This is a genomic window from Streptomyces sp. NPDC002324 (assembly GCF_053593335.1).
The window spans coordinates 1-57,671 of sequence record NZ_JBSFCF010000051.1; the positions used below are offsets into that span (position 1 = coordinate 1).

44 protein-coding genes and 4 pseudogenes (1 of these 48 running past the window's edge) are annotated in these 57,671 nt (G+C 70.1%); 24 read left to right on the forward strand and 24 right to left on the reverse strand.

What is annotated here, in order from left to right:
• Window positions 1-111: 111 nt before the first annotated feature.
• From cobM to ACWCRJ_RS39610, 3 genes are all read right to left on the reverse strand, one after another.
• Window positions 112-861, reverse strand: coding sequence for a precorrin-4 C(11)-methyltransferase (cobM, locus tag ACWCRJ_RS39600; RefSeq protein WP_450943834.1), 750 nt, complete (start codon window positions 859-861; stop codon window positions 112-114).
• The gene (cbiE, locus tag ACWCRJ_RS39605; protein ID WP_450943835.1) at window positions 858-2,144 is read right to left on the reverse strand and encodes a precorrin-6y C5,15-methyltransferase (decarboxylating) subunit CbiE; all 1,287 of its coding nucleotides are present in this window, start codon (window positions 2,142-2,144) and stop codon (window positions 858-860) included. The genes cobM and cbiE overlap by 4 nt, the downstream gene beginning before the upstream one ends.
• Window positions 2,145-2,273: 129 nt before the next feature.
• Complete coding sequence (locus ACWCRJ_RS39610) at window positions 2,274-2,975, reverse strand: polysaccharide lyase family 7 protein (protein ID WP_450943836.1); 702 nt, start codon at window positions 2,973-2,975, stop codon at window positions 2,274-2,276.
• A gap of 221 nt (window positions 2,976-3,196) precedes the next feature.
• On the opposite strand from ACWCRJ_RS39610, the gene ACWCRJ_RS39615 reads away from it, so the two are divergent.
• A complete protein-coding gene (locus tag ACWCRJ_RS39615; RefSeq protein ID WP_450943837.1) occupies window positions 3,197-5,548 on the forward strand; it encodes a glycosyl hydrolase family 95 catalytic domain-containing protein in 2,352 nt (783 codons plus the stop codon).
• A 46-nt stretch (window positions 5,549-5,594) separates the two neighbouring features.
• Window positions 5,595-7,484 carry a glycoside hydrolase family 97 catalytic domain-containing protein gene (locus ACWCRJ_RS39620; RefSeq protein WP_450943838.1) on the forward strand — a complete coding sequence of 630 codons (1,890 nt, stop codon included), beginning with the start codon at window positions 5,595-5,597 and terminating at the stop codon, window positions 7,482-7,484.
• Between the two features lie 31 nt (window positions 7,485-7,515).
• Here ACWCRJ_RS39620 and ACWCRJ_RS39625 read toward each other — a convergent pair whose 3' ends face one another.
• A complete protein-coding gene (locus ACWCRJ_RS39625; RefSeq protein ID WP_450943839.1) occupies window positions 7,516-8,481 on the reverse strand; it encodes a D-2-hydroxyacid dehydrogenase family protein in 966 nt (321 codons plus the stop codon).
• 163 nt (window positions 8,482-8,644) lie between these two features.
• On the opposite strand from ACWCRJ_RS39625, the gene ACWCRJ_RS39630 reads away from it, so the two are divergent.
• The 3 genes and pseudogenes from ACWCRJ_RS39630 to ACWCRJ_RS39640 form a co-directional block, all read left to right on the forward strand.
• Window positions 8,645-8,941: a DUF2218 domain-containing protein gene (locus tag ACWCRJ_RS39630; protein ID WP_450943840.1), complete on the forward strand. Its 297-nt coding sequence runs from the start codon at window positions 8,645-8,647 to the stop codon at window positions 8,939-8,941.
• 147 nt (window positions 8,942-9,088) lie between these two features.
• Window positions 9,089-9,507: pseudogene (locus tag ACWCRJ_RS39635) on the forward strand (APC family permease); the annotation flags it as partial.
• 239 nt (window positions 9,508-9,746) lie between these two features.
• A pseudogene (locus ACWCRJ_RS39640) lies at window positions 9,747-9,806 on the forward strand (hypothetical protein); the annotation flags it as partial.
• Between the two features lie 263 nt (window positions 9,807-10,069).
• Here the strand turns inward: ACWCRJ_RS39640 and ACWCRJ_RS39645 are convergent.
• Window positions 10,070-11,554 carry a ricin-type beta-trefoil lectin domain protein gene (locus ACWCRJ_RS39645; protein ID WP_450943841.1) on the reverse strand — a complete coding sequence of 495 codons (1,485 nt, stop codon included), beginning with the start codon at window positions 11,552-11,554 and terminating at the stop codon, window positions 10,070-10,072.
• A gap of 713 nt (window positions 11,555-12,267) precedes the next feature.
• Window positions 12,268-14,622, reverse strand: a complete 2,355-nt coding sequence (locus tag ACWCRJ_RS39650; RefSeq protein ID WP_450943842.1) for an MMPL family transporter — start codon at window positions 14,620-14,622, stop codon at window positions 12,268-12,270.
• 159 nt (window positions 14,623-14,781) lie between these two features.
• Here ACWCRJ_RS39650 and ACWCRJ_RS39655 point away from each other — a divergent pair, with 159 nt between their 5' ends.
• Entirely contained in the window at window positions 14,782-15,420 is a 639-nt protein-coding gene (locus ACWCRJ_RS39655) for a TetR/AcrR family transcriptional regulator (RefSeq protein WP_450943843.1), read from the forward strand.
• 461 nt (window positions 15,421-15,881) lie between these two features.
• Here ACWCRJ_RS39655 and ACWCRJ_RS39660 read toward each other — a convergent pair.
• The 3 genes and pseudogenes from ACWCRJ_RS39660 to ACWCRJ_RS39670 all read right to left on the reverse strand — a co-directional run.
• Window positions 15,882-16,016, reverse strand: a pseudogene (locus ACWCRJ_RS39660) (IS5/IS1182 family transposase); the annotation flags it as partial.
• 125 nt (window positions 16,017-16,141) lie between these two features.
• Window positions 16,142-18,346 carry a M48 family metalloprotease gene (locus ACWCRJ_RS39665; RefSeq protein WP_450943844.1) on the reverse strand — a complete coding sequence of 735 codons (2,205 nt, stop codon included), beginning with the start codon at window positions 18,344-18,346 and terminating at the stop codon, window positions 16,142-16,144.
• The gene (locus ACWCRJ_RS39670) at window positions 18,343-18,900 is read right to left on the reverse strand and encodes a hypothetical protein (protein WP_450943845.1); all 558 of its coding nucleotides are present in this window, start codon (window positions 18,898-18,900) and stop codon (window positions 18,343-18,345) included. Before ACWCRJ_RS39670 ends, ACWCRJ_RS39665 begins: the two co-directional genes overlap by 4 nt.
• A gap of 530 nt (window positions 18,901-19,430) precedes the next feature.
• Between ACWCRJ_RS39670 and ACWCRJ_RS39675 the strand changes: the two genes are divergently transcribed.
• Window positions 19,431-19,724, forward strand: a complete 294-nt coding sequence (locus tag ACWCRJ_RS39675; RefSeq protein WP_450943846.1) for a hypothetical protein — start codon at window positions 19,431-19,433, stop codon at window positions 19,722-19,724.
• A gap of 147 nt (window positions 19,725-19,871) precedes the next feature.
• On the opposite strand, the gene ACWCRJ_RS39680 is transcribed toward ACWCRJ_RS39675, so the two are convergent.
• A complete protein-coding gene (locus ACWCRJ_RS39680; protein ID WP_286259155.1) occupies window positions 19,872-20,264 on the reverse strand; it encodes a nuclear transport factor 2 family protein in 393 nt (130 codons plus the stop codon).
• Window positions 20,265-20,409: 145 nt separating this feature from the next.
• Here ACWCRJ_RS39680 and ACWCRJ_RS39685 point away from each other — a divergent pair, with 145 nt between their 5' ends.
• Window positions 20,410-20,985, forward strand: a complete 576-nt coding sequence (locus tag ACWCRJ_RS39685; RefSeq protein ID WP_450943847.1) for a PadR family transcriptional regulator — start codon at window positions 20,410-20,412, stop codon at window positions 20,983-20,985.
• A 71-nt stretch (window positions 20,986-21,056) separates the two neighbouring features.
• On the opposite strand, the gene ACWCRJ_RS39690 is transcribed toward ACWCRJ_RS39685, so the two are convergent.
• From ACWCRJ_RS39690 to ACWCRJ_RS39700, 3 genes are all read right to left on the reverse strand, one after another.
• Window positions 21,057-21,200, reverse strand: coding sequence for a hypothetical protein (locus ACWCRJ_RS39690; RefSeq protein WP_450943848.1), 144 nt, complete (start codon window positions 21,198-21,200; stop codon window positions 21,057-21,059).
• Between the two features lie 166 nt (window positions 21,201-21,366).
• The gene (locus ACWCRJ_RS39695; protein ID WP_450943849.1) at window positions 21,367-22,173 is read right to left on the reverse strand and encodes an SGNH/GDSL hydrolase family protein; all 807 of its coding nucleotides are present in this window, start codon (window positions 22,171-22,173) and stop codon (window positions 21,367-21,369) included.
• 511 nt (window positions 22,174-22,684) lie between these two features.
• Window positions 22,685-24,145, reverse strand: a complete 1,461-nt coding sequence (locus tag ACWCRJ_RS39700; RefSeq protein WP_450943850.1) for an aldehyde dehydrogenase family protein — start codon at window positions 24,143-24,145, stop codon at window positions 22,685-22,687.
• Between the two features lie 367 nt (window positions 24,146-24,512).
• On the opposite strand from ACWCRJ_RS39700, the gene ACWCRJ_RS39705 reads away from it, so the two are divergent.
• Window positions 24,513-25,457, forward strand: coding sequence for a superoxide dismutase (locus tag ACWCRJ_RS39705; RefSeq protein WP_450943851.1), 945 nt, complete (start codon window positions 24,513-24,515; stop codon window positions 25,455-25,457).
• Between the two features lie 139 nt (window positions 25,458-25,596).
• Window positions 25,597-25,858: pseudogene (locus tag ACWCRJ_RS39710) on the forward strand (integrase core domain-containing protein); the annotation flags it as partial.
• 65 nt (window positions 25,859-25,923) lie between these two features.
• Here the strand turns inward: ACWCRJ_RS39710 and ACWCRJ_RS39715 are convergent.
• On the reverse strand, window positions 25,924-26,499 hold the full coding sequence (locus ACWCRJ_RS39715) for a TetR/AcrR family transcriptional regulator (protein WP_450943852.1): 576 nt from the start codon (window positions 26,497-26,499) through the stop codon (window positions 25,924-25,926).
• Between the two features lie 100 nt (window positions 26,500-26,599).
• On the opposite strand from ACWCRJ_RS39715, the gene ACWCRJ_RS39720 reads away from it, so the two are divergent.
• The 4 genes from ACWCRJ_RS39720 (at window position 26,600) to ACWCRJ_RS39735 (ending at window position 30,449) form a co-directional block, all read left to right on the forward strand.
• Complete coding sequence (locus tag ACWCRJ_RS39720) at window positions 26,600-27,565, forward strand: SDR family NAD(P)-dependent oxidoreductase (protein ID WP_450943853.1); 966 nt, start codon at window positions 26,600-26,602, stop codon at window positions 27,563-27,565.
• Between the two features lie 205 nt (window positions 27,566-27,770).
• Window positions 27,771-28,493: a YceI family protein gene (locus ACWCRJ_RS39725; protein ID WP_450943854.1), complete on the forward strand. Its 723-nt coding sequence runs from the start codon at window positions 27,771-27,773 to the stop codon at window positions 28,491-28,493.
• A gap of 107 nt (window positions 28,494-28,600) precedes the next feature.
• Window positions 28,601-29,605, forward strand: a complete 1,005-nt coding sequence (locus tag ACWCRJ_RS39730; protein ID WP_450943855.1) for a nuclear transport factor 2 family protein — start codon at window positions 28,601-28,603, stop codon at window positions 29,603-29,605.
• Between the two features lie 235 nt (window positions 29,606-29,840).
• Entirely contained in the window at window positions 29,841-30,449 is a 609-nt protein-coding gene (locus ACWCRJ_RS39735) for a dioxygenase (protein WP_450943856.1), read from the forward strand.
• On the opposite strand, the gene ACWCRJ_RS39740 is transcribed toward ACWCRJ_RS39735, so the two are convergent.
• On the reverse strand, window positions 30,428-31,474 hold the full coding sequence (locus tag ACWCRJ_RS39740; protein ID WP_450943857.1) for an AraC family transcriptional regulator: 1,047 nt from the start codon (window positions 31,472-31,474) through the stop codon (window positions 30,428-30,430). The genes ACWCRJ_RS39735 and ACWCRJ_RS39740 overlap by 22 nt on opposite strands.
• On the opposite strand from ACWCRJ_RS39740, the gene ACWCRJ_RS39745 reads away from it, so the two are divergent.
• The 5 genes from ACWCRJ_RS39745 to ACWCRJ_RS39765 all read left to right on the forward strand — a co-directional run bounded on the left by ACWCRJ_RS39745 (window position 31,464) and on the right by ACWCRJ_RS39765 (window position 36,770).
• Complete coding sequence (locus ACWCRJ_RS39745; RefSeq protein WP_450943858.1) at window positions 31,464-32,528, forward strand: AraC family transcriptional regulator; 1,065 nt, start codon at window positions 31,464-31,466, stop codon at window positions 32,526-32,528. The genes ACWCRJ_RS39740 and ACWCRJ_RS39745 overlap by 11 nt on opposite strands.
• A gap of 173 nt (window positions 32,529-32,701) precedes the next feature.
• Window positions 32,702-33,607 (forward strand): alpha/beta hydrolase, encoded by a 906-nt coding sequence (locus ACWCRJ_RS39750; RefSeq protein ID WP_450943859.1) that lies wholly within the window; start codon window positions 32,702-32,704, stop codon window positions 33,605-33,607.
• Between the two features lie 67 nt (window positions 33,608-33,674).
• Window positions 33,675-34,115 (forward strand): tautomerase family protein, encoded by a 441-nt coding sequence (locus ACWCRJ_RS39755; protein ID WP_450943860.1) that lies wholly within the window; start codon window positions 33,675-33,677, stop codon window positions 34,113-34,115.
• A 229-nt stretch (window positions 34,116-34,344) separates the two neighbouring features.
• Window positions 34,345-35,229 carry an MBL fold metallo-hydrolase gene (locus tag ACWCRJ_RS39760; protein WP_450943861.1) on the forward strand — a complete coding sequence of 295 codons (885 nt, stop codon included), beginning with the start codon at window positions 34,345-34,347 and terminating at the stop codon, window positions 35,227-35,229.
• A complete protein-coding gene (locus ACWCRJ_RS39765; protein WP_450943862.1) occupies window positions 35,226-36,770 on the forward strand; it encodes a class I adenylate-forming enzyme family protein in 1,545 nt (514 codons plus the stop codon). The genes ACWCRJ_RS39760 and ACWCRJ_RS39765 overlap by 4 nt, the downstream gene beginning before the upstream one ends.
• A 616-nt stretch (window positions 36,771-37,386) precedes the next feature.
• On the opposite strand, the gene ACWCRJ_RS39770 is transcribed toward ACWCRJ_RS39765, so the two are convergent.
• Genes ACWCRJ_RS39770 through ACWCRJ_RS39785 form a run of 4 tightly spaced genes read right to left on the reverse strand, consistent with a single transcriptional unit; the run spans window position 37,387 to window position 40,749 of the window.
• On the reverse strand, window positions 37,387-38,013 hold the full coding sequence (locus ACWCRJ_RS39770; protein WP_450943863.1) for a TetR family transcriptional regulator: 627 nt from the start codon (window positions 38,011-38,013) through the stop codon (window positions 37,387-37,389).
• 35 nt (window positions 38,014-38,048) lie between these two features.
• Window positions 38,049-38,807, reverse strand: coding sequence for an SDR family NAD(P)-dependent oxidoreductase (locus ACWCRJ_RS39775; protein WP_450943864.1), 759 nt, complete (start codon window positions 38,805-38,807; stop codon window positions 38,049-38,051).
• Window positions 38,808-38,823: 16 nt separating this feature from the next.
• Window positions 38,824-39,561, reverse strand: a complete 738-nt coding sequence (locus ACWCRJ_RS39780) for an SDR family oxidoreductase (RefSeq protein ID WP_450943865.1) — start codon at window positions 39,559-39,561, stop codon at window positions 38,824-38,826.
• A 42-nt stretch (window positions 39,562-39,603) separates the two neighbouring features.
• Window positions 39,604-40,749, reverse strand: a complete 1,146-nt coding sequence (locus ACWCRJ_RS39785; RefSeq protein ID WP_450943866.1) for an acyl-CoA dehydrogenase family protein — start codon at window positions 40,747-40,749, stop codon at window positions 39,604-39,606.
• A 510-nt stretch (window positions 40,750-41,259) separates the two neighbouring features.
• On the opposite strand from ACWCRJ_RS39785, the gene ACWCRJ_RS39790 reads away from it, so the two are divergent.
• Window positions 41,260-42,477, forward strand: a complete 1,218-nt coding sequence (locus ACWCRJ_RS39790) for an acetyl-CoA C-acetyltransferase (RefSeq protein ID WP_450943867.1) — start codon at window positions 41,260-41,262, stop codon at window positions 42,475-42,477.
• Window positions 42,478-42,690: 213 nt separating this feature from the next.
• On the opposite strand, the gene ACWCRJ_RS39795 is transcribed toward ACWCRJ_RS39790, so the two are convergent.
• Window positions 42,691-44,220 carry an IS200/IS605 family accessory protein TnpB-related protein gene (locus ACWCRJ_RS39795; protein WP_450943868.1) on the reverse strand — a complete coding sequence of 510 codons (1,530 nt, stop codon included), beginning with the start codon at window positions 44,218-44,220 and terminating at the stop codon, window positions 42,691-42,693.
• Between the two features lie 775 nt (window positions 44,221-44,995).
• On the opposite strand from ACWCRJ_RS39795, the gene ACWCRJ_RS39800 reads away from it, so the two are divergent.
• The 3 genes from ACWCRJ_RS39800 to ACWCRJ_RS39810 all read left to right on the forward strand — a co-directional run bounded on the left by ACWCRJ_RS39800 (window position 44,996) and on the right by ACWCRJ_RS39810 (window position 48,722).
• On the forward strand, window positions 44,996-45,565 hold the full coding sequence (locus ACWCRJ_RS39800) for a TetR/AcrR family transcriptional regulator (RefSeq protein WP_450943869.1): 570 nt from the start codon (window positions 44,996-44,998) through the stop codon (window positions 45,563-45,565).
• Window positions 45,566-46,066: 501 nt separating this feature from the next.
• Window positions 46,067-46,945: an alpha/beta fold hydrolase gene (locus ACWCRJ_RS39805; RefSeq protein WP_450943870.1), complete on the forward strand. Its 879-nt coding sequence runs from the start codon at window positions 46,067-46,069 to the stop codon at window positions 46,943-46,945.
• A gap of 103 nt (window positions 46,946-47,048) precedes the next feature.
• A complete protein-coding gene (locus tag ACWCRJ_RS39810; protein WP_450943871.1) occupies window positions 47,049-48,722 on the forward strand; it encodes a CocE/NonD family hydrolase in 1,674 nt (557 codons plus the stop codon).
• Between the two features lie 583 nt (window positions 48,723-49,305).
• Here the strand turns inward: ACWCRJ_RS39810 and ACWCRJ_RS39815 are convergent.
• Window positions 49,306-53,001, reverse strand: a complete 3,696-nt coding sequence (locus ACWCRJ_RS39815; RefSeq protein ID WP_450943872.1) for a WD40 repeat domain-containing protein — start codon at window positions 52,999-53,001, stop codon at window positions 49,306-49,308.
• Window positions 53,002-53,378: 377 nt separating this feature from the next.
• On the opposite strand from ACWCRJ_RS39815, the gene ACWCRJ_RS39820 reads away from it, so the two are divergent.
• The gene (locus ACWCRJ_RS39820; RefSeq protein ID WP_450943873.1) at window positions 53,379-54,218 is read left to right on the forward strand and encodes an NPP1 family protein; all 840 of its coding nucleotides are present in this window, start codon (window positions 53,379-53,381) and stop codon (window positions 54,216-54,218) included.
• A 454-nt stretch (window positions 54,219-54,672) separates the two neighbouring features.
• Here the strand turns inward: ACWCRJ_RS39820 and ACWCRJ_RS39825 are convergent, their stop codons facing one another.
• The 3 genes from ACWCRJ_RS39825 to ACWCRJ_RS39835 form a co-directional block, all read right to left on the reverse strand.
• Entirely contained in the window at window positions 54,673-55,026 is a 354-nt protein-coding gene (locus tag ACWCRJ_RS39825) for a cupin domain-containing protein (protein ID WP_450943874.1), read from the reverse strand.
• A 106-nt stretch (window positions 55,027-55,132) separates the two neighbouring features.
• Complete coding sequence (gene aspA, locus ACWCRJ_RS39830) at window positions 55,133-56,545, reverse strand: aspartate ammonia-lyase (protein WP_450943875.1); 1,413 nt, start codon at window positions 56,543-56,545, stop codon at window positions 55,133-55,135.
• A 154-nt stretch (window positions 56,546-56,699) separates the two neighbouring features.
• Window positions 56,700-57,671: the 3' portion of an NAD(P)/FAD-dependent oxidoreductase gene (locus tag ACWCRJ_RS39835; RefSeq protein ID WP_450943876.1), read on the reverse strand. It continues 312 nt past the right edge of the window; 972 of the gene's 1,284 nt are visible here — the last part of the coding sequence; the start codon falls outside the window, past its right edge — the gene reads right to left on this strand; the stop codon is at window positions 56,700-56,702.

The window sequence follows — 57,671 nt, forward strand, 5'->3', positions numbered from 1 at the left end:
CCGATCGGGTCCGGTGGGGCTTCCCGCGCAGGGCCTGGTGCTTTCAGGGGCGCGGGGAACTGCGCGAGAAGCCCCACGCACCCGCACCCGACAACGCACCCACCCCGCCCATCAACACCCGTGCCGGTCCCGCTCCGGCGAGTACAGGTGGCTGTCCCGGAACTGCTCCGCCCCCAGCGTCCGCCCGACCATGATCACAGCCGTACGCAGCACACCCGCCGCCTTCACCTGCCCGGCGATCTCCTCCAACGTCCCCCGCAGGATCAGCTCGTCGGGCCGCGAGGCATACGCGACGACCGCGGCAGGACAGTCCGCCCCGTAGTGCGGCACAAGCTCCTCCACGACCCGGTCCACGTACCGCGCGGCCAGGTGGAGCACGATCAGCGCCCCGCTCCGGCCTAGCGTGGCCAGATCCTCACCCGCCGGCATGGCCGTGGCCCGCTGCGCGATCCGCGTGAGGATGACGGTCTGCCCGACCGTCGGCACGGTCAGCTCCCGCTTCAGCGCCGCCGCCGCGGCGGCGAACGCGGGCACCCCCGGCACCACCTCGTACGGCACTCCCGCCGCGTCCAGCCGCCGCATCTGCTCGGCGACCGCGCTGAACACGGACGGGTCCCCCGAGTGCAGCCGGGCCACGTCGTGACCCTCCTCGTGCGCGCGCACCAGCTCGGCGGTGATCTGGTCCAGATCGAGCTGAGCGGTGTCCACCAGCCGTGCGTCCGGCGGGCATTCCGCCAGCAGTTCGCGCGGGACGAGGCTGCCCGCGTACAGGCAGACCCCGCAGGCGGCGAGCCTGCGGGCGCCCCGGACCGTGATCAGGTCGGCGGCACCGGGGCCGGCGCCGATGAAGTACACGGTCATCTGTCTGCTCCCGAAGCGGTGTCGGCGGTGTCGGCGGTGTCGAGACTGGTCCTGCGTACGGCCCACTGGGTCACCGGCATCGCCTGCCGCCATCCGGTGAAGCCGCCCACGGGCACGGCGTGCGCCACGGAGAGCCGCACCAGCTCCCCGCCGTGGCGGCGGTGGGCTGCGGCGAGGACTGCCTCGGACTCCAGCGTGACGGTGTTGGCGACCAGCCGCCCGCCCGGCGGCAGGGCCTGCCGGCAGGCGTCGAGGAGGCCGGGCGCGGTGAGCCCGCCGCCGATGAACACGGCGTCGGGCGGCGGCAGTTCGGCCAGGGCGGCGGGCGCGGCCCCGGTGACGACCCGCAGGCCGGGCACGCCGAGCCGGTCGGCGTTGCGGGTGATGCGTGCGGCGCGCACCGGGTCGCGTTCGACGGTGAGCGCGCGGCACGTGGGGTGCGTGCGCATCCACTCGATCGCGATCGAGCCCGAGCCGCCGCCGATGTCCCAGAGGAGTTCGCCGGGTGCCGGGGCCAGCGCGGCCAGCGTGGCGGCGCGGACGTACCGCTTGGTGAGCTGCCCGTCGTGCTCGTACGCCTCGTCGGGGAGGCCGGGCCCGGCACCGAGGCGGAGGGCGTCCGGGGCCCGTCGGCACTCGACGGCGACGATGTTGAGGGGGTCGCCGGGCGGGTGCGCGGGCTCCCAGTCGTCGGCGGTGGTCTCCTCGCCCGTCCGCTCCTTCTCGCCGCCGAGCTGTTCCAGGACCCGCATCCGGCTCGGTCCGAAGCCCCGGTCCCGCAGCAGGGCCGCGACCTCGGCAGGTGTACCGGCGTCCGCGCTGAGCACGAGGAGCCGTCGGCCGTCGTGCAGGGCGGTGGCCAGGCGGGCGGCGGGCCGGCCGACGAGCGTGACGACCTCGACGTCCTCCAGCGGCCAGCCGAGGCGGGCGGCGGCGTAGGAGACGGAGGAGGGGTGCGGCAGGACGCGCAGCCGGTCGCCGGCCTCCTCGGCGAGGGCGCGGCCGATGCCGTAGAACATGGGGTCGCCGCTGGCCAGTACGGCGATCCGGCGGCCGGAGTGCGCGGCGAGCAGGGCGGGGACCGCGGGCCGCAGGGGCGAGGGCCAGGTGATCCGCTCGCCCGCGCACTGCGGCGGCAGCAGGTCGAGCTGCCGGGGGGCACCGATCAGGACCCCGGCCTCGCGCAGCGCCGCCCGGGAGGCGTCGGGGAGGCCGCGCCAGCCGTCGGCGCCGAGCCCGACGACGGTGACGGCGTACGGCGGTCCTGGTCGTGCGGGGGTCACTGCGCGGTACCTCGGGCGGATCGGGGACGGTTCTCGGGGACGACAGAGGCGCACTCTACTGGGCGGTGACCTGCGCACCCGTGCCCGGGTGCGCGGGAGCCGGCCGCCGCGCTCCCGCGCCGCGCCCGGTCAGCGGGCCCAATGGGTGATGTCGCGGAAGCGGGCCTCGGCGCGGCCGGAGCCGTGGTGGTAGACGCCGTTCTTGAAGTAGCGGGTGGCGGGGCCGCGGTCGGCGACCGTGAGGACGAGGGCGTTGTCGAAATAGACCTTGATGGTGCCGGTTCCGCCGCTCGCCTCGTGGGCGACCTTCACGTTGAACCAGGTGTCGTAGGCGTCGGTCTTGAGGACCGTGCCGTCGTAGCGGCGCACGGTGCCGCCGCCGGTGTCGTGGACGTTGAGCATGATGTCCGTGGCCGGGGTGCCCGAGGGGCGTCGGGTCCGCAGGATCTGGACGAAGGACGCGCGGTCGGTGCCGGCCGGGAGGTAGACGTCGGCGTCCCACATGCGGTCGCCGGTGGTGTAGTCGTTCTTCCAGCGCATCTCCGTGCGCGGGCCGGTGGAGCTGCCCTGCTCGAAGGGCTCGTCGGTGGCGTACACCCACATACGGTGGACGCCCCCGGTGTGGCTGTGGCGGTCGCTCAGGTCGAGGTTCCAGGGCTTGTGCCAGCTGTACGTGAACGCGGTCCGGGTCCAGCCGTCGGTCGGGTCGGCGGCCGGGACGGCAGTCGGGGGTGGGGCCGGGACGGCGGTCGGGTCGGCGGCGGGGGCAGCGGCGACCGTTCCGCCGGCCAGCAGACCCGCTCCCGCCCGCAGGACGGTTCGTCTCTTCATCAGCCTTGTCCTTCCGCGACAGGAAACATCGGAGGAGTGCAAACGTCTGGACCAGGTGCCAGAGTGAGCATGGAGGTCAATTCCCCGGCGAGACAGGCTAATTCAGGCCCATGTTGCACGGGATCCTGCCATCGGCCGGCCCATTGACAGACCCCTCAGCCCTGCCTAGGTTCGCCGATACACCCGATGTATCGATGATCCGTCAGGTATGGAGGACGATGATGACCTCACAGTCGGGGAAGCACTCCCCCCTGCCCCGCCGTGCCGTGATCGGCACCGCGTTGGGCGGCGCGGCAGCGGCGGCCCTGCCCGGAACGGCCCATGCCGGACCGCCCTTACCGACGGCGGCACCGGCCACCGGAGCCGATGCGCCGGCCGCCCCGGGGAGCAGACGCCCCTGGCAACTCCGCGACACCATGACCACCGACGGCTCCTGGGACCGGTTCCTGCGCGAGCAGGACCTGCGCTGGAGGAGACTGCCCACCCGCTGGTACGAGGGCCCGTTCCTCGGCGACGGGCTGCTCGGCAGCATGATCTATCAGGAACCGGACGCCAACCGGATCCGGTTCACCGTCCAGCACGGCCGCGTCCAGGACCACCGGCCCGAGTTCGGCAGCGGCTGGGGCACCTGCCGGCTGCCGGTCGGCCACCTCACGCTCGACCCGGTCGGCACCATCACCGCCGTCGACTGGCGACTGAGCCTGTGGAACGCCGAACTGACCGGCACCGTGACCACCACCGCCGGCACCCTCACCCTCTCCGCCCTCGTCCATGACGAGGTGCTGGCCACCCGCGTGACGGCGGCCGGCGGCGAACGTGTCGTCTGGACCTTCCACCCCGAGGAGGCCGTCAGCCCCCGGCGGATCAGCGAGGCCCCGCCCGCCGGCTACACCGCCCACCCGCCCTGGACGACCCGGACCACCGCCGACGGCACCGAACAGGTGCTCCAGCCACTCATCGGCGGCCAGACCGCCACCGCCTACCGCCACGTCAGCTCGGGCGACAGCGACGAACTGCTGCTCGCCGTCGGCCACAGCGCCCCCTCCACGACCGCCGCCGAGGCCGACTCGCTACGGCATCTCCGGCGCGCCAAGTCGTACAACACCCTTCGCCGGCGGCACCGCGACTGGTGGCACGCCTTCTACCCCAAGAGCTTCGTCTCGTTCCCCGACGAACGGCTGCAGAGCTTCCACTGGATCCAGCTCTACAAGGTCGCCTCCGCCAGCCGCGCGGGCGGCCCCGCCATGGCCACCTGCGGCCCCTGGCTGGAACCGACCCCGTGGCCGGCGGTGTGGTGGAACCTCAACGTCCAGCTGGAGTACTGGCTCGTCCACGGCTCCAACCACCTGGAACTCGACTCGCTCGCCACCACCGTGCGCCAGAACCAGGAACAGCTCATCGCCAACGTGCCGGCCGCCTACCGCGCGGACAGCTCCGGTGTCGGCCGCAGCTCGGACATGTTCGCCACCCGGAACGTGGGCCGACCGGGCACCGGCGCCGAGGTGGGCGACCTCACCTGGGCACTGCACAACGTGTGGCTGACCTACCGGCACTCCATGGACCAGGCCTTGCTGCGCGACACGGTCTTCCCGGTACTGCGCCGGGCGATCAACTACTACCTGCACTTCCTCACCCCGGGCAGCGACGGCAGGCTGCATCTGCCGAGCACGCTCTCCCCCGAGTATCCGGTCGTGCCGCCGCAGGACACCAACTACGACCTGGCCCTCATCCGCTGGGGCTGCCGCACGCTCATCGATTCCGCCGAACTCCTCGGTGTGGACGACGAGTTGATCCCGCGCTGGCAGGAGGTGCTGACCCGGCTCACCCCGTACCCGGTCGACGGCAACGGCTTCATGATCGGCGCCGACACCCCGTACGCGCAGTCCCACCGGCACTACTCGCACCTGCTGATGGTGTATCCCCTGTACCTCGTCAACTGGGAGCAGCCCGAGAACCGTGACCTGATCACGAAGTCGGTCGTCCGCTGGCACGCGCTGCCCAGCGCCCACCGGGGCTACAGCTACACGGGAGCCGCGTCGATGTACGCGATGACCGGCGACGGCGACACCGCGATCAGCTATCTGCGGAAGTTCTTCGACCCCACCACCCGCTACCCCTGCCGGCCCAACACCCACTACACCGAGGCCGGTCCGGTGATCGAGACACCGCTGTCCGCCTCGCAGTCGCTGCACGACATGTTCTGCCAGAGCTGGGGCGGCGTGATCCGTGTCTTCCCCGCCGTCCCCTCCGCCTGGGCGGACGTGACCCTGCACGACTTCCGCACCCAGGGCGCCTTCCTGGTCAGCGCCGTCCGCAGGGCGGGGGCAACCCGGTTCATCCGGATCAGGAGCCTGGCCGGTGAACCGCTGAAGCTGCGGCACGGGCTCGCCGGCCGCCTCACCGTCCTCCTCGACGACGGCACACCGGCCCGCACCGACGACCTGGGCGACGGCACCCTCGCCATCGACCTGCCCAAGGGCCGCGAGGTCCTCGTCCACTCCGGCTCCCGGCCCGACCTCGTCATCGAGCCGGTCGCCGTCAGCGAGCCGGGTGCCGCCTGGGGACTGCCGTAGAAGCCACCGTCCGAGGGCCACGTACACAGCAACAGGGAGGACTCTCATGGCGGTTCCGATCAGGACCGCGGTCGCCGGGCTCTGCGCCGGGCTGATGGCCACACTGCTCACCACCGTGCCCGCACGGGCCGAACCGCACGACCGCGCCTGGACCGTGTCCGCGACGGCGCACGCACCCCGCGCGCGGGTGTCCCTGGACTCCACCACCGGCGCCCTGAGCCTGACGGTGTCCCGCGGCGGCCGTACGGTGATCGAGCCGTCGCCCGTCGGCATCGTCACCGAACGGGCCGACCTGTCCCGGGGGCTGCGCTTCCTGCACCGCAGGGACAGGGTGATCGACGAGCGGTACCGGACGAGGGCCGGCAAGCGGCTGGAGCGCCGGGTGCGGATGGACGAGAGCCGGCTGTCGTTCGCGACCACCGCCGGTGCCCGGCTCGACCTCGTCGTCCGCGCCTCCGCCGACGGCGTCGCCTACCGGTACGTCCTGCCCGCCGGGTACGGCGACGTGCTCGGCGAGACGTCCGCGTTCAGCCTTCCGGCGGACGCGCAGGCCTGGCTCGGCACCTACCGGGCCGACAACGAGGGGCAGTTCGTCCAGTACACCGCCGCGAGCGCGCCCACCGGCTCGTACGCGGACCAGGCGCTGTTCGCGACCGACGGCGGCTACACCCTGCTCGCCGAGTCCGACCTCACCGGCGCCTACTCCGGCGCCCGGCTCACCCACGAGCAGGGCACGGGCACCTACCGGATCAGGCTCGCCGACGACCGGGTCGGGACCGACGGCCCCCTCGCCACCCCCTGGCGGGCCATGGTCACCGGCGACCTCGCCACCGTCACCGGCTCCACCTTCACCGACGACCTGGCCCCCGCCTCCAAGGTCCGTGACCCTTCCTGGATCCGGCCCGGCACCGCCCTGTGGACCTGGCTCGCCGGCGGCCGACCGGCCGGCCAGAGCCTCGCGGCGCAGAAGGAGTACGTCGACTACGCCGCCGAACGCGGCTGGCCCTACGAGGCCGTCGACGCGGGCTGGTACTTCAGGTCGGACGCCTGGGACACCACCGACCCGGACTGGCAGACCAACAGCTGGATGCCCGAACTCGTCGCGTACGCGCGCGCCAGGGGGGTCGGCATCATCGTCTGGATCCACCAGCGCGACCTCGACACGGCCGAGGAACGCGCCCGGTGGCTGCCCACCCTGGAACGCTGGGGCGTCAAGGGTGTCAAGATCGACTTCATGGACTCCGAGGCGCAGGCCACGCTCCGCTGGTACGACGCGATCCTCCCGGAGACCGCCGCCCACCACCTCCTGGTCAACTTCCACGGCTCCACGATCCCCAAGGGCATCCAGCGCACCTGGCCGCACGTGATGACCCTGGAAGGCGTCGCGGGCGAGGAGAAGCGCACCAACACCGCCGCCCACCTCACCACCCTGCCCTTCACCCGTAACGTCATCGGCTCCATGGACTTCACCCCCGGCGCCTTCCAGCGCGTCGGACTGCGCCCCAACTCCGACGCGGCCGAGGTGGGGCTCTCCGTCGCCTACGAGTCGGGCCTGCAGATGTTCGCGGGCACCCCCGAGTCGTACGACGCCCGCCCGCTCGCCCGCGCCTACTTCGACCAGGTCCCCGCCGCCTGGGACGACACCCGGCTCCTGGCCGGACAGCCCGGTCGGGAGGCGGTGCTCGCACGCCGCAGCGGCGACCGCTGGTTCGTCGGCGGGGTGTACGCCGGCGCGGCCCGCACCGCCGAGGTGCCGCTGTCCCTGGGCTCCGGCCGCTGGCTGGTCGAGACGGTCCGGGACGGCGCCGACGGCCTCGTCCAGGACCGACGGGTCCTGCGCGGCGGCGACCCGCTCGCCGTCGACGTCACCGCCAACGGCGGTTTCGCCGCCCTGGCCTGCCCGTGGCGCCCGGGGGTCGCCACCTGCTACCGCTGACGCGGCCTCGCCTGCGGGCGCCCGGACCCGCTCAGCCGGGTGTCAGAGTGCGGACCGGGGTGCCGGCGAGGAAGGCGGTGATGTCCTCCACCGCCTCCGTGTAGAAGGTGCGGTAGTTCCGCTCGGTGACATAGCCCAGGTGCGGGGTGGCGAGCACGTTCGGGAGGGAGCGCAGAGGGTCGTCGGCGGGGAGCGGTTCGGTCTCGAAGACGTCGAGACCGGCGCCGGCGATCCAGCCCTCGCGCAGGGCGCGTTCGAGGGCTGCCCGGTCGACGATGGCGGCTCGGGAGGTGTTGACGAGGTGGGCGTGCGGGCGCATCGCACGCAGTTCCGGCTCCCCGAGCAGGCCGCGGGTGCGGTCGGACAGGACGAGGTGGACGGACACGAAGTCGCTGCGGCCGAGCAGATCCGCCTTGCCGGCGGCGAGTTGGGCTCCCACCGCGGCCGCCCGTTCGGCGGTGAGGTTCTGGCTCCAGGCGAGGACCTCCATGCCGAAGGCGTTGGCGACGCGGGCCACCCGGGTGCCGATCCTGCCCAGTCCGAGCAGTCCGAGGGTACGGCCGTGCAGGTCCTGCCCGACGGTGGACTGCCAGGGGCCGCCCTCGCGCAGCACCCGGCTCTCCACGGTGAGGTGGCGGGCCAGGCCGAGGAGGAGCGCCCAGGTCAGTTCGACGGGCGGGGTGGGGCTGCTCGCCGTACCGCACACGACCACACCCTGGGCCCGGGCCGCGGCGAGGTCGATGGAGGCGTTGCGCATACCGGTGGTCACCAGCAGGCGCAGCCGGGGCAGTCGGCGCAGCAGGTCGGCGTCGATGGGGGTGCGTTCCCGCATGGCCACGACGATCTCGCAGTCGGTGAGTTCGGCCACGAGCCCGTCCCGGTCGGTGATGTTCTCGCGGAGCGTGCGCACCTCGACCCGGTCGGCGAGGGGGCTCCAGTCGGCCATGGTGAGGGCGGCGCCCTGGTAGTCGTCCAGCACTGCGCAGTGGAGGGTCATACGGGCAGTCTGCCGTTCGCCGCCCCGTAGGCAGGAATGTGATCCACGCGACATCACCTTTGATTCAAATTTGAATCATGCAGGGCTATGGTCGACACGACAGTCACTTCAAATCTGAAGCAACGGTCGCAGCGCCTTGACCCCCGCCCCTTGGAGTCTCCCCATGCCCACCTCCCTCGGCCGCGCCTCCACCGACGCCGCACCCCGCTACGCCAAGCAACTCGCCTCGCACTTCGGCCGGAAGATCCCCACCGAGCAGACGCCCGAAGGCGGCCACCGCCTCACCTTCGAGCAGACCGATGTCCTCCTCCAGCCCGCCGATGACCACCTCCTGATCCGCGTGACCGCACCCGACGCGTCCGCGCTCACCTCCATCCGCGAGGTCGTGGGCAGCCACCTCGAACGCTTCGGCCAGCGCAACGAACTGTCCGTCACCTGGGAAGAGCCCTCCGAGAGCTGACAGGCGAGAGCCGACGGCCGCGGCGGACATCCGGCCCCCACAGACCCGTCCCGACCGATGCGCCGACGCCACGCGACGGCACGCGGGCGGAGGCGCGCTGATCGCGTTCGTGGCCGCCCCTGGCCGCTCGTGGCCCGCCCGTTGCCGATCGTCACCTTCGCCGCCACCACCCTGCTGATCATCGGCGGCTGGAGCCTGGGCCATCTGCTGGGATCCGGCGGCGGACCGATGAAGCCGGTGGTCTTCTTCACCAAGTCCTCGACCCTCGGCACCATCCGGATCCTGCTGGTCCACCTCGCCTCCGACATCGCCCTGCCGCTGTACTACCGCAGATACGGCCGCGGGAGTTCCGGGTGGTCCGGCACCTCGTCCTGCCCGCGCTCGGCACCCTGGCGATGCCGGACCCGCTCCACTACCTCGCCAAGCCGGGCCGGCCCGGCCCGTACAGCTGGTTCCCCTACGCGGCGCCGGCCGCGCTGCTCGCAACCATCGGCTACGCGGCCCTCCTGGTCCGCCGCGACCCGACCCTCGCCGACCGCGTCGGCACCGTGGTCGCCGACGCGGACCGAAGCGCGGGGTCGCGGCTCCTGGTCCTGGGGCGCGCCCGATCTACGCCGACCACAGCTGGAAGGTCCGCGTCTACCAGGTCGACCTGCACGGCGCCACCGACATCCGCGGCCGCGACTCCCTCTCGCCCCGTCCGCACCGCCTGTCCGGGCCGTGCGGCCGGTGCGGCCCGTGCGGCCGGTGCGGCCGGTGCGGCCGGTGCGGCCGGTGCGCACAATGCTCGTGACCGACCTGTCGGATGTACCCGGGCTCCCGGGTCGACAACGTCGAGGGCATCACCCTCGGCCCCCGCCTCCCCGACGGCCGCCGCACCGTCGTCCTGGTCTCCGACGACCATTTCGCCGCCCGCCAGGTGACCCAGTTCCTGGCCTTCGCATCCGCCCAGGCCGTTCTGGGCGGACGGTTCGACGGATCGACGGGGCCCTGGTCCCGCCCGGCCGGTCCACACGAGCGGCGTCGGCGCCGCCGGCCTCGCCCAGGGCGAAGCGCGACGGCGCCGACGGTTCCGAACGATGTCGGGTCAGTGCTCCGAGTCGGGGCCGAGGCAGGCAGGTGCCGGCGTCAGCTCCTGGTCCATTGCTGGTTGTTGCTGCCGTTGCAGAGCCAGACGTCGACCTGCGTGCCGTTGCCGGTGCCCGCTCCGGCCGCGTCCAGGCACAGTGCCGGGTTCGCGACGCTGGTCACGGAGAGGTCCGCGTTCACGTTCCACTGCTGTGCCGCCGCGCCGGTGCAGTCGGCGATGACCACGGGGTCGCCCGCCGTGGCTCCGGTGCCTCCTACCGTCATGCACTTGTTGCCATAGACAGTGAGCTGTTTGTCCGCGTTCCAGTTCCAGATCTGGTTGCCTCCGGAGTTGCAGTCCCAGAGGTCGAGCTGGGTTCCGCTCTTCGTGCTGAAGCCGGGCACGTCGACGCAGCGGCCCGAGCCCACGCCCCGCAGGACCTCACCGGGAGGCGCGGGCGGCAGGTCGTTGACCGGCGGGGTCTTGCCGAAGCCGTAGCCCCAGCGCAGCAGCGCGACTCCGGTCTCGCTGTTGTTCACGAGGTTGCCCTTGGCGTCCAGCGACTGGATCGAGTAGGCGTCGTCGAACCGCAGCCCCGGCCAGTAGACCAGGCCCATCCCCTTGCTCCGGGCGGTGTTGGCCACGGCCGCGAGGTACGAGGTGTAGATGTTGCCGTTCCAGGCGCCGTAGTTCAGGCCGATGGTCATCGGGGCGCCGGCCTCGTCGATGATGGTCCGGCCGGCGTACTTGCCGATCCGGGCCTTGAGGTCGGCGGTCCATTCGGACTGCTTGGTGTAGCTGTTCCAGAAGCCGTAGAAGTGCAGGGACAGCAGCGTGCCGCGCAGTTCGCGGGCCGCGCCGACGCCGGTGACGTTGTCGTTGTAGCCGGTGCCGCTGATCACGACACGGCCGCGCGGGACGTCCTTGTACTGGGCCAGCCAGCCGCTGGTGACGGACACCCACTGCTTCAGCGTGTAGCCGTGCGGCTCGTTCATCGGCTCGAAGTAGACCCGCGGGTTGTGCTTGTACTCCCGCACCACGGTCTTCCACATCTTCTTCCAGGCGGCCGTGTCGTCGACCAGCCCGTCCTTGCTGGTGTCGGCCTCCCAGTAGCTGACGATGACCTTGTCACCGTAGGCCGTGGCCGCGTCGATCGTCGCCCGGTACGACTTCCACCAGGTGGAGTTCACGGTCGCCGGGTTGATCGGCAGACGCAGCGTGTTGGCGCCCAGGTTCTTCTTGAAGCCGCGCACCATCTTGTCCGTGGTGCGGTACACGGTGCGGTAGTTGTCGGTCACCGCCAGCCCGCTCGGCACGACGGCGTCACTGGCGTAGTTGTCGCGCGGGTCGGCCCAGTTCACTCCGCGGAAGTCACTGGTACCGCCCTTCGGCTTGGGCTTCTCCGACGCGTGCGAGGCGGCTGACGTGTCGGCGGCCGACTGGGCGAGGGCAGGAGGGGCAGCGCTCAGGAACATGAGCGTCGCACCTAGGCCGGCCATGAGCACGGTGGCCAGCCTTCTGGACCTCGTCGGGGTCTTGGTCATGTCGTCTCCAGTGACAGGAAAGCGCGGAGGGCGGAGTGCGGGTTCGTCACCTGAGCCGAGGCACTGATGATCCTGATGAACCAGGGTCCGGTACGGATACTCGGACCCATTCGAACCGGCCATGTTTACGTAACCATGGCGGAGATTGGCACGGCACGCGCATGGGCGACAAGACCCGTGACCGTTCCGAAATACGACGCGGTCCCCTCACCGGACCCGGAGCGGTCCACCGGTCGATGGGGGCGAGGGCGGCTGTTCGACAGGCCGTCCCACACCCACCAGACATATGCCGCACAGGGTTACATCCTTGGCCTGCCGCCGCATGGAGCTTCATCGGCGAGCCGGGTACCGGAAAGGCGACGCACTTGCCGGAGAGTTGATCCAGTTGCTGCAACTCGCGGCGCACGGAGCCGAGTTCGGCGGCCGGGCAGCCAGGTCGAGCGGCACGTACCTTGCACGCCTCGCCCATGCCCAGGGCCGCCGACGGGCACTCCCTCGGCCACGGCCGTGCGGTCGAAGTACGAGGGCCACCATGCCGCACAGCCGGTCCCGGCGGCCGTCCACGGAGCCGCGCGGGCCGGCCGCGCCCGTGTCGGCCGAACAGCGACGCGTGTGCCCGACTGCGCCCGGAGCCTCGACAGGCGGCCCTGCCTGTCACAGTCTCTTCCCGCCAGGTGGCCTGAGGGCGGCACGAGAAGCGACTGCGACTACGGTCAGTTGACGGATTCCGCCTTCTGCGCCATGCCGTGCGACCGGGCGGTCACATGGTGGGGCAACGGGATCTTCTGCGCGAGCTTGTCGCCCTCGACATCGAGGTCGGGAAGCAGGCGGTCCAGCCAGGCGGGGATCCACCAGGCCTTCTCCTGCGCGAGTGCCATCGTGGCCGGGATGAGCGTCATGCGGATGACGAAGGCGTCGGTGAGGATGCCCGCGGCCAGCGCGAAGCCGGCTTGCTTGATCATGGGCTGGGCGTTGAAGACGAATCCCGCGAACACGGAGACCATGATGGTGGCCGCCGCGACGACGACGGAGCCGGCACGAGCGAAACCCGTGACGGTGGCGTCGCGCGGGGTGGCGCCGTGGACGTGTGCTTCGCGCATGGAGGTGACCAGGAACATCTGGTAGTCCATGGCGAGCCCGTAGAGGATGCCGGTGATGATGATGGGCAGCAGGCTGACGACGGGAGCGGTGGCGTCGAGTCCGATCAGGTCCTGTAGCCAGCCCCACTGGAAAACGGCCGTGGTGAGGCCGAAGGTGGCGGCGATGCTCAGCAGGAAGCCGAGGGTGGCCATCACCGGGACCAGGAAGGAGCGGAAGACCAGGAGGAGGACGATCAGGGAGAGTACGAGCACGGTCGCCACGTAGAGGGGCAGGACGTCGGCGAGCCGGTCCGAGATGTCGATCGCGAGGGCGGTGAAGCCGGTGATGCCGATCGCGGCGCCGTGGGTGTCGCTGATCTGCGGGCTCTTGTTCCGTACGGCGGTGACGAGGTCCTTGGTCGCGTCGTCGTTGGGGCCACTGCCGGGAATGAGGCTGAGGATGGCCGTGGTACCGGTGCTGTTCATCCCTGCCAGTGAGACCGCGGTCGCGCCCTTGATGTCCTTCAGCTCGGAGGTGACGGCGGCAAGCGTTGCGGGAGTGAGGGGTTGTTCCTTCGCGGTGGGGCTGACGGCGACCAGGAGCGGGCCGTTGTAGCCGGGCCCGTAGGTGTCGCTGACCAGCTCGTAGCTCTGGCGCTGCGCGGTGCCGCCGTTGTAGCTGGCCCCGGAGGGCAGGCCCAGCTTCATGTCGGCGGCAGGCACTGCCAGAACCGCGGGAACAAGGAGCGCGATCGCGAGAGCGGGGTACCTGTGGCGCACCAGGCGCGCTCCCCAGCGGGTTGCCCGCACGGGTGCGGCGACGGCTTTCCGCTGCCGCGCCGTGTTCCGGGTCCGGCTGGAGCAGACGCGTTCCTTGACCAGACCCAACAGCGCCGGGAGCAGGGTCAGGGCGAGCAGGACGGAGATCGCGATCGTGGCGGCGGCGACCACGGCCATGGTGCTGAGCAGAGTGATCCCGACGACCAGCAGCCCCGTCAGGGCGATGACGACGGTGGTGCCGGCGAAGAAGACCGCGCTTCCGGCGGTGCCGATGGCGCGGCCGGCCGCTTCGTGCGCGTCCAGCCCGTCGTCCAGAATCAGCCGGCGCTGCCTGTTGACGATGAACAGGGCATAGTCGATGCCCACGGCCAGTCCCAGCATCAGTGCCAGTACCGCGGTGAGCGAATGGATCTCGAAGACGGTAGAGAGGGTGAAGGCGCCGCCCACTCCCACCGTGACACCGACCAGGGCGATGACGAGGGGCAGGCCCGCTGCCACGACCGACCCCAAGGTGATCAGCAGGACGACGGCCGCGACGACGACGCCGACGATCTCCCCGACGCCGACGACCTCGGGGATCTCCATCATGCTCGCCGACGGCAGGACCTGGAGACCGCCGGGTGCGGACTCGCGTTCAGCGACCTCGACGGTGCTGTCGATCGTCCCGGAGGGAAGCTCGTAGGTCTGCTCGTCGAACTGGAACTGCATCAGAGCCGTCGAGCCGTCGGCCGAGACCGTGACTCCCGCCACCGGCCGACCGTCGGCCTGGAACGGTACGGGGGTCTTGGCGGAGGGTGACTGTCCGGCAGCCTGAGCCACCGCCGTCTGGGCCCGCAGCAGCGGACTGCTCTCCCCCTTGGCGGCTTCCCGCGCCAGGACCTTCCTGGTGTCGATGACGTGGTCGTGGCTGTAGACGGCGTCCACCGCCGCCATCAGGGCGGTACGAACGCCCACGTCGTCGATCCGGGCTCCGTCCGGGGCCTTGAAAACCAACATGCCCTGGCCCCCGGACGCTTCCGGCAGAGAGGTGGCCAGATCGTCGATGACCTTCTGGGACGGGGTGCCGTCGATACGCACCTCGTTGCTGAGCTTGACCGGGCTGGTCACGAGAAGCGCCACGACGGCCGCCACCACGGCCAGCCAGCCCACGATGACATACCAGGGTTTGCCGTAGGCAAACCTTCCCAGCCGGTAGAACAGGACGGACACAGTTCTCTCCCCTTCTCCATGCGCCCTCGACGGACGGCACGGCACGCGAAGTGAGAGGCTACTATCAAAACGATAGGGAACTATCATCCGGGGTGCGGATAGCCTTTCCGGAGCCCGCCGGAGCCCGCCGGAGCCGGCCGGAGCAGAGAGGAACCGCACATGGCGACCACGAAGGACCGCGCGCCCCGGCGCAGAGTCGACGCACGCTCCAGCGTGGAGCGCATCACCGCCGCCGGGCGCACCGTGCTCAGCACGGGCGAAGCCTCCCTGGAACAGATCGCGGCCGAGGCCGGCGTGGGCATCGCCACCCTCTATCGCCACTTCCCAAACCGGGAAGCCGTCGTCCGGGCCGTCCTCGACAACATCCTCGAAACCGACCTGCTCCCCCTCATCGACGATGCCGCGGACGCACCCCACCCGCGCCAGTCCCTCCAGGACATCGCCACACATCTGCTCAGCCTGATCGCTCAGGAACAGGGACTGGTCACCTTCGCCGGTAACTTCACCGACATCGCCATGGACGCCCTCCAACGCCTCAGCGACTCTCTCCACGCCCTCCTGCTGCGCGCGCAGCAGGAGGGCGAGATCCGTCCCGACCTCACCGCGGAAGACATCCCGCGCTTCCTCGTGATGGCCGTCGGCGGCCTCGCGCTGCCGGGCACCGCTCCCTCCCTGCGCGCCCGCTTCATCGCCCTGCTCTTCGACTCGCTCAACCCCGCCAACGCAACTCCCCTGCCCCCGCTGCGGCCCGGAGAGGGCGATCTGCGCACCGCGCTCAGCAACGTCGCACGCACCTGATCCCGCAGCCGCCCTCCGCCGAGTCGAGAGCCTTCTTGATCTCCACCGCGTACATCCCGGGATTCGCCGCGTCCTCCTAGGACTTGACCACCGTGCCCGGGTAGTCCGCCGATGCCGCCGCCTCGGACTTCTCCTTCGCCTCACCCGTCAGCGGTGTCTCCACCACGTCGCCGCCTGCCGCTTCCCCGTTCGCGGCGCCGCCCTCGGCGGGAGCGGCAGCCTGCGCATCGCCGACGGCGAAGTCAGCGGAGTCGGGTCACGCCCCCACAGCCGACGAGCGCGAGCATCAGCACGGCGGCGGGAACGGCGGCCACGGCGCGACGGGGCATTGCACGCATCAGGTGCCTCCCGAGCGGTCGCGCCTGTGGAGTCCGGGAGACCGAACTTCCGGGGGGTGCCCCTATGTGTCTGGTCAAGGTCCAAGGCCAGTAGGTTCGTGCGGCCGAGGGCCACGGCCTTGGCCCCTTCCCAGCCCGGACGTGGGCGGTGTCCAGGACGACGCGGGTGACGTCGACGAGGCCGGTGCCGTCGAGCCGGTGAAGCACGGCCTCGTGCGGCCGCCCCCGGACGCCGGCTCTTGACCAGATCAGGAACTTCCAGGCCGGCTGGAGCACGCGGTGACCACGGTGACGGTCGAGGGGTTCCTGGCCGCCTCGAAGGACTGAGGCGCCAGACGTCGAGGTGAGTGACAGCTGAGGTGTCCCGGCGATCCGGCCGACCGTCAGGGCGAGGTGCCCGTCGGGGGGACGAACAGCAGGCTGTCCCCGGAGTGGAGGACCGCGAGGACGCCCGCTGCCGCGAGGAGGGCGGCCAGGACCGGAGTCAGACCGGCCATCCACCCGCGACCGTGACCGAGGGTGGGAGTGGGGAGGAAGGCCGCGGGCAGCGCGAGCGCGAGCAGGAGCAGGGCGAGCTGGGAGAAGGGGTTGGTGGCGTAGAGGGCGGCAGCTTGGAGGGGGTGGTGCCAGGAGCCGAGGTAGCGCGCCCACATGACCGCTCCGGCGAGCGTGGCGGACAGTGGCGCCGCGTACAGGGCGTCACCGAGGCCTGAGGCGCCCTTGAGGGCGAGCAGGGCGGCCAGAGTGGCGAGTCCCGCGCAGGTTGCCGCCCAGCAGTCGAACTGGGTGGCGGACAGGGAGCCGCCCTGGGGCACCACCGGTTCGTACGCCCATCGAGCGGCCACCGCCGCGCCGGCTGCCGCTGCCACCGTCCACACCACGTGCCGGCCCGTCGTGACCCCGGCGCCGGGTGGCGGGAGGGTCCGGTCGCCCCGCAGGGCGAGCCAGAGAGCGAACAGGGCGACAACGGCCAGTCCCAGTGCGGTGGAGTCCGCCGAGGCCGAGTACATGCCGCTGAGCGCGAGCGCGTCGACCGCCTTCCGCCAGCCGGACAGTCCGAGGAAGAGGGCACTCTCCTGCGCGATCCGCAGGGCGCCGGTGAACAGTACGAGGTTGACGCCGACGGCTGCGGCCCATCCCCACCGTGAGCCGGGCGCTGCGCCGCCGCGACGGACCCACAGCCGGGCGAGAGCCGAACTCAGCGCACCCGCGCCCGCCACGGCCAGCGGCAGCGTCACCACCAACGGCCACCGGCCCGAGGGGCCGGCCCCACTGGTGCCGGTGCTCTGCAACTGCGCCACCAGCCCCACGGGCATACTCGCTGCCAGGGCCAGCAGGGCTCCACGGGGGACCGGCCCGGCACCGCCCCCGGCCGGAGCACCGCGCCACACCGCGATGCCCCATCCGACCGACAGCAGCGATCCGGTGACCAGGGCGCTCAGCAGCAGCGCGGGCCCGCCTGTCAGCGATGTGCCGGTGAATCCGGCCTGGGCCAGGTCGACGGTCGCGTTCATGACCATCGCGCTGAGCAGGCCGGTGACCGTGACGTCGAGCAGTGACACGGGAAGCGGCAGGCGCGCCTGCCGCAGGGCGGCCAGTCTCCGGGCCGCCGTGGGGTGGGTCGCACGGGCGCGGTCCACCCACGACATCGCCGGCGACGGCTGCCCGGCCAGGAGCGACTCCAGGGGCTCGCGGCTCCGGCCCCGCAGCGAACGCAGGTCGGCTTCGTGCTCGCGCGAGCGCAGCACGTGTTGCGAGATGAGAGCCGCGACGATGAGCAGCAACAGCGCCCGTACGCCGTACTCTCCCCAGAAGGAGGTGCCGAGCACGGTGAACGCACCCCGACGCTCGTGGTACCGGTCCCGCACCACGATGGTGACCGTCGGCACCAGAAGAACCGGGGCGAGCGCCCACCACACGCCGCGGGTCAGCCACACCGAGGTGACATCGCCCGCGGCCACATGCGCCAGCTCGTGCCGGAGGATCGCGTCGGCCTGCGCGGGCGGCAGGTCCCGCACCCCACGGGGCAGGACGATCCTGGTCCGGCCCGGCCGGCCCGCGGTGAACGCCTCCTGAAGCCACACCGAACCCCACATCACGACGGGCACCCGCCGGACGCCCATCTCGGACGCGGCCAGGGCCGCGCGGTGCTGCCACTCGGCCGGTGCCTTCACCAGCGGACCCGCCTGCCGCATCAACCGCCGGGGCAGCACCCACAGGCTTGCCACTCCCAGGAGCAGCACCGCGAACGATCCCGACAACGACACCAGGGCGAGTCGCAGCTGCACCGGCCGGGTGCAGTCCTGGACGTAGGTGTTGCGCGCGAAGTCCTGGGAAACGCCCTGGCCGGGTACGGCCCGGACAGCCCCGTCGATGCAGCGCAACGTGGTCGACGCCCACGAGGTCCCGAGGAGTTGGTTGTGCATGATCTGCCCGGCGAAGGCGCCGGCGAGCAGCAGGACGGCCACCAGCAACAGGTACCGGGCACCGGCCGAGGAGATGACACCCGGCCAGTGCCGCGAGGTCGGCCGGCTCTCGGCGGGGGAGGGCGAGAGTGGGGGAGGTCCGGAGGTGGCGGTATCGGTCACGGTGCCGCGTCACCCCGTTGACGCAGGACGTCCAGGATCGCGTCGGCAAGATCACGGGCCTTCGCCTCGTCCATGCGCATCCCCACGGCCCAGCCTGTCAGCAGTGTGCGCAGGACCTGTTCCTCGTCCGGGTTCAGCCGGGCCGTGGGAGTCGCGGTGGTCACCGCCGCCGAAGCTGTCGCCCCGTCGTGCGGGGTCACCGGGGTCGCCGTGTCCGCGCGGCGTTGTTCGAGCAGACAGGTGACCTTGCGGCGGGTGGCGTCGCTGATGACGTCGAGTGCGCCGTTGACGACCCGTTCGGCCACGAGCCCCACCAGCAACGACACCACCGGCAACACGTAGGGGACGGCCGACTGCAGGATGACGCCGCTGCCCACCTTGGGCCGCAGCTGACGGGACCTCAGGACACCGTGGGGGTCCTTGCGGAACTCCGCCAGCACAGGGTCGAACTCGGCCCTGTCCTCGGGATGGGCCGAGACGAACACCTCACGGCTGAACCGGGTGAACACCTCCCAGCCCCGCACGCTGCCGGCATCCGCGTCGTCGTCCGGCAACGGAATGGAGATCGTCGGCTGTTCGGTCCTACGCCATCGGAACACACTGCCCCCGTTGATTGTCCGTCAGCCCACGCCGGGCGCGACGGCGAACCCACGACAACGTAGCGACCCGGAAACCACCAGTGACGGCATTTCGGCAGAACTGCCCCTGTAGCGGACTCCTGAACGGCCGAGGGGGGGTGGAACGCCGGAGTGCGCACGCCGGTGGCACGGGAAGCATCTCCGCATCCCCGTCCCGGCGAGCAGCCGAGGAGTTGGGGCGACGCCCCCTCACTCCACGCCCGGCAGCCCCAACCCATCCAGCGTTACTGCAGGTCAGCGAGCCCATGAGCATTCTCGGTCGCGGTGGTCGAGGTGTTCTCATCCGTACAAGGTCCGTGACAGGTCTGCGGCGGGGAAGCAGGTGCAGGAGTCCGGGCCTTCGGCCCAGGGCAGGGCGATCGCGCGTTCGACGGAGGTCTACAACGCGAAGAAGGCGGCGCCCGAGGGGTCGGGCGAAGGCGGAGCGGATCGCGAGGTACGGGGCGATGCGGTTCGCGGAATACGCCGCGGAGTGGAAGGCCGGCCAGCGGGATCTGGGGCCGGCTTCCGTGGTGCATCCGGAGTCGCTGCTGAACATCCCATCTGCTGCCGGGCAGCCGGCGGACGGACACCTTCGACCACAAGGGGTCGAGGGCTTCATCCGGAGCATGGAGCACAACGGGGTCGGCCTGGCCGCCCAGGCGAACGCCTTCGACAAGCTGAAGGCGGTCCTGCTGGACGCGAACCGGCTCGGGCTGTTCGACGACAACCCTGTGGCCGGCATCAAGCCGCCGCAGTAAGACCCCGAGCGGGTGGTGATCCCCTCTGTCGGGCAGCTGCGGCTTGATGCTCCGCCAGGAGGGTGCGCAGTCCCAGCGTTGGAGGGTGGCGGCGGTCGGTCCGGCGTTGCCCCGCGCCGATGACCACCGCGTCGAAGTCCGTCGTGGCTACTGTTCGGCGGCCTCTCGGGCGATCTGCTCGAACTGGGCGCCCATGGCCTCGCCGAGCGCCTGGGCGGCGGAGAGCGGGCGCACCATCACCGTGAACTCGTCGATCTTCCCGTCGTCGTCGAAGTGCAGGAAGTCGCATCCCTGGAGCTGCTTGCCGGCGACAGTGGCGGTGAAGACGAAGGCGTGATCGCGGCCGTCCGGGTTGGCGATCTCACGGATGTAGGTGAAGTCCTCGAAGACCCGGAGCACGCCGCGCAGGATCGCCGCGGTGATCGCCTTGCCCGGGTACGGCTTGAAGGTGACGGGGCTGGTGAAGACGACGTCGTCGGCCAGCAGAGCGGCCACGGCGTCCAGGTCGCCGCTCTCGACGGCCTTGCGGAAGGGATGCATGAGCCCACCTTTGACAGTCAGCTGATAGTCAGCAATGTGAATAGGTGTATTGGAGATTAGGGGGCCCGCCCAGGCTTGTCCACAGGAAAGGGGTCATCATGGTCATCATTAGTCACCTAGTTGACTAATCTGCTAGCGTCCATCCATGGCTTTGCGGAACGCGGTGATGGCCGCGCTGTTGGAAGGCGAGGCGTCCGGGTACGACCTCGCGAAGGCGTTCGACGCGACGGTCGCCAACTTCTGGATGTCGACGCCTCAGCAGCTCTACCGGGAGCTGGATCGCATGGAGGCCGAAGGACTCGTCACGGCCCGCGTCGTCGAGCAGAAGCGCCGCCCCAACAAGCGACTGTTCTCCTTGACGGAGGCCGGGCGGAAGGCCGTCCATGCCTACACCGCCGAGCCCTTGGGTAAACCGGCGGTCATCCGGGACGAGTTGCTTGTCAAGGTGCAGTGCCTGGACTCGGGCGACATGGAAGCGGTCCGGACCGCCGTCACCGAGCGCATGGAGTGGGCCACCGCCAAGCTGGCCCGCTACGAGCGGCTCCGGCAGCGCCTGCTCGACGGGCGCTCCGAGGAGGCGTACTTCGCCGAGGCCGAGCGCATCGGCCCGTATCTCACCCTGCTGCGCGGGATGTCGTTCGAGCGGGAGAACCTCCAGTGGGGGGACATGGCGCTGCGCAGGCTCGAACAGCGCACGGCCGCGCTCCAGGCCGACGGCTGACAGCGGCGGTACCACCTACGCAGTCAGTCAACAAAGTGACTAGCTGGACGGTCGTGAGCAGCCCGGCCGTCTCAGGGGTCGTCGGTCTGTGTCCGAGCGAGGACCGGCTGCGGTTCCTTGTCGGCGGGATCGCGATGCAGTCCGTTGCGGTCGTAGAACCGGGTCACGCCGAAGCCGAAGAGGCACGCGCCCGCGAGTCCCAGGCCCAGGATCACCCTGCCTCGGGGCAGTCCGGCGTCGCCCTGGGCGTCGTAGGGAAGGATGGAGCGGACGACGCCGGTGATCTGACGCAGGTCAGCAGCAGGAGCACGGCGACGGCCGGCTCCGCCTGAGCGGTCAGCTCCCCGCCTACCTGCGCATAGGCCGCCGCAGGCCGGAGCATCACACCGATGGGCAGGTGTCCCCGGCGGACGCGGCCACCGGAAGCAGCGCCGGCCGCTTGGCCTGGCGGCCGTCGCCGGAGGAGCGGCCACGCAGGCGGCGGCCGACCCAAGGGCCGAGGAAGGTGCCTGCCCAGCGCACCTCGGCGCCCACGGTCCTCCAGACGGAGATGTCCGTCTCCTCGGCCGGAAGGGGAAGGGTCCACTTGTCGTCGCTGCCCGGCAGACCGAGCGCCTGGGCCACGGCAGCCGCGATGCGCGCGTGTCCCAGCGGGCCGGCGTGCAGCCGGTCGGCACTCCACAACCGCGGATCGGTCGCCGCCGCGTGCGCGGCCGTCTCCGCCACCACCACGCCGTGGCGGTCGGCGGCCTCCCGGATGCGCGCGTTCAGTGCGAGAACACGGTGACCGATCGGGCGGGCCAACGGCGTGATACGCCCGACGTCGGGAAACATGAGGGTCGCGACGGTGGCGCCCTGCGCCGTGAGGGCGGCGAACATCGCCTCGACATGGCCGGCCACCTCGTCGAGGTCACAGCTCGGGCGCAACGCATCGTTGACACCAGCCACCACGGTGGCGAGGTCGGGCCGCATCGCGAGAGCCGGAGCCAGCTGCTCGGCGCGCACCTGACCGGCCTTCCGGCCGCGCACGGCGAGGTTGGCGTAGAGCAGGCCGGGGCTGTGGCGGGCGACCCGCTCGGCGAGCCGGTCCGCCCAGCCCCGAGGAGCACGGACGTCGTCGCCGTCCCCGAGCCCCTCGGTATGGCTGTCGCCCAGGGCGACATAGCGCAGATACCCACTGCTCGACACGGGCCGACCGCCTCTCGTCAACACTGCTGATAGACGTGGCACACGGCCATCGCTAAACAACTAAGCACCTAGTCGCATTGTTGAATATGAGGATAGCCGCGGGCTCACCTTCCTGCAAAGTGACGCCGCTCAGGCAGGCGCTGGGCCGCGAGGGCGGTCCACCGCCGCAGTCCACCGCCCTGGTCCCGCGCCGACCTCACCACCCGTTGCCTCTTCAGACCTGAGCACCGACCACGGTCTGCGCCGGCACCTGAGCGCCCGGGTCGTCAACGGCATGCACGACGAGGACGCGGTCGGCTCCACCACCACCCGCCGTTTCGCGCCGAACCGCCCGTACCGGGTCACCTTCGACGGTGGCGTCCACGGCCCGGGCGACAACGCCTCCTGCCGGGCCGCCACGCCCCCGGCTCACCTCCGGCTCTTGAGAGCCGGGGACGGAGTTCGCCCGGCCGATCGGCCGGGAAGGCCCGCCGATGGCGGCCGGGCGCTCGGAGCGGGCCCTGTCGAGGGGTCAGGCGAGGGAGATGACGACGGACTTGGTCCTCGTGTACGCCTGCAGCGCCTCCGGCCCGGATTCGCGTCCGTAGCCGGACTGCTTGACGCCCCCGAAGGGCACGGCGGGATCGAGCATGGCCCAGTCGTTGACCCAGACGATGCCGGCGTCCAGTCGCGCGGCGACCCGATGGGCGCGCGCCAGGTCGGAGGTCTGCAGACCGGCGGCGAGTCCGTACGGCGTGCTGTTCGCCAGCGCGATCGCCTCTTCCTCGGTGTCGAAGGGCTGAACCGTCAGCACCGGGCCGAAGATCTCCTCCTGGACGGTGCGGGCATCGTTGTCCAGGCCGGCGATGACGGTGGGCTTGAAGTAGTGACCGCCGTTGAGTTCCAGGCGCTCACCGCCGACGACGATGCGGCCGCCGTCCTCGACGGCCGCCTGCACGAAGCGCTCGACGTTCTCCACGTGCCGCTCGCCGGCCATCGGCCCGACGACGGTGGCCGGGTCGAAGGGGTCGCCGACGGGGACCGCCGGAACCGCGTCGGCGAGGATGCCCAGCGTGGTGTCGTACAGGGACCGGTGGACCAGCAGTCGGGGTCCGCCCATGCAGAACTGTCCGGTGTTGAAGACGAAGGCCTTGATGATCGCGCCGATCGCCTTCCCGACGTCGGCGTCCTCGAAGACGATGTGCGGCGCGTTGCCACCCAACTCCATGGTGACCGGCTTGAGTTGCTCGCCGGCCGTGCGCGCCGCCAGGCGGCCGACCCTCGTCGACCCGGTAAAGGCGATCTTGTCGACGCCCGGATGACGCAGCAGTGCCTCACCCAGGACGGGGCCGCTGCCGGTGACGACGTTCACCACACCCGCGGGAACGCCGGCGTCGGCGAGGATCTCCGCCATCAGCAGCGCGCTGAGAGGGGTCTCGTCGGCCGGTTTGTGGACGATGGTGTTGCCGGCCGCCAGGGCGGGGGCGAACTTCGACGTGCTCAGGATCAACGGGAAGTTGAACGGGGTGATCGCTCCCACCACGCCGATGGGCTCCCTGCGGGTGTAGGCGTGGGAGGGCAGGGAAATCTCTCGCGTGGCCCCGTCGATCGACTGTGCCAGCGCCGAGTAGTACTCGTACGTCTCGGCCACGGTCTCCACGTCGACCGCTCGGCTGAGCGAGACGGGCTTGCCGACGTCGAGGCTCTCGACGGCGGCGATCTCGTCCGCCCGTTCGCGCACCAGATCGGCCACTCGGTGCAGCACACGGGCGCGCTCGCGGGCCGGCGTCCGGGGCCACGGCCCCGCGTCGAAGGCCTCGCGGGCGGCGGCCACCGCGACGGCGAGATCGGTCCCGTCGGCCTCCGCGACCGTGGTGACGACTTTGCCGGTGGACGGGTCGATGACGTCGCGCCGCTCCTTGGACTCCGCGTCCCGCCACTCTCCGCCGATGAACAGCCTGCCCGGTTCGATGTGCGGTCGCTGCACGCTCATGCCCGCTCGCCTTCCCGGTGCGGCGCGACGCCGTCACCGTACTCACGCCGGTCGCGCCACTGCGACCGCCAGGTTTTCGGATGATGGCCCAGCGGTGACGGCCTGGACAGAGAGCCGGGAGGCGAGCGCCGGAAGTAAGGACGAATGACGTATCCCGTGCGCGACGTTCGGCCTTGCGAGGTCGGTCCGGTGTCGAGTGGCGCGCCTTCGCGGTCGTGCTCCCACCGGCCCGGCGGCTTTCCGTCCGATGGACCGAGGAGAGTCAGGACATTCGTCGCTGTGCACATGTACTTGAACTCTCAAGAATTGATCCAGGAGCCCAGCCGGACCGGCACGGCCCGTCTTGTTTTCCGTGGAAGGACGATCGATGACAAGTTCTCTCGCACGCAGGCAGCTTCTCGGCGCGGGCATCGCCCTGGGGGCGACGGCCCTGATCGGTGGTACGGCACAGGCCGCCCCGGGCACCGCCGGATCCTGGCCCGGGGAGTTCTCGCTGCCCAACGGCTGGGGGCCGGAGGGAGTCGCGATCGGCTCCGGGCCGTACGCCTACTTCGGATCGATCGCCACCGGCGGCGTGTACCGGGTGAACCTCGCGAGCGGCAAGGGCAAGGTCGTCCACCGCGGCCTGGGGCGCATGACGGTCGGCCTGAAGGTCGACACCTGGGGCCGGCTGTTCCTGGCCGGCGGCAGCAGTGGTGAACTGCGGGTCGTCGACGCCCGCAGTGGTGCGCTGCTCGCCAACCACGTGGTCGCCGGAGAGAACGGTTTCGTCAACGACGTCCTGCTCACCCGCGACGCCGCATGGTTCACCGAGTCGTTCAGCGCACAGTTGTTCAAGCTGCCCCTGGGCAGGCAGGGCCGCATCGGCGCCCCGGAGAGCCTCACGCTGAGCGGTGACTGGGTGCAGTCCGGTTTCACGTCCAACGGCATCTCGCTCACCCCCGACGGGAGCGCCCTGCTCGTCACCAACGCGGCCGCGGACGGCGGATCACTGATGCGCGTCAACCCCCGCACCGGCGTGGCCCGCAAGGTGGACCTGGGTGACACGACGCTGCCCAGCGGCGACGGGCTGGTGCTCATCGGCCGCACGCTCTACGTGGTCCAGCCCAACCCCAACCAGGTGGACGTGATCCGGCTCAACCGGTCGGGCACGAGGGGCACCGCGATCGGGGTGATCAGGGACGACCGCTTCGACCTGCCCACCACGGCTGCCGCGTACAAGGGTCGGCTCTACCTGCCCAACTCCCGCTTCACCACCCCGGACCGGGACGAGAACACCACTTACAACGCGGTGTCCGTGCCGTTGGTGTGACGTACGGCCGGTGTACGGCCGGACCTCGTCCGCTCGAAGCGGGCGGGGTCCGTTGCCCTGACGTACGGCCGCACTCGCCGTTCATATCGCCCGCAAAGCTGCCAGCAGTACCTTTCCCAGAGAGGTCCGCAGAGCCGGAAACAAACGAACCCGGCCCTACCGGCCGCAGACCAACGGCAAGGTCGAACGCTTCGACCGCACCCTGCTCGACGAGTGGGCCATGTCCGCCCCTGCCGCTCCGAGACGCGGGCAGGGGCCTGGCACGTGTCCGCGATGTGGTCGTCGAACGCCGCGAGGCCTTCCCCCACTGGCTGCACACCTGCAGTCACCACCGCGGACACACCGCGCGGAAAGACCAACCACCCGCCGGCCGCGTCCCCGACCTCACGGGTCGATACACCGCGCTCCCGGCACGGGTGTGCCGCGCGACGAGGCCTGCCCTGGACACCCTTCGCACCGGGGCGCGTCAGCCAGCGCGGTAGCGGAGTCCGTCGAGCAGGAGGTCGAGCATGCGACCCGCGCGGTCGCGCAGCCCTTTGTCGCTGGTGATCAGCAGAACACCGCCGAGGCTGAAGCCGACGTCCAGGGGGTCCACGTCCGAGCGCAGAACTCCCACTTCGGCCCCGGCGTGCAGCAGGGTGCTGATGGCGGTGCTGATCCGTTCCAGACTTTCGGCGAACGGATCCTCGTCACGGGAGGCGATGACGGCCCTCAGCGCGTCCGCCATGCCCTGCTTTACGGCCAGGTAGTCGATGAACAGGTCCATCCACTGCCGCATGGCCTGGTCGGGAGGGAGTTGTGCCAGCAGTTCCGTGGCGCTGTCGCAGACCCGGGCGAGTTCGTTGCGGTAGGCGGCCTCCAGCAGGGCCTCGCGGGTGGGGAAGTGCCGGTAGAGCGTTCCGATGCCCACGCCGGCTTCCTTGGCGATGGCCTCGAGGGACACGTCCGTGCCGACCTCGGAGAACGCGCGCCCCGCGACTTCGAGCAGGCGTTCCCGGTTGCGTCTCGCGTCGGCACGCAGTCCACGTGTGGTGCTGGTCACAGCTTTCCTTCCTCTGGACAATCGGAGGACCCTCCGCTTATGGTTCAAGCAACCGGAGGAACCTCCGCTTCGAGCGTAGCAAACAGGGAGCATTGCGAGAATGGCCACGAGGACAGGCATCACCACTCCGTTCACCAGCCGGTCCACGGCTTCCGACGTCATCGCGGGCGTCGACCTCACGGGCCGCCGCGCCATCGTCACCGGGGCCGCGTCCGGCATCGGCGTGGAGACCGCCCGGGCGCTCGCCGGCGCCGGCGCGGAGGTCACGCTCGCCGTACGGGACACCGAGGCCGGCCACCGCACCGCCGAGGCCATCCGGGCCACCACCGGCAACGAGGGCGTACGGGTCGCCGCGCTGGACCTGACCGATCCGGCGTCCGTCCGGGCGTTCACGGCCGCGTGGCAGGGTCCGCTGCACATCCTTGTCAACAACGCCGGGGTCATGGCCGCCCCGGAGAGCCGCACACCCCAGGGCTGGGAACTGCAGTTCGCCACCAACCACCTGGGGCACTTCGCCCTGACCACCGGACTGCACGGCGCGCTCGCCGGGGCCGGCGGTGCCCGCGTGGTGTCCGTGAGTTCCAGCGGGCACCTGTTCTCGCCCGTCGTCTTCGACGACCTCCACTTCACCGAGCGGCCCTACGACCCGTGGCTGGCGTACGGGCAGTCCAAGACGGCCAACGTGCTGTTCGCGGTCGAGGCCGGCCGGCGATGGGCCGACGACGGGATCACGGCCAACGCGCTGATGCCCGGCGGGATCCAAACCAACCTGGGGCGCTACATGGACGAAGCACAGATGGGCCTGTTCATGACCCACCTGCAAGCCCTCCTCGGCGAAGGAACGCCCCTGCCCGAGATGTCTTTCAAATCGGTCGAACAGGGCGCCGCGACCTCCGTCCTGCTTGCCGCCTCACCCTTGCTCGACGGCATCAGCGGCCGGTACTTCGAGGACTGCGACGAAGCCCCACCGCACCAGCCGGGCACCAACACCGGGGTCGCGCCGCACGCCCTGGACCCGGAGGCGGCCGAGCGACTCTGGCAGGTCTCCGAGCAGCTCCTGGGCTGACCTCACGCCGCTAGCCGACCACGACTGCGCCTGCGCCTGCGCCTGCGCCTGCGCCTGCGCCTGCGCCTGCGCCTGCGCCTGCGCCTGCGCCTGCGCCTGCGCCTGCGGATACCCGTAGCAGCCCTTCCAGCCCTTTCACCCGGGCCGACCCTCGACCAAATACTTGAAACTTCAGTTGAAATTTTCAAATACTTAGGGAGACACCATGGCAGGCAGTATCCGCAGGCACTGGAAGCGCTGGCTCATCGCCGGTGCCGCGACCGCCGCCGTACTGGGCACGGCCGGCCCCTACGTCTACATCAACTACGTCCAGGACGAGCCACCGGCCGCCCTCTCGCTCGACAACCCGCCAGGCTCGGATTCCTCCGGCAGTTCCTCAGATTCCGGGGAGCAGGCCGGGCAGGAGGGTGTCGAGGGCGCCTGGCGGGTGGGCAGCGGCTCGCAGGCCGGCTACCGGGTCGACGAGGTCCTCTTCGGCCAGAACGTCACGGCGGTGGGCCGCACCGAGGAGGTCACCGGCGAGCTGGAGATCAAGGGCAACCGGGCCCTCAGCGGATCCTTCACCGTCGACCTGGCCTCGGTGAAGAGCGACTCCGACCAGCGCGACGGCCAGTTCCGCGGCCGGGTCATGAACACCGAGCGGTACCCCGAGGCCACCTTCGAACTCACCGAGCCCGTCGACTTCGGGTCGACGCCGGAGGTGGGCGAGCAGGTCAGCGCCGAGGCCACGGGCGAGCTGACCGTCCACGGCGAGACCAACCCCGTCTCCTTCGACCTCGACGCCCAGCGCACCGCCGACGGCTTCCGGGTCAACGGCTCCATTCCGGTCACCTTCGCCGACTACGGCATCGACGCACCCAACTTCGGCGGGATCGCAGTGGAGGACGAGGGAGACATCGAGTTCCTCCTCACCTTCGACCGCGCCTGAGCCCATACGGGCCGGAGGGCCGCACGGGCCCCCTCACTCCCGCCCCATCTCCCACCAGACACCCAACGACGCGTTTCACCGCTGTCCGCACGCATTGGAGATCCTCCATGTACAGCACCGCCCGGTCGAACAGCGCCACCCGGCTGACCCGTAAGGCCATAGCCACCCTCCTGGCCGCGGCGACCGTAGGAGCAGTGGCCGCCTTCGGACCCGACGTCTTCGCACCCGCCGGCAACGCCTCCGCACCGTCCCACAGCGGACCGGCCCCCGGCCTCGACGCGGCGCACACGAGCCCCGCCACGCAGGAGCGCAACAAGCGCGTCGCCGTCCAGGTCCTCACCCAGCTCTTCGAGGAGGGCAACCTCGCGGTCGCCGACCGGTACATCCGCGAGGACTACATCCAGCACAACCCGGCCGCCCCCAACGGCCGGCCAGCGATCAAGAACTTCATCCGCGACTGGACCGCGCGATTCCCGGACCACCAGTACAACGTCAAGCGGGTCCTCGCCCAGGGCAACCTGGTCCTGGTGCACTCCAACCCCGTCTACGAGCCCGGCACCCGTGGCGTGGCCGTGGTCGACATCTTCCGCTTCGACCCCAGGAGCGGCATGATCGCCGAGCACTGGGACACGGTCCAGGACGTGCCGGCGACCACCGTCAACGGCAACGACATGTTCGGTACGGTCAGCAACCCGCACACGAACCAGCCCAGCGGCCCCCGCTGGCAGACACACCTCAGCGAGAAGATCGCCACCAGCTACTTCGACACCCTCCTCGTCGACAAGAACCCCGACGCCGTCAAGTACCTCGCGCCGGAGTACTACCAGCACAACCCGACCATCCCCAACGGCTCGGCCGGCCTGCGTGAGCAGTTCACCGATTTCTTCCGCCAGTTCCCGAACCTGATCGTGGAACGCAAGCGCGTCATCGCCGACAAGGACTACGTCGCCATCCACGCGCACTACCGCCTCAGTCCCGAGGACCGTGGGCAGTCCGTCGTGGACATCTTCCGGGTCCAGAAGCAGAAGAACGGCGAGCTCAAGGTCATCGAGCACTGGGACGCCGTACAGGACGTCCCTGCCACCTCCGCCAACGACAACACGATGTTCTGACCTCTCCGATCATCGCGGCCCCGTGGCCCGTCACCTGCCGGTGACGGGCCACTCATCTCTCGGCAGCGGACATGAGTCCGACCGAGTCACCCCATTGCAGCTCGCATGCAGCCATCCAAGGTCTTGCTTTACCAGTCACTCATGCACCGCTGTGCCCGCTGTGCCCGCTGTACGGACGATCGCCCGTACAGCAGTCGAGCCCGGAGCGAATCGAGGAGGATTGCATGGCCTTTTCGTGACGGAGGACAACCTCAGCGACCTGGCGGTGAAGCGGTGGGCCACCGCTCACTCGCCCCGGCTCGCCGAGCTGATGACGGCGCTGGTGCGGCACATCCACGCGTACGCCCGCGCGGTCCGGCTGACGGAGGAGGAGTGGGCGGCGGCCGTCGAGTGGCTCACCTCGACCGGGCGGATCAGTGACGACAAGCGCCAGGAGTTCATCCTCGCCTCCGCGTACGGGAGCGCCTCTTCGTCGAGGGCCCCGAGCAGCCGGTGCGGCGTGCCGCGCTGGAACAGCACCATGTCCCCGGACACCAGCTGCACCCAACTCGCCGCCTGGGGCCCGGAAGAACCGTCCTTCGCCACGGAACTCATGGTCAGCGAACTGGTGACCAACGCCGTCCGCTACGGCAAGGAAAGGCGGCCACGGCCTGCTCCAGCTCGCCGAGCGCTGGGGCGCACGGCACATCGCGAGGGCAGGGCCATGTGGGCCGAACAGGCCCTCCCGGGCAGAGGCGGTTCCGAGCTCAGATCTGTGGCGGCGGGCTTGAGACCGTGGAGAGAGGAGATCACCCGGGCCGGCTCGGGGCTCGCGGAGCACGCTCAGTCGATGAGGGCGGACTGACCTTTCGGCTCCTGTCCTTCGCGTCGCAGTCTGGAAGGTGACGTGTCGAACCACCGACGTACCGCACGAGTGAGGCTGGACTGTTCCTGCATTCCCAGGCCGGCCGCGATCTGCGAGAAGGACAGGTCGGTCGTCGTGATCAAGTCCAGGGCCTGGCTCCTGCGTACACGATCGACGACGCCGGAGAAGGTCGTGCCCTCCTTGGACAGGGACCGCTGCAGTGAACGCGGGTGGAGACTCAGCAGGCGCGCGACTTTCGACAGGTCCGGACCGCTGGATCCGAGCTGTTCGCTGAGAATCGCCGCGACCAGGTCCGACATCGGCATGTGCTGGTGGCCGAAGTGCGTTTCGAGATGGTCCATCGCGATGTCGTGAAGCAGGTCATCGCCGCCGCTGACCGGTGTCGAGAACAGTTGGCTCGGGACGCGCAGGACCGCGCTCGGACAGTCGAATCTGACCTCGGCCCCGAAGTACTTCCGGTAGGAGCTTTCCTGTGCCAGGCGAGGGTGTGGAAGCAGGACCGAACGAAGTCCGTAGGGTGCGTCGCCGTGGATCAGCGTCAGGACCCGGTGGACGATCCCGATGCCGTAGTCGATCGCCTGTGGGGATGCGTTGATGCCCGTGGTTGTGTAGCGAAGGCCGACCACACCGGGACTGCCCAGCGGATCGTCGGTTTCCCCGAGTGAGAGGGCCGGGCTGTAGACGAACAGGTACCGGCACGCGCACTCGACGGCCTCGCCGATCGTGCGTGCGTTCTCCATGGCGATCGCCAGTGGTCCCAGCACATGCAGATCCTGCTGCGCCGCCATCCTCAACCCGAGGTCCGGAAGCGCGAATCGGCCGGCCGTCTCCTCGAGAACGCGCTCGACCAGTCGGAGACGGACGAACGAGTTGCCCTCGGCGATCCTCGCCTCGTCGAAACCATATGCCGCGAGGAGTTCGGGGCCCGAGCCGCCGATCTCGGTGACGAGCGCGGACAGCCCCTGCAGAGCAGAGCACCGGACAGGAAGATCGGTGTCACGCAAGGACAAATCCTTGTCGCCTCAGGGCAAGTACCGGAATGTTTCGACGAAGCAAACTACGAGTCACGACCGAGAGGACAGCTTCTATCGAGTTGGAGCCGAAGTGACCGTCGCCCCATCCATGCTAAGCCCCGCCGGCCTGCTGACACCCGAAGAGTCGGACGTCCGCTGGAGGCTCGCCGTCCGTGACCGCCTCGCCTCCATGGACCTGCGGCTCACCGGGCCGGTCGAGCGCTTCGGATCTGCCGAGGAGCTGGACCTCGGAGACCTTCTCATCACCGACTGGGTGTGCCCGCGGGTCGAAGGGACCCGAGGCAGAAACGCGGTGCGTCAGGACGATGACGCGCTGCTGCTCCTCGCCGCCAGCGCCGGCCAACAGATCATCGAGACTTCTGACGAGACCGTCGTCCTGCGACCAGGAACGGTTCTCATCATGAGCACCCGCACCACCGGGCGGTTCGTCGTCCCGGATCACCTGGCCAAACGAACGGTCCGGGTGCCCATGAGCGCCCTGTCCCCGTTCGACGCGGGAGGCGGCGCCCCCGGTTGCCTGCTCCTGGACACGGCTCAGAACCCTTTGGCCAACCTCCTCCACGGCTTCCTCATGAGCATGGACCGTCACATCGGGCGGATGTCCGCGGCGGAGGTCGAGGGAGCACGCAACGCCCTCCTCGTCCTCATCGCCGGCATGATCCGTGCGGGTCGACCCCACATCGGCGACGACGAGTTCCTGCAGTTGTTCCGACGGCGGCTGGAAGACTGGATCATCGGCCATCTCGCCGGTGGACCGATCCGAGTCGCCGACCTCGCCGCCGCCCACAGCGTTTCTCCGAGGACGGTCCACCGGGCCTTCGCGTCGACCGGGGACACCGTCGGGGCGGTCATCCGCATGCACCGCCTGGCAGCGGCCAGAGGCGACCTGGTGAACACGAACCTCTGCATCGCCGCGATCGCTCACCGGTGGGGTTTCTGCGATGCCAGCCACTTCGGACGGGAGTTCCGTCGAGAGTTCTCGCTGTCGCCAGGCGACTACCGGGAAGCCCACGGATGCGCCTGACCGTCTCCTCGTAGGCCGTGGCACACCCGTACCACCCTGCGGCGCGATCCTTCTATGAGCCCTCAGAGGCATTCGTGGATTCTGGGCCCGACACCACCACTCGCGAGTGTCGGATCACTCCGAGTGAACCTCCACACGACCGACGGACCATCGCAAGCGAATCGGAAGATCACATGAATCGAGAAGACATCGAGTTCAAGGGCGAGGGCGGCGTCACCCTCCGGGGCTGGTTCTATCCGGCCAGGAACACCAGCACGCCGGCACCGGTCGTGGTCCTGGCGCACGGGCTGTCATGCGTCAAGGAGATGCACCTCGACGACTATGCCGTGGTCTTCTCCGAAGCCGGCCTCAACGTGCTCGCCTACGATCACCGGAACTTCGGCGACAGTGAGGGAACTCCCCGCCAGGAGGTCGACCCGGTCCTGCAGTACCGGGATTTCCGGAACGCGATCACCTACGCCACCACCCGCCCCGACGTGGACGCGTCGAAGATCGGCATCTGGGGCTCCAGCTTCTCCGGTGGACACGTCCTCATGGTCGCGGCGATCGACAAGAGGGTGAAGGCCGTCGTCTCCCAGGTGCCGTTCATCACCGGCCCGCGCACCCTGAGCCGGGCGATCCGGCCGGACTTCATCCCGGTCTTCCGTGCGATCCAGGAGGGCGACCGACTCAACCGGTTCACCGGCGGAGAGCCCGCTGTGCTCCCGGTCGTCGCGGCCGACCCCACGGCGCAGGCCGTGATGCCCGCGGCCGACGCCTACGAGTGGTTCAGCAAGACGTCGGCGGACCGGGCGCCCAACTGGAAGAACGAGCTGACGGCTCGAAGCATGGAGATGGTGACCGAGTACGCCCCGGGTACCTTCATCAGCCGCATCGCGCCGACCCCGCTCCTGATGATCGTGGCCGACAACGACAGGGTGGCACCGTTCGAGTTGGCCCTCGACGCGTACGCGGAGGCCCGAGAGCCGAAGCAGATCATCGTCAAGCAGGGCGGCCACTTCGACTTCTACAGCGGCCCCGGCTTCGACGAGCTCTCCGCAGCCGCACGGGACCACTTCGTCAAGCACCTCCGGGGCTGAGCCCCCCTCCTGAGCCGCATCGACGACCCGCGCCTTCCGTCACCGATCCATCCAGCAAGGAGCCGCAATGCCGTACTGGGAGATCTTCACCCCCGAGAACGCCTTCACCCCGCAGGACAAGGAACAGCTGTCCCGGAGGATCACCTCGCTCTACACGGACTACGCCTATGACCTGCCGAAGTTCTACGTCGTCGTCCTGTTCAAGGACATGCCGGCGGACACCATGTACGTCGGTGGTAAGGCGAACAACAACTTCATACGGATCCGCGTGGACCACATCGCCCGGCAGATGGACGACCCCGAGATGCGGTTCCTGTGCATGGAGGTCATCGAGGAGAAGCTGGCGCCGTTGGTGAAGGAGCGCGGCTACGACTGGGAGGTTCACATCGACGAGACCCCCATGGACCTCTGGCGCGTCCAGGGCCTCGTTCCGCCTGCGCCGGAGTCCGACACCGAGAAGCTCTGGGCCAGGGAGAACCGGCCCGTCCCCTACGAGCTGACCGGCTGACCCCTGGCCGAGGTCCCGAGGCATCGTGAGGTGCTGTCGACCGTGCGTACCCCGGGACCTCATCCACCTGCCGACAACTGACGCAGGCCGCTTCAGCAGCGAAAGCATCGCCGCGGACGACCGTCCCGTCCTGCTCGTCCTCGGTTCACCGACCTGCTTCACAACGTGACTTCGCCGCCGACGTGCGCAATGCGGCGTCGGCCGGCAACACCGCAACCGGAGGTACCTCGTGACCACTGACCCCCACTCCTCGCCGGCCGCACCCATCCGCGCCACGGTCTTCGTCGGTCGCTGGCCGAATGTCCCGGCCGAGGAGTTTCCCGGCGTACCGAACGGCACCTTCTCGCCCACCACGGCCACGCTCGTGAGCGGCGCCACCGAGGTGGTCCTGATCGACGCGCTCTACCTCAAGGACGACGTCCGCGACCTCGGTGACCTGATCGAGCGCACCGGCAAGAAGCTCACGACGATCTACATCACCCATGATCACGCCGATCACTACCTGGGCTTCGGACCGCTCCTGGAGCGGTTCCCGGAGGCGAAGGCCGTGGCGCTGCCCCACGTGGTCGAGTCCATGAAGCAGACCATGCAGCTTCAGATCGAGCAGTGGGGCATGCTGTTCGGCGACTCCTGCATCATGGCGGGGCCGCTTCCGGAGCCGCTCGAAGGCGACACGCTGTACGTCGACGGATCTCCCCTGCACATCATCGAGGTGAAGCAGGCCGACATCCATCCCACGAGCATCGTGCACATCCCCGAGATCGACGTCGTCGTGGCCGGCGACTCCATCTACAACGAGATCCATCCCATGCTCGGCCTGTCGACGCCCGACGAGTGGCAGGACTGGCTCGAGACCGTCGACACCGTGGAGAGCCTCCGCCCGCGCATGATCGTGTCCGGACACCGCAGGCCCGACGGCGACGACCACGCGGTCGAGACCATGATCGCCCAGACCCGCGCCTACATCCAGGACTTCGCGGCCGCCTCCGAGGTAGCGAAGGACGCCGAAGAGCTGGTGGCCACCATGGTGGAGAAGTACCCGCACCACGGCAACGTCTGGACGCTCCAGTTCTCCGCCGGCGAGGCGATCGCGAAGCGCGACGCCGCTGAGTGACCGAGCCTGTCACCCGAAGTCCGCACTGTTGCCTTCGCGTTGAAACGCGCCACACCACGATAGGTGACCCCACCATGAATTTCGCCTCTCTGCCCGACCGTCGCGTCGCATCCACTCCGGACGGGCCCGCGGTCGCCGACGGGCGTCAGTCGCTCACCAATGCCCAGTTCCTGACCCGTGTCCGGGCTGCTGCTCGACACCTTCAGGACCTCGGGATCGGTGCTGGTGATGTCGTGGCGCTCAAGCTGAGGAATCGCGTCGAGTTCGTACTTCTGCTGTTCGCGGCCTGGCGCCTCGGGGCGACCGTCACCCCGGTCAATCCGAGCCTGACCGAGGGTGAGGTCGCACGGCAGCTCCACGACTCGGGTGCACGCCTGCTGGTCGTCGAGGACGGCACGACCGCTGCGGGCGTCGCCACACTGACCGCCGACGACCTGTACGGAGAGGCGGTGGGGTCCGGTCCGACGCCGCAGCCGGACTCGACCCCACCGGCACTCTTGATCTACACGAGCGGAACGACGGGCGCACCGAAGGGCGTGATGCTCGACCACTCCAACATCGACGCGATGGTGGCGATGGGGTGCCAGGCGGTCGAGACCGGGCCGACCGACCGCTGCTTGCTGATCCTGCCGCTCTTCCACGTCAACGCCATCGTGGTCAGCGTGCTCATGCCGCTGGTCGCAGGCGGCAGTGTTTTCATCACCGACCGGTTCGACCCCAAGACCTTCTTCGATCTTGTCGAGCGGGAGCGACCCACTTACTTCAGTGCCGTGCCCACGATCTACAACATGCTCGAGGCGCTGCCGGCCGACGTTCGACCCGACACGTCCTCGCTGCGTTACGGCACGTGCGGCGCGGCACCCGCCTCCGCCGAGTTGCCGATCCGATTCGAGGCTCGGTACGGCTTCCCCATCATCGAGGGTTACGGGCTGTCCGAAGGAACCTGCTTCTCCACCGTCAACCCCGTCGCGGGTCCGCGCCGCGCGGGCACCGTGGGGGTCGCCGTCCCGGGGCAGGAGCTCCGGATCGTCGACGAGCAGGGCAACGAGCTGGGGACCGGCATAGATGGTGAGGTCGTCGTGCGTGGCCCCAACGTCATGCGTGGCTATCTCGGCCGGCCGGAAGACACGGCGAAGACGATCGTGGACGGCTGGCTGTACACGGGCGACGTAGGCCACGTGGACGCGGACGGCTACCTGACTCTGGTCGGGCGATCGAAGGACATGATCATCCGTGGTGGCGAGAACATCTACCCCAAGGAGATCGAGGACGTCCTCACGGCTGACCCGTCTGTGCTCGAGGCAGCCGTCATCGGTGTGCCCGACGACAAGTGGGGCGAGGTGGTCGTCGCCTACGTCCAGCCGCGACCTGGTACGACTGTCCAGCCCGCGGCTCTGGAAGCGCTGGCTGCGCGACACCTCAGCGGCTACAAGCGGCCGACGTCGTTCCTTGTGGTCGACGCCATCCCCAAGAACGCTGTCGGCAAGATCGACAAGCCCTCGTTGCGGGCCGCTCACGCCGCAGCCCTGTCATCTCGTTGACCACCAGCAGACGCTCGGTCATCGAGGGCTCGTCGTCTTCGAAGGTCGGGTGGCCCGCGGGACGAGATTCCCTCCCGCCACCCGATCGTCTTCGAAGGGCCTGTTCTTCGCGGCGCGTGTCTGCAGGGGGCCGAGCAGCAGGGTGCTTACCCGCCCGACGGGGTGACGCTCACAGCGGCCCCGCCGGCGATGCAGGTGCCCTACCGAGCCGCTCAGCGGTGGCTGGTTGCCCATCACGCGGGCCGCTTCGATGCTCTGGATGTTTCATCGACGGCCTGGCCTTGAGGACGCATGGCCTGCCGACAGCGGCGATCCAACGGCAGGCGTCCGGCGTCGCGGCCCGGCGGGATCGGCCGATCCCCCGCCCGGTAGGCACAGTGCACGAGATCGTCACCCTAGTCGATCCGGGGCCGATGGTGATGGCGCACCGGAGCGCCGAGCGCCGCCGGGAGGCATGGGTTCGGACTGCCGGAGCGAAGCAGGCGCACTCAGGGAGGTCTGCCAGGCCGACCATCCCCAACTCGACATCTGGGTGCTCGACTTCTCCGGGAAACCGGGGCGCCCGAGGCTGACCGAGCACGACGTGGCTGTGCTGGGAGAGAGCCGACGTCGTTCGTCAGCCTACGGTCGCGGACCGGTGGTCGGTGCCCAGCATGGCCAGCACCAGCGTCGCGTAGCGGCGGCCGAGGCTGACAGGAGTGTGGTGGCCGCCGGGGGCGTACCAGCGGCTGACGTCGACGCCGAGGGAGAGCACCGCCAGCGCGACACCGCTCGGGTCCTCGGTGCGGAACGCCCCGGACGCGATGCCCGCCGCGATCTCGTCGAGCACCACTTCCTCGGTGCGGCGGCGGAGCCGGAGGATCTCGTCACGGTGGGCCGGCGCGAGTGCGCCGAGCTCGTACTGGACGACGCGGGCCAGCTGGTGGTGGCGGGCGTGCCAGGCGGTGTAGTCGTGAACCAGCGCCCGTAGCCGGCCGACCGCCGTCACCTCCTCCCCCAGGGCGCGTTCCACTGCGGCCAGTGCGCTGCGGTGGCCGGCGAGGCTGATCGCGTAGAGGAGGTCTTCTTTCGTGCGGTGGTGTGCGTAGACGGCCGACGGGCTCATCCCGGCGGCGGCGGCGATGTCGCGGGTGGAGGCGCCGTGGTAGCCGCGGGCGGCGAAGGCCGTGAGCGCCGCCTCGAGGATGCGCCGGGAGCCGGGGCCGGCTTCGCCCCACAGGTCGTCGGTTGCGCTGGTTGTCACGCGCCCATTCTTGCGGATCACGTCTGTCGGTCCACTCAGCTGATGACGAGGCCGCCGTCGACGGTGAGGGTGGTGCCAGTGACGTAGCTGGAGGCGTCGGAGGCGAGGAAGACCACGGCGGCGGCGAGTTCCTCGGGTTCGCCGGTGCGGGGAATCGGGATGCGCCGGACGATGTCGTCGATGGTGTCGGCGTCCTGACGGGCGGTCATTTCGGAGGCGAAGTAGCCGGGGGCGAGGGCGTTGACACGGATGTTCTTGCGGTGGCTCCACTGGGCGGCCAGGTCGCGGGTGAGACCGAGCAGGCCCGCCTTGGAGGAGGAGTAGCCGGCCTGCGGCAGGCCGGTGTTGACCATGCCGAGGACGCTGGCGATGTTGACGATGGAACCGCCGCCGCCCATCACTCGGGCTGCCGCTTTGGCCATCCAGTAGGCACCCATGAGGTTGGTGTCGATGATGCGCCGGAAGTGCTCCGGTGTCTCCCGGCCGGCCGGGACCGCTCCGGCCACGCCGGCGTTGTTGACCAGGACACCGACGCGGCCGAAGTCCGCGGCGGCCGCCGCGACCGCGTGACAGTCTTCGGGCGAGGCGACGTCGGCCTTGACGCACAGGGCGCGGCGGCCCGTGGCCTCGACGAGGCGGGCGGTTTCGGCGAGCCGGTCGGTGCGTCGGGCGGCCAGGACGACGTCGGCCCCGGCTTCGGCGAGGGCCTGGGCGAAGGCGACGCCGAGACCGGAGGAAGCGCCGGTGACGATGGCGACGCGGTCGTCGAGACGGAAACGGTCGAGGATGTTCACAGGGGCTCCAGAGAGGTCAGATGGACAGGCCGCCGTCGACGGGCAGCACGGCACCGGTGATGTAGCCGGCCTTCTCAGAGGCGAGGAAGGCGACAGCCGCGCACATCTCGCTCGGGTCGCCGAAGCGGCCCATCGGGATGCCGGCAGTCAGCTCGGCGCGCTTCTCGGCGGGGACGGAAGAGACCATGCGGGTCTCCGCGTTGGGGGAGATGGCGTTCACGGTGACGCCGAAGCGGGCGAGTTCTTTGGCGGCGGTGCGGGTGAAGCCGATGATCCCGGCTTTGGCGGTGGCGTAATTGGACTGGCCGATGTTGCCGTGCAGCCCGGAGTAGGAGGTGACGTTGACGACCCGGCCATAGCCTTGGGCGCGGAAGTGGGGGACGCACGCGCGGGTGAAGCGGAAGGTGCCGCCCGCGTGGACGGCCAGGACGTCGTCCCAGTCGTCGTCGGTGAGCTTCCACAGGACGCCGTCGCGCAGGATCCCGGCGTTGTTGATCAGGATGTCGACGCGGCCGGTCTCGGTCAGCGCGGTGGCGACGACACGCTCCGCGTCGGAGCGGGAGGTGACGTCCGCGGCCACCCGGAGGGCATCCAACTCCTTCGCCACCGCGAGGAGTTCGTCCGCGTCTCGGTCGACCAGGACTACGTCCGCGCCTGAAGTGCGCAGGTGTCGACCGAGTTCGAGGCCGATGCCCCGGGCTGCGCCGGTGATGATCACGGTGCGGCCGGTGAAGTCGAAGCTGAGGTTGCCCATCGGGCGCTCCGATCCGGATAGTGGTGTCCGTGTCCAAGGGCCTTACAGGCCGAGGTCGCGGCCGATGAGTTCCTTCATGATTTCGTTCGAGCCGGCCCAGATCTTGGTGACACGGGCGTCCTGCCAGGCTCGGGCGACCCGGTATTCGTTCATGTAGCCGTACCCGCCGTGCAGTTGGACGCAGGCGTCGAGGACCTCGTTCTGCACCTGAGCGGTCCACCACTTGGCCTTGGCCGCGTCCACCGCCGAGAGCCGGCCGGTGACGTGGGCCGCGACGCACTGGTCGACGAAGGCCTGGGTCACCTCGATCTGGGTGACCATCTCGGCCAGCCGGAACTTGTTGTACTGGAAGGAGCCGACGGACTGGCCGAAGGCCTTCCGCTCCTTCACATACTCCAGCGTCTCGTCCAGGATCTGCGCGGCGTGGGCCAGGTTGAGCACGGCGGCACCGATCCGTTCCTGCGGGAGCCGCTCCATCATGTGGATGAAGCCGCGGTCGACTTCGCCGATGACGTTGGCGCCCGGGACGCGCACGTCGTGGAAGAACAGCTCGGCGGTGTCGGCTTCGTGCTGACCGACCTTGTCCAGCTTGCGCCCGCGCTCGAAACCGGGCATGTCCGTCTCCACGGCGAACAGCGTGATGCCCTTGGCGCCCTTCTCCGGGCTGGTGCGAGCGGCGACGACCACGAGGTCGGCGCCGAAGCCGTTGGTGATGAAGGTCTTGGAGCCGTTGAGGGTCCAGGTCGCGCCGTCGCGTACGGCCGTGGCCCGCAGGGCCGCAAGATCGGAACCTGCCGAGGGCTCGGTCATACCGATCGCGGTGACCAGCTCGCCCGCGCAGAACCGCGGCAGCCAGCGCTCACGCTGCTCTTCGGTGGTCAGCTCGACCAGGTAAGGGGCGACGACCTCGCAGTGGATGGTGAACGAGGAGGCGAACGCCACCGACAGCCTGGCGAATTCCTCGTGCAGAACAGCGGTGAAGCGATAGTCGCCCGCCTCGCTGCCGCCGTACTGCTCCGGTATCAGCAGCCCGAGCAGTCCTTGCCGCCCAGCGGCCTTCCACACGGCGCGGTCGATCGCTCGCTGCTGGATGAACTCCTCCTGGCGCGGCCGCAGCTCGCGCTCCACGAATGCCCGGACGGAGGTCCGGAATGCCTCGTGGTCGGCATCGAAGACAGTACGGCGCACAGGAGCTCCTCGTCGCTCGCCGGAAATAGGAAGCAGGGAGTGGGAAGCAGGAAGTGGGAAGTAAGCGAGTGCATAGTAGCTATGCGAGTGCTTAGTTTTCTTAGGCGGGTTGATTCCGTCAACCCCGTCTGCGAGGTAGGCGGACATGACGTACGCCACGGGGCTCCTCCACCGCGCGCGGTGGAGTCCGCCGGCGGTTCCCCCATCAACTCCCCACACATCAACCGTGTTGACGGGTCCGGTCGAGCGGGGTGATGGGCGGCCATGCCCGCAGGCAGGCGCGGATCGGTGGCGTGCTCGCTCCGCAGTGCCGCCGAACGCCTGTATGCGATTGCCTCGGTCGCCGAATTCATGCGCCGTCTGGCGCGGACGTACCACGGCGAGGCGCAATCGTCCTAGGTGTACCTGTTTCGGGTCGCTACCTTGCTGACGTAATCCCTGTTCTGCCGGAGCTTGAGAGCCGCTCGCCCGGACAGAACCCACCGCCAGATCTCCGAGAAGAGCACTCAGATGCCCGAAGCCGTGATTGTGTCCTACGCCCGCTCGCCGATCGGTCGGGCGTTCAAGGGGTCGCTGAAGGAGATGCGCAGCGACGATCTCGCCACCCAGGTGATCGCTGCGACGCTCGCCAAGGTCCCGGAACTCGACCCCGGCGAGATCGGAGACCTGATCCTCGGCTGCGGTCTGCCCGGTGGCGAACAGGGCTTCAACCTGGCGCGCAACGTCGCGGTCCAACTGGGCTACGACAACCTGCCGGGCACCACGGTGACCCGCTACTGCTCATCGTCGCTGCAGACGACGCGGATGGCCTTCCACGCGATCAAGGCAGGAGAAGGTTCGGCCTACATCTCGGCGGGCACAGAGGCCGTGTCCCGGTTTGTCAACGGCAGCTCGGACTCCTGGCCGGACACCCAGAATCCCGGGTTCGGCGCCGCTCAGACACGCTCGGCCACCAGGCAGGCGAGCCACGAAACTTGGACCGACCCCCGCGAGACGGGACTGGTGCCCGACGTCTACATCAGCATGGGTGAAACCGCGGAGAACGTCGCCTCCCTCACGGGCATCGGTCGCGAAGAGCAGGACCGGTGGGCGGTTCGTTCGCAGCACCGAGCCGAGGAGGCCATCGCGCGCGGCCACTTCCGCAAGGAGATCACCCCGATCACCCTGCCCGACGGCTCGATCGTGACCGCGGACGACTGTCCGCGGCCCGGGACGACGCTCGATGCGGTCTCCGCGCTCAAGCCGGTCTTCCGCGAGAAGGGCTCCGTCACCGCCGGCAACTCGTGCCCGCTCAACGACGGAGCGGCGGCCCTCGTCATCATGTCCGATCTCCGGGCGCGGGAACTCGGCCTGCAGCCGCTGGCCCGCATCATCTCCACCGGCGTGACCGCTCTCTCACCGGAGATCATGGGCCTGGGACCCATCGAGGCCACCCGTCAGGCACTCGACCACGCGGGCCTGACCATGAGCGACGTCGATCTCGTCGAGATCAACGAAGCATTCGCCGTGCAGGTGCTCGGCTCTGCACAGGTGCTGCAGATCGACGAGGACAAACTCAACGTCTCGGGCGGGGCCATCGCGTTGGGCCACCCCTATGGGATGACCGGAGCGCGGATCACCGGATCGCTCATCAACAACCTTCAGGCCCATGACAAGCAGATCGGCCTGGAGACGATGTGCGTCGGCGGCGGGCAGGGCATGGCCATGCTGATCGAGCGGCTCGCCTAGGGGTAGCCCGTCGGTCCCGGCACGCGCCCGTCCGCCCGGCGGGCATTGGACAAGCAGCAGCGTGCGACGCCGTAACACCAGGGCAGCACGCTGTCGGGGTCGGTCACGGGGCTGTTCCCGAGCCCGGGCACGTCCTCGAGGCGCGCCAGCGCATTGAAGCGGGCTTCTCGGGCCCGGGCACGTTCCAGCTCCAGCATGGATTCCACACCGTTCCTAGGGACTGAGCGGGAGTGAGTCCTGTCGCCAGGTCTCATGCTCGGCCGAACGCCCCGGACGGTGTTGGGCGTTCTGGTTGCCCGCGTTCGTTCCGCGTCCGGGCGGCACGGATCGTGTCCGTGGTCCGGGGATGCGGGGGCGGGTTCCCTCACGCCCAGGAACACGCCGATCGGCCTGGACGGTCCGATGCCCCGCACGATCACTCCGGTCGTGTGGGGGCGGTGCCGTCCGTCGCCGGATGGAATGTCCCTGGGCGCGCCTTCCGATCGCCACGGCAGCAGCGTCATGGCGAGTGGTCTTACAGGTTGTGGTGGTGAGGGGTTTCTGCCAGTGCTGGGCACCCCATCGGCTGGTGTAGGCCGGGTCGACGGCGATGACGGCGATACCGCTCTGGTCGGCCATCGAGGCCAGCCGGGCGCGGAGCTTGCCGGTGGGCATACCCGAGATCAACTGGCGGAAGCGTTTCCTGCGGCCGTGTTTCTCCCGGGTCTTCTCCGCGGTGAAGTCCAGGTCCTCCACCGCGATCGCCTTGACGCCGCAGGTGCGAGCCCAGTGCAGGAGGCGGGTCAGGGCGTGGCGGATCTGGGCGTCGCGGTGGTGGGCGGTGCCGGTGAGGTCGTAGATGAAGCGGCGCGGGGCGCCGGTGGGGTTGCCATGCACGTCCAGGCGCCAGGCGGCCAGGTGGTCGGCGTTCATGTCCACGCCGACCACGCCGTGGGCGAGGGCCGCCTCGATGGGGAGGGTGGGGGTGGGCGGGAGCTGCCAGGACGCGGTCAGATACCAGCGCTCCCGGCCCGTATCCAGGTGGATGCGGTAGGCGATCGCCCGGTCGGCTTCGACACGGTCCGCCCACTCGCCACCCCGGTGCGCGAACACGACCCGGCAGGCCAGGACGTAGCGTCCGTGCGGGGCGTTCGCCAGATACGCGAGCGGGGCCGGGAGTTTGATGCTCGCCTCGCCGTCCGGGCTGACACGGATCGTCTCGTTGCCGTACCGCTTGCCGGACTCACCGTCCGCCTGGCAGAACCAGCGCTCCGCCTCCCAGCCCCGGCGCCACGCAGGCTCGGTCAGCCGGGCCGCCTCCAGATGATGCCGGGCACGGGCCAGCCGCTTGCCGCCCCGCACGACATGCACGAGTCCGGCCTCGCGGTCGGCCCGCACGGAAGCCAGCCGCTCCTCCAGTACGCGCAGCCGCCTCGACTTCGCATGCCACTCCCGCTGTGACCGGTAACCCCCCGGAGCGTGCTTGGTCCCCTTCTGCCCGACCGGCAACGACAGCCGGTCCTCGATGGTGCGGACGCCCGCTTCCAGGTTCTGCAGGTGCGCAGACTGGCAGCGCCGGGCCAGCGCCCACTGGTCATGCGTGGCCTTGGTGATACTGCCCGCCCACCGCGACGACGACAGCGCAGTCAGCCCACGCTTACGCACCGCCCACATCTCACCGGAATGCTCCAGGCCGTCCCGGCAGCGCGCCTTGAGATCCTTCGAGGCCAACGACCCCAGATGTCCGCCGACCAGACGCAGCACCTTTTCATCGTCCGGCGTCAGCTGCTGGAGACGGGTCCGTACAGCCACACCAGACGGCCCCGACGCGACGAACGGCGCCGCGATGCTCCTCAGCTCACCCACCCCGCCACCCCCGTCCGATACCACCCGACGATCCGTCGCCCTGGGAAACGAGCACCACCCGCGAAGGTCACGCATTCGATGAGAGAACGCCAGTTCCCGGCTTCAACCAACCCCACGGCCCGACGTGCGCAACACGACCCACAAACCAGCAGCACTCACCCCCACTCACCAGAACGCTCTTGAATACACTCCAGCGCCAACAGCTCCACACCCCCACCTGTCCGGCCGGGGCCTGTTCCTTTCATCGCCACGGGCACTGTACTTACCCGGCCCAAGGGAGGTCCGAGGCGACGGCCGCTTCCCGACCGTCCCGGCCTGCGAGGTCCGGCAGGGCAGGTCGGCCACGCCCCTTCGCGCGCGTCCTCCCAGAGTTCGAAGCCGCTGCGGCAGAGATCCTCTGCAACGGCGCCCAGTGGGCGCGGGCCTGGCCAGGGGCTGGGTGAGGATGACCGTCGGCCTCATCGCGGCCCCACTCGTCGGCTTCGGGGGTGACGGGCGGCCGCCAGGGGTCGCACCGCATCCCCGCCCGGACGAAGCCGAGAAGACCGCCGTCCCGGCGTAGCGGAACCGTACTCATGGGACCGCTGGGCCCGTGGGGGCACGAGATCACCCCGACAAAGACACTGTAAACCGATCGGTTTTCATTTTCTCCCCATCGGGTTAGCCTCGCGGTATGACCACCGAAGTGAAGCCAAGCACCAGAGAGCGACTACTGGAGGCGGCGGCCACGCTCACCTACCGAGAAGGTGTCGGCATCGGCGTCGAGGCACTGTGCAAGGCGGCGGGGGTGTCGAAGCGCTCCATGTACCAGCTGTTCGAGAGCAAGGACCAACTGCTGGCAGCGAGCCTGGAGCAGCGCGCCACCGCCTTCGCGGCCGGGCTCCTGCCGGCGGCGGACGAGAACCGTTCACCCCGCGAGCGGATCCTGTACGTCTTCGACCAGCTGGAGGAGCAGGCGGGTACGCCCGACTTCCGAGGCTGTCGGTACCTGGCCGCCCAGATCGAGCTCAAAGACCAGAGCCACCCTGCGAGCCAAGTGGCCCACCAGGTCAAGGAAAGCCTTTCCGCCTTCTTCCGCGCCGAGGCCGAACGGGGTGGTGCAAGCCATCCCGGCCTGCTGGCCCGGCAGCTCAGCCTGGTCTTCGACGGCGCCAGTGCCCGCGCGGGGATCGGAGCCGACAAGCTGACCGGGCTCGCCACACCCACGGTGACCACCCTGCTCGATGTGGCAGGCATGCGCTGACGCACCCTCGCGCCGACGGCTCCCCGCACCCGATTCCCCCCATCGGAGGGGAGCCCGATGGCCGTAGAGGTGTTGAGGAGCATGCCGCGCGCCAGGAAGGCCGTCGCCTCCTCGACATCAACACACGGAGGGTCGCGGTTCCTCAGGGGCCTCGGCCGGCCGGCCCGGACCACCGGGCCGCATCACCCTTGGCCTCGGCGGCCGGCCACGCGGCGCAGCCCCAGACCTACGGCTGGAGCATTCAGAGGCGCCGGAGTAGTCCTTGGGTGCGAAAATCGGCGACCGCCGCGCGAATGACACTCTCGCGCCCCTCCTGTGCACCGACCCTGTCGCTGCGGACGGCAACCTCGGTCTTGCGCTCGTAAACCGATCGGTTTACGATGATGGAAACCGATCGGTTTCTCCGTGAAGCCAAGAGTTGGTCCGTGGTCACGCCCCCTTCGGGCGGGCCCTGTCCGAATCACCCGCCCGCCGCAGTTCACACTTAGGGGAGCCAGCGAGATGCCCAGCTCAGAGTCACGTCCCACGATTACCGTCCCGGGGACCACCAGCCACACCATCGCCCCGCGCACGGGACACGAAGGTCACGAGGGAACGCTGCGCTACCTCAGAGCGGGCACCGGCGCTCCGCTGGTCCTGCTGCACACCGTGCGCACCCAGGCCGAGCACTTCCGCTCCCTCATCCCGATGATCTCGGACCAGTACACCGTGTACGCCCTCGACCTGCCGGGGATGGGCTACTCCGAGATCGTGCCCGGCGCGTCGTACGACGAGCCGGCCATGCGCGCGGGCGTCGAGCGGCTGCTGACCGAACTCGACCTGAATGACGTGACGCTGGTCGGGGAGTCCATGGGAGCGGTGCTCGCCCTGACCGCCGCGACCGACCTGCCCGAGCGGGTCCGGCGCGTCGTCGCGGTGAACACCTACGACTTCCCCGGCGGGATCGCCCGCTCCAGTCTCCTCGCCCGTGGAGTGGTCAGCGGTGTCCTCACTCCGGGAGTGGGCCCGGTGGTCGCCGGGGTGCAGCCCAAGCCCGTCGTCCGCAAAATCCTCCAGGGCGGACTGGTCGACAAGAGCGCGCTGCGGGAGGACTACCTCGACGAACTCCTCCAGGTGGGCAGCCGCCCCGGCTACTCGACCGTCGCCCGGGCCGTGTACCAGAACATGCCCAGCCTCATCGCCGCCCGCTCGCGCTATGCCGAGGTCAAGGCACCCGTCCACCTCGTCTACGGGGAGAACGACTGGTCCCGGCCCTCCGACCGGGAAGCCAACAAGAAACTGCTGCCGGCCGCCGACTTCACGCAGGTGCCGGGAGCGGGCCACTTCATCGCCCTGGAACGGCCCGACCTGCTGGCCGACCTGCTGAACGCGGTGGCCTGACCGCTCCGAGAGCGCCGTGGTCACCCCCGTTCGGGTGTAGTGCGGGACGGGGACCACGTTCGACCATGTGCCTGACAGGTCGTGGGATGCAAAGGAGCAGCGCGTGGCGGAGATACGGATCGAGTTCGATGTTCCGGCGGAGATGCGTGACGGCACGGTGCTGCGCGCGGATGTCTACCGGCCCGGGGGTACGGGGCCGTGGCCGGTGCTGCTGAGCCGACTGCCGTACGGCAAGCAGATGGCCCTGGCGATCGCCCTCCTCGATCCCCTGGCGGCGGCTCGGCGTGGCTTCATGGTGGTCCTCCAGGACACCCGCGGCCGGTTCGCCTCCGAGGGTGAGTGGGAGCCGTGGACGTACGAGGAGAGCGACGGGTACGACACCGTACGGTGGGCTGCCGCCCTTCCCGGAGCAAACGGCTCCGTCGGCATGATCGGCGCCAGCTACTTCGGCAACACGCAGTGGATGGCGGCGCTGTCCAAGCCGCCGGAGCTGAAGGCGATCGCGCCGATGGTCACCTGGTCCGACCCGGACGACGGGCTGTGGACGCGTGGCGGTGCGATCGAGCTCGGCATCACCGCGCCCTGGACCCTCATGATGGGCGCCGACGCGCTGATGCGCCGGCACGGCGCCGACCCCGCCGCGCTCGTGGGCGGCATCGGCGGACTCGTAAAGGATCTTGACGGCCTGGCCGACGGCGGCTACGGCGAACTGCCCGCAGGGCGGTTTCCCGCGTTCGCCCGGCACGACCTTCCCGAGCTGGGCTACGAGCGTTCCCGGCGCGAGCCCGACTGGGCGCGCTCGGCCCGGGTCGCGGGCCGGCACGACGAGGTCGACCTGCCCACCTTCCAGGTCGGCGGCTGGTACGACATCTTCACCCAGGGCACACTCGACAACTTCACCGCCATGCGCCGGGCCGGCCGGTCCGCCACGCTGATCATGGGTCCGTGGAGTCACGCCAACCAGCAGCACGTCATCGGCGACGTCAACTTCGGGTTCGGCGCGAACTCCGCCTTCATGGGCATGCGCGGACCCCTGAACGGCCTCCAGCTCGACTGGTTCCAGCGCACGATCGGCGACGGCGAGGCTCTGGAGCCGGACACGGGCAAGGTGCTGCTGTTCGTCATGGGCGTCAACCAGTGGCGCGAGGAGACGGAGTGGCCCCTGTCGCGGGCCGTGGACACGGACTTCCACCTGCGCGCGGACGGACGGCTGACGCAGGAGCCGCCCGCCGCGGCCGAGCAGGCCGAGGAATTCACCTACGATCCGGCGGATCCCGTGCCCACCACCGGCGGCGCGCTGCTGATGACCGACGAGTTCCGTCCCGGGCCCCTCGACCAGAGGGACGTGGAGGCACGCGAGGACGTCCTGGTCTTCACCACCGAACCCCTCGCCGAGGACGTCGAGGTGACCGGCCGCGTCAAGGCCGTGCTCTTCGCCGCCACGGACGGGCCCTCGACCGACTGGGTGGCACGGCTGTGTGACGTCGACGAGAACGGCGTCTCCCGCAATGTGGCCGACGGCATCGTGCGGGTGCGCGCGGCGACACCGGGCGAGCCGGCCGAGCACGTCGTGGACCTGTGGTCGACCAGCATCGTCTTCCGTGCCGGTCACCGGATACGGGTGCAGATCACCTCCAGCAGCTTCCCGCGCTGGGACCGCAACCTCAACACGGGCGAACCCGCGGAGAGCGCGACCACGGCCCGAGTGGCCCGCCAGCAGATCTTCCACGACCCCGACCGGCCCTCCCGCATCGTCCTGCCGGTGATCCCGAGCTGACCGAAGCGGCGCAGGAGCCGGCCGAGCGGGTGCGTCACTGAACGAGAACGAGGGACCGCGGCCGCGGTTGCTTCGACGAGAAAGCGGCAGGCGTCCCACCGCCGGGGCAGTGGTTTCCCGGCGGGCGCCTGCCCGTCGACGGTCTCCGCGGTAGGGCCCGAACCGTAGTACCCCGTCGAACCGACCCATGGAGCCGATCAGTCGACCGGAGAACGCGGCCCCGTCCGGTGGCTCGTGCTCAACCGCCCTCAGCGGCGCAACGCCCTCGATGTCTCCCTGACAGAAACCCTGGACAACACACGGCCGGCCCGAACCCATCGACCGCCGTACCGCAGGGTCACGCCGTCGCCGACGGCCTCGAACTCGCGCCGGCCTGCGGCGCCGCGGTCATCGGCGACGGCCACCTCGACCGGCGCCCGCTACCGGTCGGCGGGTCGGGCGTCCGGCTACCCGAGGCGGTCGGATTCCGACCCGGATCGGCGACGCACGATCACCTTCGTCCGCCCCGCCCCGCACCGCCCGGGGCGGGGCGGGGCGGGCTACGAGGGAGCCAGGACCGGCACTGCGGGGACGGAGCCCGATGTCAGGAGCGGTCCTGTCGGCCACACACCTTTCTGTAAGGAGCGTCGGATACGTGCGTGTTCCATTCCGCTCTCGTGAGGTCGATGTTGCCCGCGCGGGCGCAGATCTGGGCCACGGCCCGGCTCGGGTCGACCGTGTGGCGGCGGAGGGGGACGTAGATGCCGGCAACGAGGAGAGTGGCGTTGTCCGGGCTGAAGGCGAGGGAGGTGATCGGCTCGCCGGGGGTGGGGAGGGGGCCGAGCGGCTGTCGGGTGGTGGTGTCCCAGAGCTGGATGGTGCCGGCGTCGCCGCCGACGGCGAGGGTGTGGCCGTCGGGGCTGAGGGCGAGGGCGCTGACCGCTTCGGGGGTGTCGCCGAGCGGGGCCGGGAAGACGTTGCGCAGGACGCCCGCACGGCGGCGCAGGTCGCCGTCCCACAGGGCGACGCGGCCGGTCCGGTCGCCCGCCGCCAGGCGGCTGCCGTCGGGGCTGAACGCCAGCGCGCCGATGCGGTCGCCCTGGACCAGGTCCAGGGCGACGATGCTGTCGCCGGTCTTGCGGGCCACCCGGTTGTCGCCGACGACGATGTCGCTGCGGGGGCTGAGCACGATCCGCGCGCCGACCCTGCCGGAGCCGGTGAGCAGCTCCGTCCGTCGGCGGGTGGTGGTGTCCCACATCTCGTTCACGGGTTCGCCGCCGGGCGGGGTGCGGGTGGTGACGAGAATGCGGCCGTCGGAGGTCAGAGCGAGCGCGGTCACCTCCGTGCCGGACTGGGTCGACCCCACGTCCAGTGTGCTCTGCGAACGGTCGCGGGTCAGGTCCCGGACGGTGAACCGCTGTGACACGGCCCGTCCGCCGGGCGCGGTGACGCCGTAGACCAACCGGCTGCCGTCGGGGCTGAACGCCATCCGGGGGGCGGTGTCCGCGGGCGCGAGCGGTGTCCCGTCCCGTCCGCCGCCACGGGCGAGCGGCGAGGGTGGGCGTGGGAGCGTGCCGAGGAGCCGGCCGTTGTCGGTGGCGCGCAGTTCGAACACGTAGCCGTCGGTCGCGCGTCGGGCGGTGGCGAATCGACGGCCGTCGGGGCTGAGCAGTACGCCGTCCATGGGGTGGTCGCGCCAGGCGGCGGTGACCGTGGCCGTCAGGTCGAGGGTGTGGACGGTGCCGCCCTCCAGGTAGCGCAGCACCGGCAGGACGGGGTCCCAGGCGAGGCCGCCGTGCGGGTGCTGGTTGTCGAGGGCGTGCCGCAGGACGGGGGCGGCCGGGGCGGACAGCCGCCAGACCCGGATCTCGTCGGTGGAGCCCGTCGTCGCCAGGAACTGTCCGTCCCGGCTGAAGGAGGCGTACCGCACTCCCGGGTCACGGACATCGGCGACCCGGAGGCCGGTACGGACGTCCCACACCCGCACCCGGTCCTTCGCGACGACGGCGAACCGTCCCTCGGCCCCGAACACCACCGCCGTGTCGGCATCGCAGACCCCTTGGTCCCGTTCCCACTCGCCGTGCGGCGCCCGCCCTCCGCCGATCTCCCGCACCTGCGGCGCCTTCCCTGTCCGGCAGACCGCCACCAGCCGGTCGTCACCGCTCGGCGCCACGTTCGCAGGAGTCGCCCCGCGCGTCTCGAACAACACGGCGCCATCGGCCACGGCCCGCACACGTACGACGTCCGCGCCGGAGTCGGAGCCCGCACCCGAGCCGCCGTCGCCCCCAACGGGTTCGCCCACCACGACACTGCGCCCACTCGACCCGAAGGCGATACCCTCCCGCCCCTGTGTCAGCGGCGCACCGCCCGTCCACCGGCCCGCCCTCCTGTCCCACAGCCGTACGCGCTCGTCCCCGCTCGCGCCCGAGACCGCAAGGACACGGGCGTCGGGGCCCACGGCCAGGACCTCGCCCTCGGGGAGGCGGCCGGAGCCGGTGCTGCGGCGGGTGCCGAGGTTCCAGGTCTGCCAGGCGCGGTCGTCGACGCTGAGCAGGGTGCGGCCGGAGTCGGCGAGGACGCGCTGGGAGCGGTCCCCGGAGGCAGGGTCGCTGAACGAGTCCAGTTCGGGCTGGGTGAGGGAACCGAGGAGGGCGCGGCGGGTCTCCGGGAGCGGGGCGATGCGCCAGGCGGCGACGCTGAGGAGGAGGGCGGCGCGGGGGTCGGTGGCGCGCAGGCCGTCGGCGACGGCGGCGATCCGCCGAGCGGAGTACTCCGTGCGCTGCCGCTGATTGTGGTCGTGCTGCCGCCAGGCGGCCAGGCCGGTGACCAGCGCCACCGCAAGGACGGCCGAGAGGGCGCCGACGAGTTGGCGGGACCGCCGGGTGGAGCGGGCGGCGGCCCGCCTCTCCGCCTCTCGGGCTTCGCACGCGGCGGTGAGGAAGGACCGTTCCGCCGCCCCCAGGGCGGGGTCGTCGTCGTGGCCGGGAAACATCTCCTCGGCACGGGCCAGACGGGTGCCCCGATAGAGGGTGCCGGGGTCACGGTCGTGCTCCAGCCAGGCGCGGACGGCTTCGGTGAGCTGCCGGTGATGGCGCAGTCGTTCGCGGTCCTGCTCGACCCAGCCGCGCAGCCGGGGCCAGCAGGTGATCAGTACCTCGTGGGCGAACCGGACTCCCTCGTCGTCGACGGTCAGCAGGCGGGCCCGGGCCAGCCGCTCCACCACGACCGGCACCTCGGAGTGCGTGCACTCCCGGAATTCGGCCCAGGTGAACGGGCGCCCGGTGTCGGCGGTGCCCCTCCCCGGCTCGACCAGCCGCAGCAGCAGCAGCCGGGCGACGGCGGCCTGGGATGCGGACAGTTGCCCGTACACCTCCTCGGCGGTCGCCGCGATCGTGCCCTTGAGTCCGCCGGCCGCCTCGTACGCGGCGGTCGTCAGCATGCGGCCCTTGCGCCGCCGCCAGGTCTCCAGCAGGGCGTGCGAGAGCATCGGCAGCGCGCCGGGACGGTCGAGCACCTCTTCGACGATCGTCGTGGCCAGCGACCGCTCCACCAGGACGCCGGCCGCCAGCGCGGGTTTCACCACCGCGTCCCGCAGTTCGTCCGCGGTCATCGGGCCTACCGCCAGCCCGGCGCGGCGCAGCGCGTCCGCCAGCTCCGGGTGGTGGACGCAGCGCCGGTGGAAGTCGGAGCGTACGGCGATGACCACCCGTAGCCGGGACGCGGGGTCCCGGGCGGTGAGCAGCAGGTCGATGAAGCGGGCCCGCTCCGCCTCGTCCCGGCACAGGGTGAAGACCTCCTCGAACTGGTCCACCACCACCCAGCTCTCCGGCGCGCCCTTCGCCGGTGTCAGCAGATGCCCGTACATCTCGGCCGGCCGGGCTCCGGGCGTGAAGACGCGCACCGCACCCTCGCTTCCCGCCATCTGCTTCCTGAGACGCGGGAGGAACCCGGCCCGCAGCAGCGAGGACTTGCCACTACCGGAGGCTCCCAGCACCGCCGCGAACCGGTGCACGGACACGAGCCGGCAGAGCTCGGTCAGGGGCCGGTCACGGCCGAAGAACAGCTCGTGGTCGTCCGGTTCGAACCGGGCGAGGCCCCGGTACGGCGCCGGCTCGTCCCCTTCGTCGGGGGCGAGAGCGGCAGCGACCGCCGCCTCGGCCTCCTTCCACCGCGTCTCCCACTCGCCGGGGTCGCCCCCGCAGGCACGCGCATATCCCTTGACCACGGCCTGCGACGGCAGCCGCTCCCCGGCGGCCGCCTGTGACAGCGTCGTCGCGGAGAACCCCGCCTCCCGAGCCATGGCCCGGTACGACGGACAACCGGCCGTCCTGCGTAACTTGCGTAACGCATGGGCGAGTTGCTGCACAGGGCCAGCGGCCGGATCAACGGGTCTCTCGGGACGTCCCATAGGTCCACCCATCCACACTGAACATCAGACGGAAACGATCTTCACTGCGCACCCATCAAAATAGCTTGTACTTTCAAGTATCGGCACTCTGGCCGCACGGAGTGTGGTGTTGATGACAACCGCGGGACACGCCGCCGAACAACCGACCACCACTCACCCGGATTGATTGCCCTGGTGGGATCAGGTGTGGATCAACTCTCCGCTTGCCAGCGTCTGTTGCGCCGAGCCGGATCACCGGCACACCCGCGTAGCGAGTGGAGAAACCGCTGATGCCCCACGCAGTCATGAGCCGCGGCAAGAACCGCGGCACGTCCCTACTCGGCCGTTTCGGCCGTGCCGCAGTCGTCGCGGTCAGCGCCGCCGCGCTGATCATCGGTATGTCGAGCAGTGCCCACGCCGGCGTACTGACTCCCCTGCCCGAGAGCACCACCACGTTCCAGAGGACGTTCCAGCCGGTCTTCGACTACGACTCGGACGGCTGTCTCCCGGTCGCCGCCATCGACATCAACGGCAACCTCAACGGCGGTCTCGACGACAGTGGAGCCGTCACCGGCCAGTGCCGCTCGGGCCACCTCGGCAACGCCAACACGTACTCGCGGGCCAAGTGCAACAACGGCTGGTGCGCGATCATCTACACCCTTTATTTCGAGAAGGACATGAGCTGCCGCGACTGCACGGCAACGTCGCACCGCCATGACTGGGAGTCGGCGGTGATCTGGGTGCAGCAGGGCTCGGGCACGCCCTCGTACGCGTCCGTCTCCCATCACGGTGACTACACGACCACGCAGTTCAGCGCGGTCCCGAGGGACGGGGTCCGCCTCAAGGTCGTCTACCACAAGGACGGCGCGCTCACCCACGTCTTCCGCTTCGCCGGGTCGGGCGAGGTGGCGGAGGCATGGGGTGACGGCGGCTGGGACTTCCCGCGCCTGGTGACCTGGACCAGGTTCCCGGCCGGCAACAACGGCGTGGACCTCCAGGCCCGCATGCAGAACGCCACGTGGGGCGACGCGAACTTCCCGCTGAAGGACGGCCGCTTCAACGACGAGCTCAGCAGGGCCAAGAAGCAGGCCGCCGCCGGCATCCCCTTCGACCCGTACGGCGCCGGCTGACGGCACACGGACGGCCCGCCGGGTTCCTCCGCACCCGGCGGGCCGTTCGTGCGTACCCCCTCGCACCGTTCCGACCATGTCGTGGCGGGGCACGAGCGTCCCGGCCGGCCCGACTCCCCGGGCATCCTCGCCGAGACCCGCGCCTACATCGATGACTTCGACGAGGGTCATCGTCGCCTCAGCCGTCGTAGTCAACGGCCGGCATCTCGGAGACCGGGTAGGACTGACAGGTCAGGACGTAGCCGGCGTCGCGCGTTCAGATGGGCGTCGACCAGGTCACCAACCTGGTCGACGACGCAGAAGCCGGCAAGCTGGACGGCATCGCACAGCCTCGGCCTCACCGCCGACCGCCGTGCAGGGTCGGGGGCCGGCACGGTGGCGGAGCAGGTTCGCTCCGTTTCCAGCCCCGCCGCATCGAACCGGGCGGGCTACGGCCGAGTGCGCGGCATCAGCATCACGTCACGATCACGTAGACCTTGCGCACGGTTTCAATGGTCTTCCAGACACCGACGAAGCCCGGCTTCATGACAAAGCTGTCGCCGGCCTTGTAGACCGCCGGTTCGCCGCACTCCGGCGTGAGTTCGACGATGCCGGAGAGGATGTGGCAGAACTCGAAGGTCTCGCCCTTGATCGAGCGCGTCTCGCCGGGCGTCGCTTCCCAGACGCCCGTACGGATCATCTCCCCGCGGGCGAGGTCCTGGGCCCAGGTCTTGAAGGCGGGGTTGCCGGAGATCAGGCGTTCCGGGAGCGGGGCGGACTCGTGCGGAGCGGAGGAGGGGTTGGTGTCGATGGTCTTCAGAAGGGACATGCCTTTTCCTTTCTTGAGCTTGAGAGGTTGGTAGCCGCGGCACCGGTCACGGCTCACCACCCCGACGAAACCGCCTGTTGCCCGCCGGGCCGGTACGCCGGGCATGTCAGGTCAGGGCCCGACTCCGGCGGCCTGCCACGACATCGGGCCGCAGCAGGTCGGCGAGGGTCTCGGCCGGCAACAGGCCCTTCTCCAGGACGAGTTCGGCGACGCCCCGGCCGCTGGTGAGGGCCTCTTTGGCGATGTCGGTGGCCGCGGTGTAGCCGATGTGCGGGTTGAGGGCGGTGACCAGGCCGATGGAGTTCTCCACGCTCGCGCGCAGCGCCTCGGTGTTGGCGGTGATGCCGTCCACGCAGCGTTCGGCGAGGGTGAGACAGGCGGCGCGCAGGTGGGTGAGGGACTCCGACAGAGAGTGCAGGATGATCGGTTCGAAGGCGTTGAGCTGGAGCTGTCCGGCCTCGGCGGCCATGGTGATGGTGACGTCGTTGCCGATGACCTCGAAGGCGACCTGGTTGACGACCTCGGGGATCACCGGGTTGACCTTGCCGGGCATGATCGACGAACCGGCCTGCACCGGTGGCAGGTTGATCTCGCCGAGGCCCGCGCGCGGCCCGGAGGACAGCAGGCGCAGGTCGTTGCAGGTCTTGGAGAGCTTGACGGCGACCCGCTTGAGCACGCCGGACACCTGCACGAACGCGCCGCAGTCCTGGGTGGCCTCGACCAGGTTCGCGGCCGTGACCAGCGGCAGTCCGGTGATCTCGGAGAGGTGGCGCCGCGCCGACTCGGCGTATCCGGCGGGGGCGTTGAGCCCGGTGCCGATCGCCGTGGCGCCCAGGTTGATCTCATGGATCAGCTCGACAGCCTCGGCAAGACGGTGGCGGTCCTCGTCGATCATGACGGCGTAGGCGGAGAACTCCTGGCCGAGCGTCATCGGCACCGCGTCCTGCAACTGTGTACGGCCCATCTTGAGGACCTCGCGGAACTCGACGGCCTTGCCGGCGAAGGAGTCCTGGAGGACGGCCATCGCCTTGAGCAGTCCGTGGACCGCGAAGACCGTCGCGACCTTGACGGCGGTCGGGTATACGTCGTTGGTGGACTGGCCGAGGTTGACGTCCTCGTTGGGGTGCACGTACTGGTACTGGCCCTTTTCGTGGCCCAGCAGCTCCAGCGCCCTGTTGGCGACGACCTCGTTGACGTTCATGTTCGTCGAGGTGCCGGCGCCGCCCTGGATGACGTCCACGACGAACTGGTCATGGAGCTTGCCCTCGCGGATCTCCCGGCAGGCCTCGACGATCGCGGCGGCCTTCCTCGGCTCCAGCAGGCCGAGCTCCTCGTTGGCGAGGGCGGCGGCCTCCTTGACCGCGGCGAGCGCGTCGATGAGGTGCGGGTAGGCGGAGATGGTCATGCCCGAGATGGGGAAGTTCTCCGTGGCGCGCAACGTGTGAACACCCCAGTAGGCGTCTACGGGAACGTCCCGGTCGCCAAGCAGATCGTGTTCACTGCGGGTGATGGCGGTCATTCCGGAGCGGGCCCTTCCTCGATGCGGTTCAGGCGTGGACGTGAGGGGGTGCGGCAACAGGCCGCGAGGCCGGAAAGCCGCGGGGACGTCCCAGGACCCTTGCTGGGGAAGTCCCCGCGGTTTCGACGCCGTCGGCATCGGCATCGGCATCGGCTCAGAGCAGCTTGTCCTTGGCCTTGTAGTAGGCGCCGCCGAAGGGCAGGAACCAGGGGGTGCCGTTGTAGAGGGGGACGGGCACCTTCGGGAAGCCGAAGCCGCGCAGGGGGTTGGCGTCCGGCTTGCCGTCCATCATCTCGGCCACGGCCCGGCCCATGTAGGTGGCCATCTGGACGCCGTGGCCGCAGTAACCCATGGAGTAGTACAGGCCGTTGACATCGCCCGCGTGCGGAACGCGGTCCCAGGAGAAGCCGACCATGCCGCCCCAGACGTAGTCGATCCGCACCCCGGCCAGCTGCGGGAAGATCTCCGTCATCTCCCGCTTGAGGATGTCGCCGCTCTTGACGTCGGAGGCCGGGTTGGAAGGGGCGAAGCGGGCCCGGCCGCCGAAGGCGAGGCGGTTGTCCGGGGTGAGGCGGACGTAGTGACCGACGTTCTTGTGGGCGACCAGGAGGCGGCCGTTGGGGATCAGCTCCTTCGCGCGTGCCTCCCCCAGCGGCTCGGTGACGATGATGAAGCTGCCGACGTTGATCAGCCGCTTGCGGAACCACGGCATCGACTTGTCGGTGTAGGCGTCCGTCGCCGCCATGACCTGCTTGGCGCGGATGGTGCCGTTCATGGTTTCCACCAGGAAGCCGCCGCCGGACAGGCGGGTGAGGCCGGTGGCGGCGTTGCGCTCGTGGATCTCGGCGCCGGCGCGCTCGGCGGCGCCTGCCAGGCCACCGACGAACTTGCCCACGTGCAGGCCCGCGCTGAGCGGGTCGAGCAGGGCACCGTGGTAGTAGTCCGTGCCGAGCTCGGCGCGCAGTTCGCTCTTGCTCAGGACGACCGTCTCGTGGCCGAAGTTGTCGGCCAGGTCGCGCTGCTTGGCCCGCAGGCCGTCGAAGTGCCCGGGCTTGCAGACCGCGCCGAGGCGCCCGGAGCGGTTGAAGTCGCAGTCGATGTTCTCGGTGCGGGTGAGCTCCTCGAC

Coding starts and splice junctions, on each gene's coding strand:
- ACWCRJ_RS39615 (WP_450943837.1), top strand. CDS start 3,197: ATGACCTCACAGTCGGGGAAGCACTCCCCCCTGCCCCGCCGTGCCGTG.
- ACWCRJ_RS39610 (WP_450943836.1), bottom strand. CDS start 2,975: ATGAAGAGACGAACCGTCCTGCGGGCGGGAGCGGGTCTGCTGGCCGGC.
- ACWCRJ_RS39800 (WP_450943869.1), top strand. CDS start 44,996: ATGACCACCGAAGTGAAGCCAAGCACCAGAGAGCGACTACTGGAGGCG.
- ACWCRJ_RS39685 (WP_450943847.1), top strand. CDS start 20,410: ATGGCTTTGCGGAACGCGGTGATGGCCGCGCTGTTGGAAGGCGAGGCG.
- ACWCRJ_RS39705 (WP_450943851.1), top strand. CDS start 24,513: ATGACAAGTTCTCTCGCACGCAGGCAGCTTCTCGGCGCGGGCATCGCC.
- ACWCRJ_RS39630 (WP_450943840.1), top strand. CDS start 8,645: ATGCCCACCTCCCTCGGCCGCGCCTCCACCGACGCCGCACCCCGCTAC.
- ACWCRJ_RS39805 (WP_450943870.1), top strand. CDS start 46,067: ATGCCCAGCTCAGAGTCACGTCCCACGATTACCGTCCCGGGGACCACC.
- ACWCRJ_RS39645 (WP_450943841.1), bottom strand. CDS start 11,554: ATGACCAAGACCCCGACGAGGTCCAGAAGGCTGGCCACCGTGCTCATG.
- ACWCRJ_RS39655 (WP_450943843.1), top strand. CDS start 14,782: ATGGCGACCACGAAGGACCGCGCGCCCCGGCGCAGAGTCGACGCACGC.
- ACWCRJ_RS39725 (WP_450943854.1), top strand. CDS start 27,771: ATGGCAGGCAGTATCCGCAGGCACTGGAAGCGCTGGCTCATCGCCGGT.
- ACWCRJ_RS39720 (WP_450943853.1), top strand. CDS start 26,600: ATGGCCACGAGGACAGGCATCACCACTCCGTTCACCAGCCGGTCCACG.
- cobM (WP_450943834.1), bottom strand. CDS start 861: ATGACCGTGTACTTCATCGGCGCCGGCCCCGGTGCCGCCGACCTGATC.
- ACWCRJ_RS39790 (WP_450943867.1), top strand. CDS start 41,260: ATGCCCGAAGCCGTGATTGTGTCCTACGCCCGCTCGCCGATCGGTCGG.
- ACWCRJ_RS39820 (WP_450943873.1), top strand. CDS start 53,379: ATGCCCCACGCAGTCATGAGCCGCGGCAAGAACCGCGGCACGTCCCTA.
- ACWCRJ_RS39730 (WP_450943855.1), top strand. CDS start 28,601: ATGTACAGCACCGCCCGGTCGAACAGCGCCACCCGGCTGACCCGTAAG.
- ACWCRJ_RS39675 (WP_450943846.1), top strand. CDS start 19,431: ATGCGGTTCGCGGAATACGCCGCGGAGTGGAAGGCCGGCCAGCGGGAT.
- ACWCRJ_RS39620 (WP_450943838.1), top strand. CDS start 5,595: ATGGCGGTTCCGATCAGGACCGCGGTCGCCGGGCTCTGCGCCGGGCTG.
- ACWCRJ_RS39625 (WP_450943839.1), bottom strand. CDS start 8,481: ATGACCCTCCACTGCGCAGTGCTGGACGACTACCAGGGCGCCGCCCTC.
- ACWCRJ_RS39750 (WP_450943859.1), top strand. CDS start 32,702: ATGAATCGAGAAGACATCGAGTTCAAGGGCGAGGGCGGCGTCACCCTC.
- ACWCRJ_RS39680 (WP_286259155.1), bottom strand. CDS start 20,264: ATGCATCCCTTCCGCAAGGCCGTCGAGAGCGGCGACCTGGACGCCGTG.
- aspA (WP_450943875.1), bottom strand. CDS start 56,545: ATGACCGCCATCACCCGCAGTGAACACGATCTGCTTGGCGACCGGGAC.
- ACWCRJ_RS39815 (WP_450943872.1), bottom strand. CDS start 53,001: ATGGCTCGGGAGGCGGGGTTCTCCGCGACGACGCTGTCACAGGCGGCC.
- ACWCRJ_RS39755 (WP_450943860.1), top strand. CDS start 33,675: ATGCCGTACTGGGAGATCTTCACCCCCGAGAACGCCTTCACCCCGCAG.
- ACWCRJ_RS39780 (WP_450943865.1), bottom strand. CDS start 39,561: ATGGGCAACCTCAGCTTCGACTTCACCGGCCGCACCGTGATCATCACC.
- ACWCRJ_RS39825 (WP_450943874.1), bottom strand. CDS start 55,026: ATGTCCCTTCTGAAGACCATCGACACCAACCCCTCCTCCGCTCCGCAC.
- ACWCRJ_RS39700 (WP_450943850.1), bottom strand. CDS start 24,145: ATGAGCGTGCAGCGACCGCACATCGAACCGGGCAGGCTGTTCATCGGC.